Raw genomic sequence first — 57671 nt, 5'->3', positions numbered from 1 at the left:
GACGCGGCCGTCCATCATCTCGGGGAACCCGGTGTACTCCTCGATGGGCGTCACGGGAACGCCACCGTCGACCAGAGCCTTTGCCGTACCGCCGGTCGAGATGATCTCGACACCGAACTCCTCCTTGAGCGCACGGGCGAACTCGACCACGCCGGTCTTGTCCGTCACCGAGATCAACGCGCGGGAAACCTTCCCCTGGGAAGCCATGGACCCTCCTTCGCACAGGTGGGGCCGCCTCATCCGGCGACCCCCGTTACATACGCCTCTACTGTACCGCAGGCGGCGGGGCGCGCGCGGCTCGCCAGGGGCCCTTTTGGATTACTTGCCGAGAAAACATGGCCTTTGCGCGGAGAATCTGAGGGTGCGGCGCGACTCCACGCGGACGACACACACGACCCGCGGGCAGGTGGTACAAACAGTGGGGATATGACAGGAGGTTCCATGGTCTCGCGCGTCACGTACCGGCCCTTCGAGGAAGAAGACTTCGAAGAGCTCGCCGCCATCTTGCAACAGACTTGGCACAACGAGGGCCCCTCGGCGGAATATGGCTTTCTCGAGGCGTGCAACGACCTCTCCTATTCGCTTTCGATCTCCACGTTCTCCCAGGTCGCGCTCGTCGATGACAAACCATGCGGCATCGTCCTCGCCTGTCCCGACTCCTCTCGCCCGCGCTCGAACAAGCGCTGGTTCACCATTTCCAAGGAGTACTTCCGCCGCATGCGCGAGCTCGAGCCCGAGGCGGCGGCCGCGTACTGGCACGGCGTCCAGCTGACCGAATCGAAGAACGATTCCCTGCTCGCCAAAAGCGGCTACGCCGGATCGACCGAGATCACCCTGCTGGCCGTGAGCAGCTCCGCCCGCGGCATGGGCATCGGCAGCGTGCTGATGGACGCCGCGACGACCTACCTGACCGAGCTCGGGGCGGACCGCGCGTTCCTCTACACCGACACCGACTGCACCTGGCAGTTCTACGAGCACCACGGCTTCAAGCGCGCCGGGACCTATCGCAGCACGCGCGACGAGCGGCGCCTGCTGCCCAAGGAGATGTACGTCTACGGCCTCGACCTGAGCGCCTAGGCGGGGGCGCACCGAACACATTCGGAACGCCCCGCATCGACTGAGCCGAACGAGCGGCTAAAACGTGCCGCCGCCCCCTCCGCCGACGCCGCCTCCGCCGCCACCGGAGAATCCGCCGCCGAAGCCGCCGCCGGAACTGTCGGAACTCGAGGCGAGCTCCGCGACCGTGGCCTGGTACGCATCGTGCATTTCGCTCATCGGCGAGTGCAGGCTGCCGTGCGAGTAATACCACCAGTAGCTCGGGTAGTAGTACATTCCGTTCTCATCCACCCGACGGTCGACCGGCACGGCGTCCGCCAGCTGGCGCAGGACCTCATCGCTCACGCCAAAAGCGACAGCCAGGACGAGCATCTTGTTCCACAGGATGAGGTCATCGGGAACCGCCTCGTCCAGATTGGTGAAGTCCTCGAGCCAACGCTCGAGCGCCTGGCAGCGATTGAGCAGCTCGACGGCTTCGGGCGAATGGACTTTCGTGCGCTCGGCGATGACCGCCGCGGCGATGGCGAGAGCGCCGCCAAGGATGATGAGCGGCAAATTGACGCCATCGGTGAAGATCGCAAAGGCTATGCACCCGAACACGAAAAGGGCGGCAAGGGCTGCCGGGGCATACCTGAAGGTATCGGGTGCGAGGTTGGTGAGATTGCGGCGCTCGAGCTCCGCCAGAACCTGGTCCTTGAAGGACTGCATGTACTCGCCCGCGCTCTCCTGGTTTTGAAAAGCGCCGAACCGCACCTCGTCGCCGTTCTTGGCACCGGGCCCGAAGTACAGATCGATCGCAGCCAGGTCGATAGGATCGGTGATGCGCTCGCGCGCCACAAGCTTAATCGAGTACTCCTCGACCTTCTTCTCGCCCAAGCCGAGGAACCTGTCCTCGGTGCGCGTCTCGTGCTTGATCTTGATCACGCGGTCGTCCGTGAGCTTCATCAGAGTCGCCACGAACGCGCAATCCTGCACCGCGCCGCTGTACACCAGGGCCGAGAGGACCGCCGGGTGATCGTTCGACGGCAAATCGCGGAAGTACGTCTCGTCAAAAACGGGCTTGGGGCTCGCATACCTGGTTTTACGCAGGTAGACAACGACACCGAGCATAATTGCGGGCGCGACGGTCAATACGGCGGTACCCGTGAAGGCCACCTGCCGCGCGCCCTCGCGCTGGGCGTTGGCCTCCTCCGCCCATGCCGCCTCCTCGGACAGCACGCTCTCGAGACGAGACTCGCCGGAAGGGGCGAGGCCGGGCACCCAGTCGATGGGAAACGTCGCGCGGACCTCGGCGAACTGACCGGCGCGCACCACGGGGGCCTCGAGCGTCACATGCGGATCGTCCGGCTCGGCGGTATTGAGGGAAACCTCGCCGTCGAGCGGACCGTGGCCCCAGGCGCGCAGGTTGGCGCCGGAAGCGCCCGTAGCGGCGGGTGTACCCTGGGCCGCACCGGCAAACGTCACGTCGAGATGGACGTTCTCGGCGTCTTCCTCCCATTCGGACCCGATGAACTGCCAGTAGAGCTCGGCGGTATCGGGCCACGCCATGATGGCGCCCTCGATCATGTAGCTAACCCACACGGTCGTCTCGTCGCCGTCCTCGCGCGGCAGGAACACCTTGAGACGAAGCGAGTCGCCCTGACTCTCCACCGTGTACGCATCGCTATCGCCGGCGTTCGCCGACGGGACCTCGCGCATGGGCTGCGCCGCACGGCGGGCCTCGGCCTCGTTCTCGGGGGCGTCGTCGAGCTCGTGCACGAAGAAGACCGTGATCGACGACGGCGCTCCCTGCTCATTTTGGGCAAGGGGAATGTCCCAGTACACGCCGTTGACCGTGTCCTCGAAGGCGAAGGTGCGGGCCTCGGTCACGAACAGGTCGCCGTTCTCCATGACCTGCGCCTGAATGTGCACGCTCGGCAAGGCATACGTGTCGGCGTGGGCGGCATGGGGAAATGCAAACGTCGCAGCAAAGGCGACAAGGGTGGTCAGCGCGGGCAGCAGAAGCGCACGCAGCGCGGCGCGAACGAGCGGGCGAGGGCGTGAACGGAAGGTGGACATGCAAGCCGCCTTTCTCCGAGTCGAACATGCGCACATTGTACCCGCACGTATGCACCGCGTGTCCAAGCGTTTCGCAAACGAAGACTCGGCAAACGAGCCCGCGACATGGTGACCAAAATGAAGCTGTTTGGCAGCAATCCCAAGGGCCTGTACGACCTGGACCGCGAGTATCAGGCGCGTGTGTATACGCAGATGACCGCGCTGCCACTGTAGCGGAGCGCGTTTTCGGGACGTGCCGAGCGGATCTCTAGAAATGTTGCAGTGGATTGGAGGGTCTCCAAGTAGAGCCAGAATCGGCACTGCCATTACCTGCGGTTTTGTTTTCGGTCATGAGGCTGCTACTCGCAAAGCCCAAGTTTTACTGCAACAAAACTCGAACCCCTCTCCGAAAGGGGCCTTTTCATGCGCGGCGCAATTGCCAAAACGTCGGCATTCTTGCCAAAGATCGCTGTTTTCAGTGCACAGCAGTAAGTTGCAAGAACAAAAAACGCCCCCTAAGCTGCGATAACTCAGGGGGCGCATCATTTCGACTGGCGGAGAGCTGGGGATTCGCCGGGCGGCTAGCGCCGCCCTCCTCCCGCTGCGCGCCTGCGGCGCTTGCGGGCTTCGCTGGAAAACGGCTCCGCCGTTTCCCCAGCTCCACACCCCTAACGAGGTTCGAATCCATGGGGCGGAAACAAAAAAAGCGAGCCCCATGGGCTCGCTTCTCAATTCTGACTGGCGGAGAGCTGGGGATTCGAACCCCAGAAGGGCTTTGCGGCCCTTACTCGCTTAGCAGGCGAGCACCTTCGGCCTCTCGGTCAGCTCTCCGGAACAGCTAGACGATAATAACGCACTTCCGCGGGCTTGACCAGGGCACGGAAGCAACAATTCAAAACTAGCCCAAGAAACCGGGCGCCACCACGAAGTTATCGCGGTGCGCTCGCACTTGGTCCCAGCTGAATCCTTCGACCAGGTGCGCGGCGGAGCACGGTGCGGCGTCGGGCTTTAGGCCCAGCGCATGAGCAAGGCGCCCCAAAAGCTCCTCGGGCGTGCCGAAGCGGCGGCGCAGTTCCCCCATATCAAGATCGCGATCGCGCTTGGACAGGCGCCGTCTGTCCGGCGCCACCAACAGCGGAACGTGCGCATACTCGGGATGCCCATAGCCGAGCATATCCTGCAGATACAGCTGGCGCGCCGTCGACCCCAACAGGTCGCAGCCGCGCACGACCTCCGTGACGCCCATGGCGGCATCGTCCACGACGACGGCGAGTTGGTAGGCAAAGACGCCGTCGCTGCGCCGCACGAGAAAGTCTCCGCATTCACGTGCAAGGTCCTCGACATGCACGCCGTACGTGCGGTCGGTGAACCTCACCGTACGCGACGGCGAGGCTACAGGCATGCGAGGTGCCATGGCGAGCACGTCCGAGCCATCCGCCGCAGGCACCCTCAGGCGCATCGCGGGCGGCCGGACAGCCGAGCGCTCCGCCACCTGCTCAGGCGTTAGATTCCTACACGTCCCCGCATACACGGGCGTGCCGTCGCTGGCATGAGGGGCGCTCGCGGCATGAAGCTCGGCTCGCGTGCAAAAACAGGGGTATACCAGCCCAAGCGAATCGAGCCGCTGCAACGCGTCTTCATAGAGGTCAAGCCGCTCGGTCTGGTAATACGGACCTTCATCCCACTCGAGCCCCAACCAGCGCAGATCGTCCATGAGCAACTCGGCCCACGGACCGCTGCGGGCACGGTCATCCAGATCCTCGATGCGCAGCACGAGTTTGCCACCCTGGCTGCGAACCGAAAGCCATGCCAAAAGCGAAGCCGCGACGTTCCCCAAATGCATGCGACCCGTCGGCGATGGGGCGAAGCGCCCAACGACCGGCCGCGCATCGGCCGCCCGCGCGCTTTGCGAAAACGTCCCGCGAACACCCTCGAGGTTTTCTGCCGATCCCATCATGCGGCCGCTACGCCCACGGGTCGCGCTCGAACAGAGGCTCGGGATCGGGGCGGCGATCGGAATACGGATCGTAACCGTCGTCGTCCTCATTCTCCGCGCGGATGCACGGATCGTCGTACTCCGGAACGCGAGCCTCCTCGCCCGTCCTCTGCGGCCCGACCATGAGCCCTCCCCTCGCAAAGGCCGACCCTCCGTGCGAGCGCACGTGGGTCGGCACCCTTTCAATTCTCTGTATCAGCAGGATATACGATAGCGACTACAGCTGCTTCCATACCCGCAATCGCGGTCGGCGTGAAACTCTTGTTTCCAGCCATCCCAGCAGCCCTACGGCGGCATCACCCAACATCGACGACGACTATGCCCGCCGTTGCGACACTAGGCTCTCCAAGCGGCAAACTCGTATCGGAGGGCCACGTGAGCATCGCGGGATCGATTGCCGCCGTCACATGTTTGTCCTGATAGGCGCCCCAGGTCAGCTCACTTGTGTTCCGCTCAATAAGAATTAAGCGCACCTCGCCCTCGCGTGGGGCCGGACTGCCGCCGCTCAAGGCGGTCAGGGTCACGGGCTCGTCGAGCTCGAGCACTGCATTCATCACAAGGTCGTCGCTTGGAGGGTTGGGGTTCTCGATGCCCTGCAGCGCGGCGATACCGCGGTCATCAAGCTCGCGCACCGTGCCAGTCAGAGAGATGAGTCCGAATTGCTCCGCCGCTGCCGAGTGGTCTTTGCCCTCGCGCACTGCGGTCGACTGCCATGTGCCGTTCGCGAGCGCCTTCAGACTGGCGAGGTCGTCGAGATTCGCCCCCGAAAGCGGACATGCCTCCCAGGGTATGGGCACGAATTCCTCCGTGGCAGCCCTGGCCGCCATCGAATCAGACCCCACGCGCAATTCGCACACGGGCTCCGGACGCACGGCATCCGCCTCGAAACGGCGGCGCCAAACAACGCCCTCACCCGTCAATTGATTCATATCCTCGATAAGCAGGCCGTCGCCGTACGCAGACGCCATAACGCTCCTCTGCCGCCCTTCCGCCTGGGAGATGTCCTCCCATAGCGGCGCGACCCCAGCCGAAAGCCCGTCCCCGGCGTCGTTCACGGTCAGGGGCACGATCTCCGCCGCGTCGGCCCATCGCCCATCCGAACCCATAGCGCGCAAAAGCAGCGCGGGGAGCTCGCCGGGCTTGACGGCCACCAAAGCGTAGTCGAATGTCGGAACATCAGATCCACCCGCACCCTCGGGATGCTCGGGGAGACCGAAATACGATTGAGGATGAGAGACCGCTTCTTGGTACAAGGCCGCGGCGCGCTGGGCGGGTGTCGCACTTGCGTCCAAACCCTGTGATGAACCGGGCGCTGCGGAGCCAGCGGGGTCAGTCGAACCCCCGCATCCGACAAGGCCGATCATCAGCGCAATACAGGCGACGAGCAGGCGGGCAATTCGCTTGGCGTTCATCACGACCTCCGATCTGAAAGCGTCATTGCGAGTATGCCCGCAAGCCCGGGCTTCCATTCGGATCTTAAAAACGGGCGCCGGCTGCAGCACGCAACCGGCGCCCATCGTCAATGCGGCATTTCTTACACGACGACGAACGAGCCGTCCCCGTCGACGTCGATCTTCACCTCGTCGCCCTCGCGCACGCGACCGTCGATGATGGCACGCGCGATCGCGTCCACCACCTCGCGCTGAATGAGGCGCTTGAGCGGGCGGGCGCCGAACACCGGGTCCAAGCCGCCCTCGGCGAGCAACTGCTTGGCGCGCGGCTCGATCGTAAGCGTCATGCGCTCCTTGGCCAGACGGCGACGCACGTCGGCAAGCTGGATGTCGACGATCTTCTCGATCTCACCCATGCCGAGCGGGTGGAACACCACAATGTCGTCGATGCGGTTCAGGAACTCGGGCCTGAACGTATGGCTCATGGCCTCATCCACCAGACGGCGCATCTCGGCTTCGTCACGCCCCGCGTACTCGGCGATCGCATTCGAACCAACGTTGCTCGTCATGATGATGATCGTGTTCTTGAAGCTCACCTGGCGGCCCTGGCCGTCGGTGAGGCGACCGTCATCGAGCACCTGCAACAGCACGTTGAAGACGTCCGGATGCGCCTTCTCCATCTCATCCAGCAAGATGACGGAGTAGGGCCTGCGGCGGACCGCCTCGGTGAGCTGACCGCCCTCGTCGTAGCCCACGTATCCCGGGGGCGCGCCGATGAGGCGCTGCACGCTGAACTTCTCCATGTACTCGGACATGTCGATGCGCACAAGCGCACGCTCGTCGTCGAACAGGCACTCGGCGAGCGCCTTGGCGAGCTCGGTCTTGCCCACGCCGGTGGGGCCGAGGAAGAAGAAGCTGCCGATGGGGCGATCGGGATCGGAAAGACCCGCGCGGCTGCGGCGCACGGCGGCGGCCACGGCGCGAACGGCCTCGTCCTGGCCGATGACGCGCTTGTGGAGCTCATCCTCGAGACCTTGGAGCTTTTCCAGCTCGCCCTGCATCATCTTGGACACGGGCACGCCGGTCCAGGCACTCACGACCTCGGCGATCTCGTCGGAGGTCACCTGCTCGTTGAGCCCCTCGCCGTCCTGCTGCTTTTGCGCCTCGAGCGCAGCCTCGGAATCCTGGATCTGCTGCTGCAGACCCGGAATCACGGAGTAGCGCAGCTCGGACGCACGGCCCAGATCACCGTTGCGCGTCGCGCGCTCCTCCTCGCTCTTGGCCTCGTCGAGCTGGCCCTTGAGCTCCTGCACATGGTCGATGGCGTTCTTTTGGTTGAGCCAGCCGGCCTTTTGCACGTTGAGCTTTTCCTGGACCTCGGCGATCTCTTGGCGCAGGGCCTCCAGACGCTCCTTGGAGGCGTCGTCGGTCTCCTTCATGAGTGCCTGCTCCTCGATCTGCATCTGGGTAAGCTGGCGCGTGGTGGCGTCAATCTCGACCGGCATGCTGTCGAGCTCCATGCGCAGGCGGCTCGCCGCCTCGTCCACCAGGTCGATGGCCTTGTCGGGCAGGAAGCGGTCGGCGATGTAGCGGCTCGAGAGGTCCGCCGCGGCCACGAGTGCGCTATCGGTGATGTGCACGCCGTGGAAGATCTCGTACTTCTCCTTGAGGCCACGCAGAATCGAGATGGTGTCCTCGACGGTGGGCTCGCTCACCATCACGGTCTGGAAACGACGTGCGAGTGCCGCGTCCTTCTCGATGTACTTGCGGTACTCGTCGAGCGTGGTCGCGCCGATCGCATGCAGGTCGCCACGGGCGAGCGCCGGCTTCAGGATGTTGCCGGCATCCATGGAGCCCTCGGTAGCACCCGCGCCCACGATGGTATGGAGCTCATCGATGAACAGGATGACCCTGCCCTCAGACTTTTGCACTTCCTTGAGCACCGCCTTCAAGCGGTCCTCGAACTCGCCACGGTATTTGGCACCGGCGACCAGCGCGCTCATGTCGAGCTCGATGAGGTCGCGGTCGCGCAGGGTGCTCGGTACATCGCCGGCCACGATACGCTGAGCGATACCCTCGACGATGGCCGTCTTGCCGACGCCCGGCTCGCCGATGAGCACGGGGTTGTTCTTAGTGCGACGGGACAGGACCTGAATGGTACGACGGATCTCGTCGGTACGGCCGATGACAGGGTCGAGCTTGCCGGCGCGGGCAAGGTCGCAGATGTTGCGTCCGTACTGCTCCAGCGCCTCAAACTGGGTCTTGTCCTCGGCAGACGTCACGCGGTCATCGCCGCGCAGCTCCTCGTAGACCTGCTCGATACGCTCCTTGGTGACGCCGGCGTCGCGCAGAACGCGGCCGGCCTCGCCCTTGTCCTCGGCAAGCGCCATCAGCAGATGCTCGGTCACCACAAAGCTGTCGCCCATCTTGGTGGCCTTCTTCTCGGCCTTCTCGATGACGCGGACGAGCTCGTTGGACAGGCCCATCTGCTGGCCCTCGCCCGAAACCTTGGGCGCATGGTCGATGGCATCCTGTGTGGAGCGTGCGAGCTGTGCCGGATCGGCACCGATGCGCTCGATGATCACGGAGATATTGCGCTCGCCGGCACCGAGCAGGGCGGACAGCAGGTGAATCGGCTCTACCGCGCCGGCCTGCGCGTCGGCAGCCGTGCTCATGGCGGTCTGCAGCGCCTCGCGCGACGTCATTGCTAGCTTATCGATTCTCATGGAATCACCTCTCTTGGGGCGGCCGCCCTACGGGGCGGCTTCACGTTGTTCGAGAAGTATTGTTGCCAGCTTTGTACGATCTTATACACAAATCTAAGTCTCTATATATAAGATTTTCTGAGTGATTGAGAGATAGGGAGCAGGCATGCTCACCCGCTACGGCCTCGTCCCCTCACTATCTCAATCTGTAACATCTAGCGGCTGTTTCTGGCTCTAGATGTTACAGATTGAGACGAATCGAGCCGCCACAAAGGCGCCTGTTCCCTTCGTGGAAGGTGATTGCATGCGGGGTACCATGGGAATATTCCATGATTCAACTTCGATGGCGGGAGAGCAATGGCTGGACAACTGACAAAGCGCGCGTTGGAAGATTCTCTTAAGCGACTACTGCTTCAAAAGCCACTGACTAAGATCACCATCGCGGACCTCACTGAGGACTGCGGGGTCAGCCGCATGACGTTCTACTATCACTTTCAGGACATCTACGACCTGGTTGAATGGGCATGTGAGGAAGACGCCGGCCGCGCGCTCGCCAACAACAAGACGGCCGATACCTGGCAGGTGGGCCTGGAAAACATCATGCTCGCGGTGCGCGACAACAAGCCCTTTATCATGAACGTCTATCACTGTGTGAGCGCCGAGCGCATCCAGCGTTTTCTGCAGCCCGTGACATTCGACCTGATCGAAGGCGTGGTCGAAGAGCACGCCGCAGGCAAGAGCGTCTCACAAAGCGACAAGGACTTTCTGTCCCGCTTTTTCGCACATGCATTTATCGGTGTAATGCTCGACTGGATTGCCGCAGGCATGGCCGAGGACCCGAGCGCAGTAGCCGAGCGCGTTTCCAAAATATGCGAAGGTCAGATTGACGCAGCGCTGGCGAGATTTTGACTATTACACGTTGGAGCGCAAAGCGGCCAAGTGCGTCATGCCGGGCCGGGTTTCGGTTTGGGAAGTTAGCGAAGCCCACTTCCCAAATCGAAACCCGGCCCGGCATGACCTTGGGAGACCAAAGCCAAGCAGATTTGTACAATCCGCCCCCGTTGATTAAAAATCGTACAAGGTGACGATCTTGTATCGGCTAAGCCGCGTTGATCAGGGCAAAAGCTTGTTAACGAACTTCGTTGGCAAGGAGGAACCATGTACTATTCAAGTGGAAACTACGAAGCCTTTGCTCGTCCCAAGAAGCCTGCGGGCATCGACCACAAGAGCGCCTACATCATCGGCACCGGCCTGGGCGCACTTACCGCAGCCTGCTATCTGGTGCGCGATGCGCAAATGCCCGGAAGCCACATCCATATCCTCGAAAAGGACCCCGTTGCGGGCGGCGCCTGCGATGGTGCCGACATCCCCGGCGTGGGCTATGTCATGCGCGGCGGCCGCGAGATGGACAACCACTTTGAGGTCATGTGGGATCTTTTCCGCTCCATTCCCTCGATTGAAGATCCGGACATCTCCGTGCTCGACGAGTACTACTGGCTCAATAAGGAGGATCCCAACTACTCGCTGTGCCGCTCGACTAAGAACCGTGGCCAAGACGGCGGCACCGATGGCAAGTTCGGCCTGTCGGACAAGGCGGCGACCGAGATCATGGACCTGTTCTTTACGCCCGACGAGGAGCTGGCGAACCGTCCCATCACCGATTTCTTTGACGACGAGGTGCTCAACTCGAATTTCTGGATGTACTGGCGCACCATGTTCGCCTTTGAGAACTGGCACTCGGCGCTCGAGATGAAGCTCTATATCCGCCGCTACATCCACCACATCGCGGGTCTGCCCGACTTTAGCGCCCTGCGCTTCACCCGCTACAACCAGTACGAGTCGATGATTCTGCCCATGCAGCGCTATCTCGAGGCGCACGGCGTGCAGTTCCACTTTGACACCAAGGTCGAAAACGTGGTGTTTGAGGTGGGCGGCGGCGAGGGTCCGCGCCGCGCCGTCACTGGCACCGGCCAGGACACGATTCAGCGCATCCAGCAGGCCGCCTTTGCGCGCAACCCCTACAGTACGAGCACCAAGAAGGTCGCGCGTCGCATCACCGTGACGCATGCAGGCGAGATTTCGAACATCGACCTCACTGAGGATGACCTGGTCTTTATCACCAACGGCGGCTGTGTGGAAAACTCGACGATCGGCGCGCAGGATAAGCCCGCCGCATGGGATCCGACGATTCGCCCCGGTGGCGGTTGGGACATGTGGCGTCGTATCGCAGCGCAAGATCCGAGCTTTGGTCATCCCGATAAGTTCTGCGGTGACCCCGAGAAGAGCAACTGGATGAGCGCCACGGTCACCACGCTCGACGGCGAGATTGTGCCCTATATCCAAAAGATCTGCCATCGCGATCCCTTTACCGGGCACGTCGTGACCGGTGGCATTGTGACCTGCGAGGATTCGGGCTGGCTTATGAGCTGGACGATCAACCGCCAACAGCAGTTCCGCGATCAGCCCAAAGACCAGCTTTGCGTGTGGGTGTATGGCCTGTTTACCGACAAGCCCGGCGACTACGTCAAGAAGGCCATGCGCGACTGCACCGGCGAGGAGATTTGCCAGGAATGGCTGTATCACCTGGGCGTTCCCGAGGATAAGATTGTTGAGCTGGCGGCAAATCACGCCAACACCGTGCCCGTCATGATGCCCTACATCACCGCCTTCTTTATGCCGCGTGAAGCAGGCGACCGCCCCGACGTGGTGCCCGATGGCGCCGTGAACTTCGCGTTCCTGGGCCAGTTCGCCGAGACGCCGCGTGACACGATCTTTACGACTGAGTACTCCATGCGCACCGGCATGGAAGCCGTCTACACGCTCTGCGATGTCGACCGCGGCGTACCCGAGGTCTGGGGTTCGGTCTTTGACGTGCGTGACCTCCTTATGAGCAGCGTTAAACTACGCGACGGTGAGCCCATCACCAGCATGAAGCTGCCTATGGTTGAGCGGATTGCTCTCAAAGAAGTGCTCAAGAAGGTCGAGGGAACCGACATCGCCAAACTCCTCAAGGAGTACGGCGCAATCTAGCACACAAGAACCACCACAAAGGGGGCAGGCCCCTTTGTGGTGGTTTTCGACAAAAAGAAGCCGTCCCGATAACAGGGGCGGCTTCAAGCAAGTCTATTTATTAGCGTCCCTCAAGACCCAACGAGAATGTCGCGGCAGCCCCGGACACACCTTTCCCACGGCGCCCGCAGGATGAGCAGCATGATCCCGCAAGGCCGGAGCCGACATGAGCCGAAGCCCCCCATCGGGGGCTCTTCTCAATCAAACTCTTATCTCGAGGCGAGGCGGCCGATGATGTAGTCGTAATTCTCGCGACGGTGCGGCACGGTGCAGGCGCTGCAGTCCTTGATGCGCGCACCACCGGCACCGGTTACATAGGTGAAGTTCCCACCGCAGTCCTCGCCCAGGCGATACAGCGGGCAAAAGCAGAACAGGCAGTTCAAATCCTCGGCCGGCATGTCGTGACATGGGTAGAACTCACAGACGCTGTGATTGAAGAACCGATAATTCTCACCCGAGGGCGCATCGCTCATGTCGCCGTTCTCCCCAACCATCGCAGCTCTCTTTCTCGCCCGCACCCCTTTCGCCCCGCGCCGGGAACCTCAATTGAGGGACAGTCCCTGAATTGAGGTTTACAGGTCGCCGCCGGAGAGCAGGCCGCGCAGGACCTTCTCGGGGTCGGCGGAGCCGTCGCGCGGAGCGAGTGCGGTGATGCGCTTCTGCATCTTGAGCTCGTGGAGCTCATCCTCGAGCTGACGCACGCGAGAGCGCAGCTTTTCGGCCTCGAGCTCGCGAGCCTCGGCGCGTTCCTTCATGTCCAGGATGCGCACCACGCCGGCGAGGTTGATGCCCTCGTCGGTGAGCTGGTTGATCAGCTCGAGACGCTCGATGTCGGCCTGGGAGTACAGGCGCGTGTTGCCGCCCGAGCGCTTGGGATTCACCAGGCCCTTGGACTCGTACACGCGCAGCGTCTGGGGATGCATGCCCGTGAGCTCCGCGGCAACGGAGATCATATACAGCGGTTTGTTACGGCTCTCTTCGGTCATGCTTCCCCCATCCGATCGAATCATCGAATCCTATTGTACGCGTCGCGCGCCGGGGCACAGCGACCCGGCGCGCGGATGTGCAAAATGCACCCGTCCCCAATTACACAGCGGGGCGATAGATGCGCTCATCGGCGTCGCGGAGCTTCTCCAGGGCCGCGCGCTCCTTTTCCGTCAGACTCACGGGCACCTTCACGTTCACCGTGGCGAGCAGAGCGCCGGTATGGCCCGAGCGCTTCACATCGGGCATGCCCATGTCCTTGAAGCGGAAACTCTTGCCCGACTGGGTCCCCGCGGGGACCTTGAGGCGCAGCGTCTTGCCCGAGGGCGTGGGCACGTCGACCGTGCAACCCAGGGCGGCCTCGTACATGGACACCGGCACATCGATCGCAACGTCGGCGGACTTGCCGCGGCGCTTGAACACCGGATGCTCCGCCACGTGGAACTCGATGAGCATGCTGCCGCGCGGGCCACCGTTTACACCGTACTCGCCATGATTCTTGTACCGCAGCTTCATGCCGTCGTAGCAGCCGGCGGGAATCGTCACCTCGATGGTGTCGCTCTCCCCCGTCGAGGGAATGCGGTGCGTCACGCTGCGCTTGGCTCCGTGCAGGGCCTCGTCGAACGTCACGTCGATCACGGCGCGCAGGTCGTTGCCCTTGCGGGCGCGGGCGCGGCCGCCCCCGAACATGTCGCCGAAATCGAAGCTCGTGGGATCGGCGCCATATGCGCCGCTCACGCCCTCGCCGCGGAACATGCTGCCAAAGATGTCGGCCATCGACGGACCGCCGGCGCCGCCGGCATACGCATAGCCGCCCTGGCCGGGAATGCCGCCGAACTGCAGCATCATGTCGTACTCTTTGCGCTTGTCCGGATTGGACAGCGTCTCATACGCCTCGGAGATCTCCTTGAACTTCGCCTCGTCGCCACCGCGATCGGGGTGGTACTTCTGAGCCAGCTTGCGAAACGCCGACTTGATCTCCTTGTCGGAGGCGTTCTTGCTTACGCCCAGGACATCGTAAAAGCTCTTAGATGAAGGCATGTGAACCCTCCCTTCTCAAAGAGGGCCCCGGGCGTCTCATCCCAGGGCCCTGCCTGAATCATGCATATGTGCAACCGCGAGCCGCTACTCGGTCTCGGCCTCGGCGTCCTCGTCGTCCTCGACGATCACCGGGCGGGCCTCGCCGCCGTAGGTCACGGTGACCATGGCGGGACGCAGCACCTTGCCACCCATGCGGTAGCCCTTCTGGTACACGTCGTTGACGGTCTCGTCATACTGAGATGCGTCCTCCACGCGGCCGACGGCCTGGTGGATGTTGCAGTCGAAGGCCTCCCCCTTGGGGTCGATCGCCTCGACGCCCTCACCGTCAAACACGCTGAGCAGCTTGGAGCGAACCGCGTCCACGCCGTCGACGAACTGCTTGAAGTCGTCGGCGAGCTCCTGGGTGCGGGCGTGGTCGAGCGCGCGCTCCATATCGTCCACCACGGGCAACAGGGCCTCGATGAGCTTCTCGGTGGCGCGGGCGCGCTCGTCCAGGCGCTCCTGGGCGGTGCGGCGACGGTAGTTCTCCCAATCGGCCTGCAGGCGGGCGTGACGGTTCACGGCGTCGGCGGCCTTGGCCTCGGCGGTCTCGCGGGCATCCTCGGCGGCGGCGAGCTGCTCGCGGACCTCCGCCAGCTCCGCTGCGGTCTTCTCGTACTTCAACTTGAAATCGTTGTCCGCAGCCTCCTCACCGGCGCGGATGGCGGCCTCGACCATCTCCTCCTCGGTCATCTCCTCGGTTTCGTCGGCCATGACGGCTGCCTCCTTCTCAATGGTTGTATCGGCGGAATCAGGTGCCTGCGCGGATGCCTCGACGGCATCCTCCACGGGTATCTTCACGTCCGTCTCCTTATCATGCAAAGGGCGGCCGGCTCGCCAGCTGGCAGGCCGGCCGCCCCGAACTCTCATGCGGCGCTCACGCGCGGGGCGCGCGGCGGATGCGTCTCGAGGAGCTTACTCCTCGTCGTCGACGACCTCGTACTCGGCGTCGACCACGTCGTCGGCGGCAGCAGCGCCGTCGGCACCGGGCGCGGCGGCCTGGGCGTCGGCGTACACCATCTGGGCGAGCTCGTACGCCACGGACTGCAGGGCCTCGCCGGCAGACTTGATGGCCTCGATGTCAGAGCCCTCGAGCGCCTTCTTGGCGTCGGCGATGGCGGACTCGGCCTTGGACTTGAGGTCGCCGGAGACCTTGTCGCCGAGCTCGGCGAGGGTCTGCTCGGTGGAGTAGCACAGGGAGTCGGTCTGGTTACGGGCCTCGACCTCCTCCTTCTGCTTCTTGTCCTCCTCGGCGTGGGACTCGGCGTCCTTCACCATGCGATCGACTTCCTCGTCGGAAAGCGCGGTGGAGCCGGAAATGGTGATGGACTGCTCCTTGCCGGTGCCCTTGTCCTTGGCGGAGACCTTCACGATGCCGTTGGCGTCGATGTCGAAGGTGACCTCGATCTGCGGAACGCCGCGACGGGCGGCCGGGATACCGGAGAGCTGGAACTTGCCGAGGGACTTGTTGTCGCGAGCCAGCTCGCGCTCGCCCTGGAGGACGTTGATCTCGACGGAGGTCTGGTTATCGGCGGCCGTGGAGTAGATCTCGGTCTTGGAGGTCGGGATCGTGGTGTTGCGGTCGATCATCTTGGTCATGATGCCGCCCATGGTCTCGACGCCGAGCGACAGCGGGGTCACGTCGAGCAGCAGGATGCCCTCGACGTCACCGGTGAGCACGCCGCCCTGGACGGCAGCGCCGTTGCAGACGACCTCGTCAGGGTTCACGGACATGTTGGGCTGCTTGCCGGTCATGTTCTTGACGAGCTCCTGCACGGCGGGCATACGGGTGGAGCCGCCGACCAGGATGACCTCGTCAACCTCGGACAGGGAGACGCCGGCGTCGTTCAGGGCCTTGGTGACCGGGGCCTTGCAGCGCTCGAGCAGATCGCGGGTGATCTTCTCGAACTCGGCGCGGGACAGCGTGTAGTTGAGGTGCAGCGGGCCGGACTGGTTCATGGTGATGAAGGGCAGGTTGATGACGGCCTGCTGGGCGCTCGAGAGCTCCTTCTTGGCGTTCTCGGCGGCCTCCTTCAAGCGCTGCAGGGCCATGGGGTCCTGACGCAGGTCGACGCCGTTCTCGGACTGGAACTTGTCGGCCATCCAGTCGATGACGCGCTGATCCCAGTCGTCACCGCCGAGGTGGTTGTCGCCGTTGGTGGCGAGAACCTCGAAGACGCCGTCGGCCAGGTCGAGCAGGGACACGTCGAAGGTACCGCCGCCGAGGTCGAAGACGAGGACCTTCTGCTCCTTGTCCTGCTTGTCCAGGCCGTAGGCCAGGGCAGAGGCGGTGGGCTCGTTGACGATACGCTTCACGTCGAGGCCGGCGATGCGGCCGGCGTCCTTGGTGGCCTGACGCTGGGCGTCGTTGAAGTAGGCCGGGACGGTGATGACGGCCTCGGAGATGGTCTCGCCGAGGTACTTCTCGGCGTCGGCCTTCATCTTGGCGAGGGTCATGGCCGAGATCTGCTCGGGGGTGAACTCCTCGCCGTCGATCATGACGACGCAACGGCCGTTGCTGCCCTCCTTGACCTCGTAAGGCACGGTCTTGAGCTCGTCCTTCACCTCGGAGAACTTGCGGCCCATGAAACGCTTGATGGAGAACACGGTGTTCTTGGGGTTGGTGACGGCCTGGTTCTTGGCCGCCTTGCCCACGATGCGGTCGCCGTCGGCGCGGAAGCCCACGACGGACGGGGTGGTGCGGTCGCCCTCGGCGTTCACGATGGTGGTGGGGGTGCCGCCCTCGAGAACCGCCATGGCGGAGTTGGTGGTGCCCAGGTCGATACCGAGAATCTTGCTCATGATTACTTCCCTTCGTTGGGTTGCGTGACGCGCATGTGCGGATGCCCACGGCGCTTCGGCGTTTGTTCATGGCATAGTGTATCCCCTTATGACGCGCCTTATACAAAATCTAAGTCAATTCATATAAGATTTCCTATCCTCCACATTGATAAGGGCGCTCCGCGCCAGGCTGCGGTGCAGACGAAGGGTCCCCATTCTAAGTTTGCAAGGGCTAACTCGGTGAACGGCAGTGGAAAGCCGCTGCAAGGCCTTGCGCTCGCGGCGGTGCGTGGTATGTTTTTGACCGAAAAAGACCCGTTGCCTCTTCGCCTGTGGCACCGGGCGCTACAGAGGAGGTTTACCATGGCTCATCCGATCATCGATGCCGACGAGTGCATCGCCTGCGGCGTCTGCGTCGACGCTTGCCCGGCCGGCGTTCTCGAGCTGAACGACGTCGCCACCGTTGCCGACGAGGATTCCTGCGTTGCCTGCGGCGCTTGCCAGGACGCCTGCCCCGCCGGCGCCATCACCGAGATCGCCGAGGACTAGTCCCTCGCGCATCCGAATATGGATCCAATGAGAACCGGGTCCGACCCAACAAGGGGTCGGACCCGGTTTTCTCGTATATATAGATGGTATCGACCGGAACCTCACGCGCGGTCGCGCGCGGGATAAGTCTCAATTTGCACCTGTCCCCAATTGAGACTTGGCAAGCGCGGTGGGGCTACTGAAAATCATCCTCATAGGGCATGAGCTCGGCGAGGTAACCGCGCGCGGCGAGGGCGGCTTCGATGCGGTCGAGCGCCTCCTCGCTCTCGGCCGCGATGCGGTGGAAGTGATACCCGCTCGTCACGGTCATGAGCGGCGTGGACTTGCCCGTACGGATATCGTCGAGATACCGCGCGATCCCGCTGCGGCTGCGGATGTCGAGGTCCGCGGTGATCTTGCCGTACGCGCGATGATTGACCATCACGTTTTGAACCGTACCACCCAGATCGACGATGGTGTTGAGCTCGTCCTCGAGCTGCTCGACCGTATGGCGCACCTTGACCAGGCGCGTGGGGATATCCGCATCCGAAGAACCCTCGCGCAGCACATACCCGCGATTGGTCGCCACGATATCGTGCCCGTCGGCACGCAGCAGGGCGATATCCTGCACAATCACCTGGCGGCTCACGCCCGCGGCGTCGGCCAGGGCCGTCCCGCTCACGGGTCGCTCGGCCCCACGCAGGCTCTGCAGAATCGCGGTCCTGCGCTCATGTCCCATCAACGGCATTCGCCGCACCTCCCATCCGTATCCGACAAGCCCATCTCTCTCGTGTGCGAGGGGCGCCGGACCAAGCCGCACGCGGCCCCTCTCCACCAAAGATGTCGGCTACACCATGCGCAGATGCTTGAGGGACAGGTCGAGGATGGGCGCCGAATGCGTGAGGGCGCCGGACGAGATGAAGTCGACTCCCAGGTCGGCGAGGGCGCGGATGTTGCCCGCGTCCACATTGCCCGAGGCCTCCACCTTGGCCCGGCCGTCGATGAGCGCGACCGCCTCAGCCATCTGCTCGTGCGTCATGTTGTCGAGCATGATGATGTCGGCTCCGGCTTCGAGCGCCTCGCGCACCATGTCCAGGTCCTCGCACTCGACCTCGACCGTGCAGACGAACGGCGCGTGCGCGCGGGCACCCGCCACCGCAGCGGCAATACCGCCTGCGGCATCGATGTGATTGTCCTTGAGCATGACCGCCTGGGAGAGGTTGTAGCGGTGATTGGCACCGCCGCCCGCCTCGACCGCGGCCTTTTCGAAGATGCGCAGGCACGGCGTGGTCTTGCGCGTGTCGACGAGCCTGGTCTTCGTCCCCTCCAGAGCTGCGGCCATACGGCGTGTGTACGTCGCGATGCCGCTCATGCGCTGCAGGAAATTCAAGGCCACGCGCTCGCCCGAGAGCAGGACGCGTGCGTCGCCGCGCACGATGCCCAGCAACTGGCCGGGCTCGACCGCATCGCCGTCGGCGACGCGAGCATCAAAGCTCGTGCACGGGTCGAGCAGGGTGAAGGCGCGCTCGAACACATCGAGACCCGCGATCACGCCCTCGGCCTTGGCGATGAGCTGCACCTCGGCCTCGCGACGCTCGGGGCAGACGGACTCGGTCGACAGATCGCCCGCGTTCATATCCTCACGCAGGGCAAAGCGGATGATGTCGTCGGCCACCAGGTTCATGGTGATGGGATTCATGCGAGCCTCCTATATAAGAGTGTCGATGTTCAGCTCGAACGACGGAAGACCGGGGAACAAGTCGCACGGCGCGCGGTGCACGCCATCGAGAGCCGGGGCGCCGGCCTCCTCCACGGGCAGGCTTTCGCCCGTTGCCATCTTCCACGCCGCGCGGCGGGCGAATACCAAAGACTCAAGCAGCGAGTTGCTCGCCAAACGGTTCTTGCCGTGCACGCCGTTGCAGGCGGTCTCCCCCGCCGCGTACAGATGCGGCATGCTCGTGGCCGAATCGCGATCGACCCGTACGCCGCCCATGAAGTAATGCTGCGTTGGGACGACTGGAATGGGCTCGGCGAGGATGTCGCGCCCCTTTTCCAGGCAATGCGCGTGGATGTTGGCGAAGTGCGTGGTCACGACCTGCGGATCGACCGGGGCGAAACTCAGCCACTCGTACTCGGCGCCCTCTTTGCGCATCTCATCCTGGATGGCACGGGCCACCACGTCGCGCGGCTGGAGCTCGTCGGTAAAGCGCTCCTGGGCATGATTCAACAAGATCGCGCCCTCACCGCGGCAGCTCTCGGACACGAGGAAGGTGCGTCCGGGCTCGGCGGAATACAGACCGGTGGGGTGAATCTGCACGTACTCGAGATGCTCCTGTTTGATGCCGTAAGCGCTGGCAAGGAAGCACGCATCACCCGTGAGCTGGGGGTAATTCGTCGAATGCTGGTACACTCCGCCGATGCCGCCCGTAGCGAGCAGGGTATTCTCCGCATGGATGCAGAAGGGTTCACCGCATTCAAGGTCGGCGGGGGCAGCGACGAGGGACTCGCCCACACCGGCGACGGCGCGCAGCTCCTCGATCGTGGCCGTCGAGGATGCAGCGGTGACGGGAAGCGCAAGCACACCCGTGCAGGCGGGCGCGCCATCCGCATCCGCTCCGCCGCCCTCGTGCGTATCGAATAGCAGGTCGACCATGGCAACATGCTCGAGAATCCGCACGTTGGGCAGGCGCTTGACCGCCGCGAGGAGCGCCTCGGTGATCTCCTTGCCCGTCACGTCGGCATGGAACGCGATGCGCGCCCGGGCGTGCGCGCCCTCACGCGTGAAGGCCAGCGAGCCGTCCTCCTCGCGCTCGAACTCCGCGCCCAGCGCAATCAGGTCGTTGATGACCGCGCGCGAGGAGCGGATCATGATGTCCACGCTCTCGCGACGGTTCTCGCCGTGCCCGGCGTGGAGTGTGTCCTCAAAGAACGAGTCGTAATCCTCGGCCTCGGGCAGCACGCAGATGCCGCCCTGGGCGAGCATCGAATCGCACTCGTCGAGGGCACCCTTCGACAGCATCACGATCTTGGCGCTCGCCGGCGCGGTGAGCGCGGCATACAAGCCCGCCACGCCGCATCCGACAATCGCGATATCGCACGTCATGTCCATATGGTTCGCCGCCATCCGCGGCCCCTTTCGTTCCGGCGCCCCACGCAAGGGGCGCATCCGGACGGGCACCGCCCATGCGGAACCCTGCCGGCCCGTCCTAGCGGGCGGCGTATTCCAGCATGCGGTCGAGCGTGCGCTGCGCGGCGCGGGCCGCGTCCTCATCAACCGAGATATGTACGGCGCCCGAACCGCTCTCGAGGCACGCCACGAGCTTATCGAGCGTGATACCGTCCATATCGGCACAGGTGGGCGGGGTCTTGGTCACATAGAAGCGCTTGCCCTGACCGGCGCATCGCCGCTCCAGCTCGTAGAGCACACCGTCGACCGTCACGATGATGAACTCGCTCGCGGCGCTTTTCTCCGCGAAGCCGATGATATCGGCGGTCGAACCGATGAACTCGGCCTCCGCCAGAATCGCCTCGGTGCACTCGGGGTGCGCCAGCGCGAGTGCCTCGGGGTGCGCCGCCTTAAGCTCGCGCAGCTCGGCAAGGGAAATCGCCTCATGGCGCGGGCAGCATCCGTCGTTCAGGATCACGTGCTTCTCGGGCACCTGCTGCGCGACATGGCGACCAAGGTTGCGATCGGGAATGAACAGGACATGGTGCTGCGGCAGCTCGCGCACGATCTTGACCGCGTTGGAGGAGGTCACGCAGACGTCACTCCAGCTCTTGATCTCCATGGTCGAGTTGACGTAGCAAACCACCGCAAGATCGTCACCGTACCCGGCACGGGCGCCGTCGATCGTCGCCCGGCTCACCATATGGGCCATGGGGCAATCCGCCGCAGGCTCCGGCAAGAGCACGGTCTTATCGCGATTGAGGAGTTTGGCGCTTTCGCCCATGAATTCCACGCCGCACAAGACGATGGTCTGCTGCGGCAAGGTCTTAGCGAGTTTTGCGAGGTAGAACGAATCGCCCACGTAATCGGCGACGGCCTGCACCTCGGGCTCGACATAGTAATGCGCGAGTATCACCGCGTCGCGCTCGGATTTGAGTTCCTCGATACGCTCGCGCGTCTCGGCGGGCACCGCCGCCGCGCGCTCCAGGGCCCCGCCCCTCGTCTGTGCCATGCGGTCCTCCCGACATTCGCAGGTTCGTTGAGGGAAGTATGGCACTGGGGGCTTCCACTGACAAGACAGCTGACAAGACACCTATGGAATCAGCGAATTGCAGCAGCGCGGGAGCCCATTTAGTACGGCGCCCCCAGCGGTGGCATCTGCTTGAGATACGCCCACATACGCTGCTTTTCCGCCGGCTGGGACAACGCGGCCTCAAAACCATCGAGCGCGAGCACGCGGCGGCCGAGAACCGGCGCGATGAGCCCGGGCTTGAGCATGGCGGTATCGAAATCCTCGACGATCGCGAGGGCATCGGCATAGGTCTCGCGCAAAAGATCGGCGGCCGCGTCGTCCAACAGGATGACCGCCTCGGGATCGAGCGCCTCAAGCGCCTCGCGGAACAGGTCGACGGGCAGCGGCTCACCCGCCATCAGGCCGCCCGCCACGGCCTCGTCGCCCGAGCCGGCAACCGCAGCCAGCACGCAAAGATCTTGCGGTTCCCAACCGATGGCGCCGAGCGCCGCACGCAGAGCCGTGCCGTCCGCGCCCGAAAGCAACGGCTCGCCCGAACGCTCGGCATCGTTGAGCTCGCCTTTGACAAGCACGACCGGCGAAAACGCGTTGCCCGCCATGCGGACCCCGCGCGCTTCGAGCCCCTTGAGCTCCTGCTCGGCTGCATCCGCCAGCGCCTCCTTGCGCTCCTGTGTGGTGATGGCCATCCGTCGAACACCCGTCCCTACGATCGCACCCCGGCCCGCGAGCCAGGCGAAAAGAATCACGTCGAATCATTCTACTCCCGGTGTAACGGGCGCGCAGGCATGGGTATAACGTCCTCGATTCGAAAGACCCCCGTCGGCAGGCACCGGCGGGAACGCGTATATAGGAGGAATCCATGTCCAACGTCACCGAGGTGAATGCCGCCAACTTCGACTCCATGCTCGCAGGCGAACTGCCCGTCCTCGTCGATTTCTGGGCCCCGTGGTGCGGCCCGTGCCGCATGCTCTCCCCCGTTGTGGATGAGCTGGCCGGCGAGCTCGAGGGCAAGGTCACCGTCGTCAAGTGCAATGTCGACGAGAACCAGGACCTGGCCATGCGCTTCGGCGTCATGTCCATCCCCACCGTCGTCCTGCTGAAGGACGGCGCCGAGGCCATGCGCTCCGTGGGCGCCGTTCCCAAGCCCAAGCTCAAGGCCGACATCGAGGCCAACCTGTAAGGATCGCCGCCGCGCATGGCGCGCATCTGAACCGCGACCCCCTCAACGACCGCGCTCCCCTCATCGGCGCGGTCGTTTTTTGTAGAGAACCATTCACCGCAACAAAACGAATGACCCTGCTGTACTTTATGCGGAGCCGTCGGCACTCTTGGTAGACTGTATGATGTATGCCGCGCGAAGGCACTTGTTCTCCCGCGCGCATGAAGACGCGCCGTGCGGCCTGTAAGTCCGCAGCGTGCGCCAGGTTGTAAGGGGATCTCATGGAACCCATTTCGCAGGGAATGCAAGGGCCTGCCGTCGAGGACGTGCAGACGCGCCTTTCCTCGCTTGGATATATGATCGACGCCGCCGAGATGACGGCGAAGGAGTTCGGCGCAACCACGGCTGCGGCCGTTCGCGCGTTTCGCGCCCAGCAGGGACTGGATGCGGGCGAGGATGTGGACGGCACGTGCTGGAGCGCGCTGGTGGACGAGTCTTATAAGCTCGGCGATCGCACGCTGTACCTGCGCCTTCCCAATTTCCACGGCGCCGATGTCCGCGCCCTGCAGCGCGCCCTCAACACGCTCGGCTTTGCCTGCGGCGTGGACGACGGCTATTTCGGCCCGCATACCGAGGCCGCTTTGCAGCAGTTCCAGGAAAACGTGGGGCTGTTCGCCGATGGCATGGCGTTCCAGGACACCTTCAACTACGTGAACCGCCTGCACCATGTGTGGGAGGGCAAGCCCTCTGTGATCGATGTCGAGGCCGAGGCCCGCATGGGGTTCGCCCGCGCCGCGAGCGTGCTCGAAAGCTGGAGCATCGCCATCGGCGGCGAGGACGCAATCGCCCGCAACGTCGCCTCGCGCGTGTGGAATATCGCAACCGCCACGACCGACGGCAGCGGCATCGTGCTGTATGACGACGTCGCGCCCGAGGATGTGGACCTGACGGTCGAGATCGCCTCCGATGCGCTGCCCGACGACGCCGAGCCGCGCGCCACGATCACCCTGGCCGAGTGCAACAACCTCTCGCTGCGCATCAAGACGGCGGTCGCCGCGGCGGCCACCCGTCCGATCAAGCTCCGCATCGAGCTCACGGGCATCACCGGCTACGGCACGTTCACTTCAAGTGATGCTCAAACTCTGGCCGTTCGCCTTCTCGACGGCCTGTGTGATGCGCTGAGCGACTAGGTACGCTACACTAGAGCGGCGCGCTTGCGCGCCCACACCCATTTGGGGCATCGTCCAGCGGCAGGACCCTGGTTTTTGGTACCAGTTACGGGGGTTCGAATCCCTCTGCCCCAGCCATGATAGACAGGCCCGGTCACGTATGTGGCCGGGCTTTTTCGAAAGGGCCGTCCATGACCTACACCCACGTGATATTCGACCTTGACGGCACGCTGCTCAACACCCTTGAGGACCTCACCATCGCCGGCAACCATGTATGCGAATCCCGCGGATGGCCCACCTACACGGCGGACCAATTCCGCTACAAAGTCGGCAACGGGCAGATCAAGCTCATCGAGCGCCTTATTCCCGCCGAATTCATGGGGGACGGCCGCGTCTTCGAGCAGGCACTCGCCGACTTCCGCGCCTTCTACGCCGAGCACAAGGAGGACCACACGGCCCCCTACCCCGGCATCCTCGAGCTTTTGGACGAACTTCGCGAGCATGGCGTGACTTGCGCCATTCTCTCCAATAAAGACCACGCGGCAACGGTCCCACTTGTCGAGCGCTACTTTGGCGACCGCGTGGCCCTGGTGCAGGGACGCATCGACGCCTTTCCGCCCAAGCCCGACCCGGCAATCACCGCGCACGTCCTCGAACAGCTCGACGCAGATCCGAAGACCGCCCTGTACGTGGGAGACTCCAATGTCGATATCGCCTGCGGACACAACGCGGGCATGCGCTCATGTGGCGTGGCGTGGGGCTTTCGCGGCCGCGCGGAGCTCGAGGGCGCCGGCGCCGATTACGTGATCGACACTCCCGAGGAGCTGCTCGACATCGTTTTGTAGCGTCCCTCCCGCCGTGCGCCCTTCGGCCCCTCCCGTGCGCGGTTCCAAGGAGCACCGGAGGGGCCATATGCATCTTCCAACCGCATATGGCTCGTATTATTCAGTATGCGAATGCCGCACATTTCACTCGGTCGACTTTTGGTAATTGGAATCCGCATACATGGGGAACAGCGCGCAAGACGGTGCTTAAAATCCCAGTTCGTTTAAGCTCCGGATGGGCCGCTCATCGGCAAATCGGCAAACTAATTACCAAAAGTCGATGAATTGGTTTTCAAGTCGGGGCGGGCGCCGCAAAAAGCTCCTTCGTCAAAAGCGGAACGATGAAAAACAAGGAGCCACAGCAAACGGGCGCGCAGAGCCGAAGCCCCACGCGCCCCCATGCGCTCATTCCCGCAGATATGTCAGGCTACAAGCTACATCATGGCCTCGAGAATCTGCTGCTCCGCGCTATCGGTGGCGGACCAAGTGTTCTCATCGTCCTTCTCGTACGTGAACACGCACTCGCTCTCCTCGGGCTCGGCGTTCTTCACGGCCTCCATGAGCATGGTGCCCGCCTCTTTGTACAGGGCCGCCTCGCTCTCCACGGCCTGAGGATCGATCGTGGTCAGATACTCCTGGAACTTGCCGGTGAACTCGGACATGATCACGGTGAGGGATTTCATCTTGAGCACAACCGTGGCATCGGCGGTGCCGGCCTCCTCATCGACCGCGACCTCCTTGATCTCGTGGGTAAACCCGTCGAGATAGGCCTTCGCGAACTCCTGGGTATCGATGCCGAGCGTCTCGAACCCGCCATCCGAGCTGTCCGTCATGGCGGTGAGCAGCTCCTCGTTATCCGGAGAGACCTCGGAAAACGCCGTCTCGAGATCCTCGCGGATGAGCTCCTCGACCGAAGGACCGCCGCATCCTCCCAGGAACACGGTGCAGGCCATGACGAGCACCATCAACGGGATCGTCCAAAACCTCTTCTTCATGTCTTTTCCTCCCAGCAGCGGAATGCAACCCCGTACGGCACGCGCCACCGAGGCAAACGTTGGCCTGATGATACGCGAAGGATTCCAGGTAGACGGCAGCGTCTCGGTGAACGGCCGATGCAAAAAAGCGGGCGCCGGCAAACCGCCGACGCCCGCCTCACCAAATCGCTCGGATGCAAACGCTACTCACGCGCACCGTACTGCTCATAGTACGCATCGATGGCTGCCTTGAGCTCGTCATCGATCACCACACGGCCGGCCACCTCGCGGTTGTACAGGTGCTCGGTCACCTCGGCCATGGACACGATGCTCGCCACGGGGAACCCGTACTTGGCCTCGATTTCCTTCTGCGCGGTGGTGACACCGCCCTTGCCGACCTCCATGCGGTTGAGGGAGACGATCAGACCCTTGACCTCGACGTTGGCAGCATTCATGAGCTTGGGGTACGTCTCGTCGATGGACTTACCGGACGTGGTCACGTCCTCGACCATCACCACGCGGTCGCCGTCCTTGAGCTCGTAGCCCAGCATGCCGCCCTTATCGGCGCCGTGGTCCTTGACCTCCTTGCGGTCGGAGCAGTAACGGACCTCCTTGCCATACAGCTTGTGCATAGCGATGGCAGTGACCACGGACAGCGGGATGCCCTTGTACGCCGGGCCGAACACGACGTCGAAATCCAGGCCGAAGTTGTCGTGAATGGCGCGGGCATAATACTCGCCCAGGCGCATGAGCTGCTCGCCCGTCACATAGGCGCCGGCGTTCATGAAGAACGGGGACTTGCGGCCGCTCTTAAGGGTGAAATCGCCGAACTTGAGGACGTCGGACTCGACCATGAACTCGATGAACTCCTGCTTGTAAGCCTCCATGAGGCCTCCTTCCATGCGGGCGCGTCCACCGCGCTCACCCATTTGTTTGACCGACTCAAGGGTAGCAGAAAAGCGCCCCTTGCCGCGAACGAGCAAGGGGCGCAAGGCGACGAGCCGTTTCCGCCACGACGGCGATTTTGCGCGCTGCCATCGACATACACGGGCAAACTGGAGTCTCCCCGCGTTCTTCTAGCAGATCTTACAGACCCAGCCGTGCGCATCCTCGATCTGGCCGCCCTGAATACCGGTCAAGGTCTCGCGGAGACGCTTCATGACGGGGCCGGAGGACTCGTGACCGTCCGGGAAGACGACGACCGTATCGCCATCGTGGATCTCGCCCACCGGCGAGATGACGGCCGCGGTGCCGCACAGACCACACTCGACGAAGGCGCCGGAGGCAACCTCATCCCAGGTAACCGGACGCTCGTCAACGGCAATCCCCAGGTCCTGGGCCACCTGCACGAGCGAACGGCGCGTGATGGAGGGCAGAATCGAGTCCGTATGGGACTTGGGCACCACGAGCGTGCCGTCCTTGGCGACGAACAGCACGTTGGCACCGCCGGTCTCCTCGACATAGGTGCGGGACTCGGAGTCGAGATACAGGTTTTCGGCATAACCCGCGGCATGCGCCTCCATGCCGGGCTTGAGGCTCATGGCGTAGTTGAGGCCGGCCTTGATGTTGCCGGTACCATGCGGAGCAGCGCGGTCGTACTTGGAAACGCACAGCTTGACGGTGGTGTCGCCACCCTTGAAGTACGGTCCCACGGGCGTCACGAGGATGCGGAACTGGTACTCGGTCGCCGGCTTCACGCCGATGACGTCGCCCGTGGCGATCATGAGCGGGCGGACATAGAGCGTCGCACCGGAACCGAACGGGGGCACCCACGCGGCGTTTGCCTCCACGACCTGTTTGACCGCCTCGACGAAACGGTCCTGTGGAAAGGCGGGCATGACCAGGCGCTCGGCGGAATCGGCCATGCGCTGGGCATTCATATCGGGCCTGAAGCAGACGATGGACCCATCGGCGGTGGTATAGGCCTTGAGCCCCTCGAAGACCTCCTGGCAATAATGGAAGATGCCCGCGCACTCCGACAACGTGATGCTGTGATCGGTGGTCAGGGCGCCCTCATCCCATGCGCCGTCCCTGTAGTTGGACACATAGCTATAGTCGGTCTTGCGATAGCTGAAATCGAGGTTTCCCCAGTCCAGGTCCTTCTTCTCAACGGTCATGGTGAACTCCTCACTCGATGCGGGCGCCCTCGCCGAAGGCGCCCTCTCAACATAAAGGCCCGTCCGACGGAAGGCCCTTGCATACAAGAATGCCGGGCACATGGCCCGGCATTGGCATGTTCGCTTGATTGTACTCCGCCGCGATGGAGTGGCGGCAGAATTAATCGGCAGGAAACGCTCCGCGGACGGTGCGGGGCCTACTTGCCCTCGGCCTCGCGGCGCTTCTGCTCGGCATGCGCCGGCAGGATGCGGAACTTGACCCACCATGCCACAACCCCCACGGCGGCGACGACGATGACGACCTTCACCACGTCGGACACCCACTCGGCCTGAGCGGTAATCTGCTCCCAGGCGCCACCAGCCCAGAAGCCCAGCGTGCACAGGATGGCGTTCCACACGAGCGAACCCGCGAGGGTGTAGAGGGCGAAACGCACCATGTTCATCTTGGCGGTACCGGCGGGAATGGAGATGAGGCTGCGCACCACGGGGATGCAGCGGCAGATGAGCACCGTGATCTGGCCCTTGCGATCGAACCAGCCGATAGCCTTGGCCACATCGTCGGAATGGAAGCCCAGCATGCGCATGGGCTTGGTGTCGAAGAACCCCTCAAGACGCTCCTGGGAGAGCAGACGGCCGATGCCGTAGAGGAAATACGCGCCAACAACCGAGCCGACCGTCGCAGCGATGATGACGCCGGGAAGCGTCATCTCGGTCTGTGTGGCGAGAAAGCCCGACAGCGGCAGGATAAGCTCGCTGGGGATGGGCGGGAACACGTTCTCGAAAAGGATGAGCGCGGCGACCGCAAGATAGCCGAACTGGCTGATGAAGCCGAAAAATGCCTCCTGCATGGGATGCCTTTCTAATCATGCTGCAAACGCAAGTGCCATCATGATACCGAGCAGGCGTAAAGACGAGGTAATGTCCGCAGTCTTTCCAAAACCTCCCGACGCGGGCAAGCGCGGGGCACACGGGGCGTGTCGGGGCACACGGGGCGGGCGCGCCTGCCGATGTTAATCCTACCGATTCTCTCGACATTAGCGAAACGGGCGCGTACACTTGCAGCTCACGCACTATGGGAGTCGCACCGCAACCGCGCGCACGCACCAAAGGAGGGACATGGGAGCCATCGCCACCGTCCGTGAGGACATCGCCGCTGTCAAGGCAAACGACCCAGCGGCCCAAAGTTCACTCGTGATCTTCCTGTCCTATCCGGGACTGCACGCCAAATGGATGCACACGCCGGAGCACTGGCTATGGAGCCATGGCATGCACGGGATCGCACGCGTTCTCTCGCAAATCACCCGGTTTTTCACCGGCGTCGAAATCCACCCCGCCGCGCGCATCGGGCGGCGGCTGTTCATCGACCACGCCATGGGGGTCGTGATCGGCGAGACCACCGTGGTGGGCGATGACTGCGTGCTCTACCAGGGTGTCACACTCGGCGGCACGGGCAACGAATGCGGCAAGCGCCATCCCACCCTGGGCAACAACGTCACCGTTGGAACGGGCGCCAAGGTACTCGGCAACATCACCATCGGGGACAACGTGCGCATCGGCGGAAACTCGGTCGTGGTCAAAGATGTACCGAGTGACAGCACCGTGGTGGGCATCCCGGGGCGCGTGGTGCGCCGTAACGGGTGCCGCGTCCTCGCCGAGTCCTTTGACGCGACCCACCACCGTGAGACCATGCCCGACCCCGTCGAGGAGGCCTCGATCATGAACCGCGAGGGCATCGCCGACAACGCCCGCCGCATCGCCGAGCTCGAACAGCACGTCGCCGAGCTCAGCGCCCTAGTCGAAAGGCTCACGGGAGCCGAGTGACCGCACCGCCGCGCCCCTACCGCGCGGCCTCGGGTCTCTCCTCATCCGGCGTGGCAATTTCCTTGATGGTCGTCTCGTCTCCTTGGATCAGATATGTTCTCTCGCTCCCGCAGTGCGGGCAGATGCGACCGTGCTCGACCGTGCCATAGGTGCTGCCGCACGCTTCGCAGTATGTGACTGCGGGAACTTCCTCAACCACCAGCTCGGCCCCGCGCATGAGGTCGTTCTTCGCGCACGCCCAATCCCAGCAATCGGTCAGATAGCTCGGGATAACACCCGAGACCTCCCCGAGCTCGAGCGTCACCGAGGAAACGCGGCGCAGGTTGTTCTGCCGTGCCACGCCCTCGACGCTGCGGATGATGTGGAAAACGATGCCCAGTTCGTGCATGCGAAAACTCCCTGCCGTGACCTCAATTTAGGGACAGTCCCTAAATTGAGGTCAATCGCCAACCTGAAATAGGATCTCGACGGGCTACTTCGATCCCTTGCCTCCAAAGCGAATCTTGATCTCGCGCTTCAGCGCGTACTTCGCGAGACTCGGAACCTTCTTCTCGTACTTCACCATGGTCGAGCACTCGGGATGCTCGCGATGCAGGTGGATCGCATCGAACGCGCACTTGGTGGTGCACAGACCGCAGCCGATGCACTTGTTCTCATCCACGACGCTCGCGCCGCAGCCCAGGCAGCGGGCGGTCTCGGCACGCACCTGCTCCTCGGTGAACGTCTTCACGTACTCGCGGAACGGCTCTGCCTTCTCCCGCTCGTAATCGTGCACCGCATCCCCACGGCTCGCCGTATCGTAGCTGCCGAAGTCCACGTCATCCTTGTTCAGCTCGCGGTAAGAGCGCGGGTTGCGCCCGATGGTGAGCGTCGCATCCTGCACGAAGCGATGGATGGACACCGCGGCCTCGTGGCCTGCGGCGATGGCGTCGATGGCGAACTTCGGACCGGTGTAGACGTCGCCGCCCACGAAGATGTCGGGCTGGGCGGTCTGATAGGCCTTGGGAGCGGCGACGGCACCCTGGCCACGGCCGAGCTCGACCGCCTCACCTTCGAGCAGGTCGCCCCAGACGATCGATTGGCCGATGGAGAACACGACGCGATCGGCGGCGACGGTTCGCAGCTCGTTCTCGTCATACTGCGGGTCGAAGCGGCCCTCGTCGTTGAACACGCGCAGGCAACGCTTGAAAACGACCTCGCTCACGCGACCATTCTCGCCCGTGCGAACCTCGACCGGGCCCCAGCCACAGGAGATGTGCACGCCGTCCTCATTGGCCTCGACAACTTCCTCGGTGCTGGCCGGCATGCCCCCGGAGCTCTCCAAGCAGAACATCTCCACGTGCTCGGAGCCCAAGCGCGCTGCGGTACGGGCCACATCGATGGCCACGTTGCCGCCGCCCACCACGATAGTGCGACCGCACATCGACTCGGCCTTGCCGCCGTCGTCTTGCTGTTCGGCCACACGGCGCAGGAAGTCAACGGCAACGGACACGCCCTCGGCGTCCTCGCCCGGGATGCCGGGCAGGCGGCCGCCCTGGCAGCCAATCGCCACATAAAACGCCTTGAACCCCTGCTCGCGCAGCTCATCGAGGGTAACGTCGCGGCCCACCTCGACGCCCAGGCGAATGTCGACGCCCATCTCGCGGATGATGTCGACCTCGGCTTCGATCACGTCCTTCTCGAGCTTGTAGCTGGGGATGCCGTAGGTGAGCATGCCGCCGGGGCGCGCGTTCTTCTCGAAGATGACCGGCTTGTAACCCTTCTCTGCCAGGTAGAACGCGCATGAAAGACCCGCGGGACCGGCGCCGATCACCGCGATCTTGTCATCGAAGCCTCCGGTGCGCGTGGGCGTCACCACCTCGGGGACGTAGCGATGCTCGGCCACAAGGTCCTGCTCGGCGATGAACTTCTTCACCTCGTCGATCGCCACGGCCGCATCGATGCGCCCGCGCGTGCAGGCGTCCTCGCAGCGGCGGTTGCAGATGCGCCCGCAAATCGCCGGCAGCGGGTTCTCGCGCTTGATGAGGGCCAGCGCATCGCGATAACGCCCCTGCGCCGCGAGCTTCAGGTACCCCTGCACCGCAATGTGAGCCGGGCACGCGGTCTTGCACGGGGACGTTCCCGTGTCATAGGTCTCGATGCGGTTCTTGTTCCGATAATCGGGGCTCCACTTCTCCGGGCCCCACTTCACGGTGTCGGGCAGCTCCTGCTTGGGATACTCCGGCACCTCCCCCGTGCTCGCGGCGCACAGCTTCTGACCAAGCTTCACCGCGCCCGCCGGGCACACCTCGACGCATCGGCCGCAGGCCACGCACTTGTCGGCCTCGGTGCGCGCCACGTAGGCGGAGCGAGACAGGTTCGGCGTGTTGAACAGCTGCGAGGTACGCAGCGCATAGCACACGTTCACGTTGCAGTTGCAGATGGCAAAAATCTTGTCCTCGCCGTCGATGTTGGTGATCTGATGCACAAAGCCGTTGGCCTCGGCCTGGCGCAGCGTCTCGTAGACCTCCTCGCGCGTGATGTAATGGCCGCGATCGGTCTCCACCACGTAGTCGGCCATGTCGCCCACCGCGATGCACCAGTCGTTCGGATCGTCACCGCAACCCTCGCCCAACTTCGCGCGGCTCATGCGGCAGCTGCACGGGCTCGCTGCGTACTTGCCCTCGTACTTGTCGAGCCAATGCTCGATGTGCTCGATGGAGACGGAGCGGTCCTCCATCTGGATCGCCTGCTCAACCGGGATGACGTGCATGCCGATTCCCGCGCCTCCGGGCGGCACCATCGGCGTGGCCTTTGCAAGAGCGCCCTTGGAGGCCTGCTCGAAAAACTTCGCCACCGCCGGATGCTCGTCGATCTGGGACTGGCGCATGTTGAGGAACTCGGCCGAGCCGGGCACAAGCATGGGCAGCACCCATTGCTTCGTGCGGGTGGGGTTCTCCCAGTTGTACTCGAGCAGACCGATGTAGCTCATCTCATCGAGCAACTTCTCGAGCGGCTCGGCCTCCATACCGGTGACCTTGACCGCGTCGGCAAGCGTGTAGGGTCGGCGCATCTTCATCTTGAGCAGAACGTCGGCCATCTCGTCGGTCGTTACCTCGGCGAACGCCCAATACTCAAAAGGCTTGAGCTCTTTGCGGCCAAGCAGGCGGTTGGTGCAGTGCTCGCACAGCGCCACGATTTTGGGACGCGGGTTCTCGGGGATCGGCGGGACGAACTCGGAGCCGATATCCGGCTCGGCGAACGAGATGCCAGGGCCGTTGACGATCATGTGTGTTCCTTTCCTGGGGTTCGAAGGTGCCTCAATTTAGGGACAGTCCCCAAATTGAGGTTTGCTAGGCCTGCTTCCAGGCGGCAACGCGCTCGCGCAGCCAGTCCGCCCAGACATCGATGCCCTCGCCTGTCTTGGCGCTGATGGGGATGATGGTCGCGTTCGGGTTTCGCATAAGGATGTTCTCGCGCACGCGCTCCATGCTGAACGTGTCGAACACGGGCAGAGCGTCGATCTTATTCACAAGCACCACGTCGCAGATGCTGAACATGAGCGGATACTTGAGCGGCTTGTCATCGCCCTCGGGCACGGACAGGATCATCGCGTTGGCCGATGCACCGGTGTCGAACTCGGCGGGGCATACGAGGTTGCCCACGTTCTCGAGGATGGCCAGGTCCGTGCGGCCCGCTTCGCCCTCATCGCAGAACAGCTCGTCGAGACCCTGCTCGGTCATATAGGCATCTAGGTGGCACATGCCGCCGGTGTGCAACTGGATGGCGCGAGCGCCCGTACCCAAGATGGTGCGCGTATCGACGTCGGAATCGATGTCGGCCTCCATCACCGCGATGGACATCTCGTCCTTAAGCGCCGCGATCGTGCGCGAAAGCGTGGTCGTCTTACCAGAACCCGGACTCGACATCAGATTCAGCAGGAAGGTCCCCCGCTCGCGCAACTCCCCTCGCAACTCATCGGCTTTGCGGTCATTGTCGGCGAACACGCTCTCTTTGACCTCGATCACGCGGACATCGCTCATGGGCCCTCCCCCTGTTCCGGAAGCTTCGCTGGACAACCCCTCTGGTCGCCGGCGCACATGCGCTCCCTGCAATCGCCTCGCACCGCTCAGCGAAACTTGTTGACACTTCGTCAAATTACATATTGACGTTCTGTCAACAGAGGTCAAGACTATAATCGGTAAATGAGCGACTTTGACGGAGAGGGCTCCCATGGCTTCCGATGCGAACAGACATCACGAACGTTTGACGCACGACGACCGTCGTGACGAGATCCTCGCGGCCGTACGCCAAACCGTGGTCGAAGATGGACTGAGCCGCCTGTCGATCTCGGCCGTCGCATCGCGCGCGGAATGCACAAGATCGCTGTTCTACCACTACTTCCCCACCAAGGAAGACGCACTGCAGGCCGTTCTCGACCTGAGCATCGATTCGTTTGTCGAGCAACTCACCGCGTGGAACGAATCGCGTGTCAGCGGGGATATCGAGGGATCTCTGGACTCCATCGCGCATACGCTTAAGAACATGGTCGTGAACCAGAGCGACGTCATGTCGCAATCGGTCGTCCACAGCGGCAATGCGGCCCTGTACGCCTCGTTCGTCCATCGCGCGGCCGACCGGCTCGCCCGATACATGTGTTCGTCGACTGTGGTCGACTTCGCCGCGCATCATGAGGTGCAGATCGACCACCTCTATGAGACGTTCTACGTCCTCATCACCGGGCTTGTCATGTTCGTGCGCACCCATCCCGATGCGCCGGAGGACACCATCAAAGACATCATCGCGAGCACCCTGCATATCGAGGGCTACACCGCGAAATATCCGGAGCGCCGCCCCGAGCGGTAGCTCGTCCATCACCGCATGGGGCCGGACGCATCCAAGGCACCGCCCCGCGCATTCCTTCATGCCGTAAATGTTGACACTTTGTCAACAGGCCCATAGGGGGCTTTGTATAGAAAGGGGAACCTATGTTGTTCCAGGTGTATGGCGAAAACGCCATGTATCAGTGGCTTGGTTGGATCATGGTCTTCGTGAGCCTGATCGCCGCCAACGAAGTCGCACGCCGCTCGAAAACCGGCGGCATCGTGTGTTTCCTCGGCATTCCCGCCGTGCTCACGGTGTACTTCATCTCGATTTATGTGTGCGCCGGCATGGGCATGGAGTGGGCTCTCGACAATCCCACGTATCTGCACATGGGCAGCTGGTTCCACTATGCCAAACTCTACGCCGCGACCGCCGGCTGCATCGGCTTCATGATGCTCAAGTACGGCTGGGGCAAACTCGGCCGCAGCGAGGCTTTCAAGGTGTTCCCCTTTGCCATCGTCGCCATCAACATCCTCATCGCGGTTGTCTCTGATTTCGAGAGCGCCATGCGTGCCTTCGGCACCACCTGGGTGTCCTCCGAGGGCGTCGTCCTCATGGGCGGATGGCACAACGTCTTCAACGGCATCGCCGGCCTCATCAATATCTTTTGCATGACCGGTTGGTGGGGCATCTACCGCTCCAAGAAGGGCGACGACATGCTCTGGCCCGATATGACCTGGGTCTACATCCTCGCCTATGACCTGTGGAACTTCTGCTACACCTACAATTGCCTCCCCACGCATGCGTGGTACTGCGGCCTTGCCCTGCTGCTCGCGCCCACCGTTGCCAACTTCTTCTGGAACAAGGGCGGCTGGATTCAGAACCGCGCGAACACCCTTGCCCTGTGGTGCATGTTCGCCCAGGTGTTCCCCATGTTCCAGGATTACAGCGTCTTCTCCGTCAACTCCGTGAACAACCCGAGCATCAATCTCGTTGTCTCCCTTATCGCTCTCACCGTGAACGTCGCCGCATTCGCCTACATCATGTATCGTGCCAAGAAGCTCGGCGTGAACCCCTATAAGCATGAGGTCTTCAAGGGAACCCGCGATTTCGACCAGGCCATGGCTCGCGCTGCATAAGCTGGCGCCATCTCCATGCGCCCCTGACCGAGGAACGCGAAACGCCCATCCGGTTCGATCCGGATGGGCGTTTTACTTCCCGCATTCGAATTCACCCTGCAAAGAATTCGCGCTCTAAAAAGAGACGCTGCAAAAGAAAAGCCCCCGTTTCCGGGGGCTCTCACATTCGACTGGTGCGGCGTACAGGATTCGAACCTGTGACGTTCTGATTCGTAGTCAGACCCTCTATCCAGCTGAGGTAACGCCGCAACGCTCCAACTATATTGCCATTGCACCCCAGTAGCGTCAACCCACAATTAAAAATTTTTTCTAGCAGGAGAGCCGAACCCAAAAGCCGATGGATCGGCAAAAGAAAAGCCCCCGTTTCCGGGGGCTCTCAAATTCGACTGGTGCGGCGTACAGGATTCGAACCTGTGACGTTCTGATTCGTAGTCAGACCCTCTATCCAGCTGAGGTAACGCCGCAACGCGTGGTATATATTGCCATCAGTGATACATCGCGTCAAGGAAAAATTAGCATTATTTCCAATTATTGTAATCTCGCATCAAGACTGACAACTATCTCACGATCGCAGCCTCCCCGATCTCATACGGGATACCGAGGTGCTTCATCAGGTCGCATAGGCTTGAGAAACACTCATAACCCGTGTACTCCAAACGCAATACCGCGGGCAGCTGATGCGCGGCATCCAGATGGAAATAGCCCAAAAGCTCACCGACGCCCGCCGGATCTATCACCGCCTCGACCGTATGGGGGCTCTCCCTGAAGCTCCACTGCGTCAATGGGCCTGAACTTTCCTGCACGATACGAAGCGATCCCTCTGGCGTGACCGCGCACTCGATCCTCAGGCGCTCCCCCTCCTCCTCGCTCGCGAACAACACCGCACCACTGTCGAATACATCCATCGCCGTCCCCTTTCTCTCGCCTGTCTCCGTGCAATCAGTATACCCAAAAATAGAACGTATGTTCGTGTATATACTGTCGAGAAACTCAACCTTGCGGGCAATTTTGTCCGCACGGCATGATAGGCGCTCCAGGAACGCCATCGCATCTATTGCTCTGGGGGGTATCGGCTGCCCTAGGGGGCATCGGCACAGAAAAACGCCCCGTGTGCTCGATGGGAACGGGTGCCCGTCAGAGGCTCCTTATGGCTGCTTCCTTCCGGACCTGACCAGGTTCGGAACATATCGTCACCCGAACCCATCGAACGCGCGAGGCGTGCTTGACTATAGTAGCCGCTCGGGCGCGACTCGTCCAGCTCCAACACGGCGAGCCCACACCCCGAGTGCGGATACCTTACGTCATCGTCGCCAGGCGGCAGACGGTCTCACCCGCCATCCGAAGGTTCCTGCGAGCACAATCGGGGTCCAGGGCCTCATCGAGCGGCTGCGGAGCCGCCCCCACGGGAAGCACCGCATCGACACCCGCGGCATACACCGCCTCGAGCTCATCTTCGCGAGAGCCGCATACCGCAATCACAGGCACGTCGGGACGCAAGCGCTTCGCACGGCGGGCCACTCCCACGGGGACTTTGCCCTGGGCGGTCTGCGCGTCGACGGCGCCCTCGCCCGTAACCACCAGATCGGCAGCGCGAACAGCGTCGTCAAACCCGGCCATGCCGAGCACGGCCTCGATGCCGGGCACGAGCTCGGCGCCAAGCGCGAGCAGTGCGGCCCCCAGGCCGCCCGCAGCACCGGAGCCGGGGACGCCGAGTAGGGACTTGGGCCGAGCGCCGGGGCGCCCCACCTGCTCGGCACTCCCGTCAAGCGCATCGCGCGCCGCCGTAAGGCGTGCCCCGTACGCAGCCATCCAACCGTCGCATGCCGCGAGCACCTTATCGCGCTCAGCCTCGGAAAGGCCGACACCCAAGCCCTTCTGGGGGCCGAACATGCGCACGGCGCCACGCGGGCCCACGAGCGGGCTCTTCACATCCGACAGCGCGACAAGCCGCACACCGGCGAGCGCAGCCCGTGCGGGAGCCAAATCAATTGCATCGATGTCGCGAACGCCACAAAGCCCGTGGACGACCTGCCCACCCGACGCATCGAGCACGCGCGCCCCCAGCGCTTGTAGCATCCCAACACCGCCGTCCACGGTGGCGCTGCCGCCAAGGCCGACATACACCGTCTCGGCGCCCCGCGATACCGCATCGGCAATCAGCTCTCCCACGCCGCGGGTCGTTGCGGCACACGCCGCCTCATGACTCCGGGGGGACAGACCGATTCCGGCAGCCTGGGCCATCTCTACCACGGCGCTACGACCCTGGGCATCATCGAAAAGCAGATAGGACGCATCGGCATGCCCGGCAACCGGCGCGGGCACAGACACGCTGCGCACCTCGCCGCCGAGCGAGCGCCGCAGGGCCTCGACGGTGCCCTCTCCTCCATCTGCCACGGGAATCTCCGCAACGCGCACGTCATCGCCCGCGCGGCGCATGCCCTCGGCAAGCCACATTTCGACCTGCGAACTCGTGGCGCACCCCTTGAACGAATCGATGGCGAGCACCACATTGAGGGGGCCCCGCATCCCACCCTTGCGCGCAGGAGCCGCCGGCCGATGGGAGCGCATGGGCGGACGCCCGAAGGCCGAGGAAGCTTTCATCGGGGCCGGCGTGGGCGTTTTTCCGCAATCGCCGCCCAAAGCGTCCTCCAGGGCCTCCAGGCTCGAGACGTCATGCGGGCTCTCGACCCCCTCCTCGCGATCCGCACCCCGCAACCTGCGGAAGAACGAACGCAGCTCCGCCGCGCACTCGTCTTCCAGAATGCCCGAGGCAACCGGGAATGCATGATTCAGGCGAGGGTCGGCACTCACGTCGTAGAGTGTTCCGAGCGCGCCGCCCTTGGGGTCGGCCGCACCGTATACACACCGGTCGATGCGAGCGTTGACCATGAGGCCCGAACACATGAGACAGGGCTCGAGTGTGACGTAGACGGTGCAGCCACTCAGGCGCCACCTTCCAAGCGTGCGCGCCGCCTGCATCATGGCGAGGAACTCGGCGTGCGCCGAGGGGTCTTCGTCCAGCTCGCGCCTATTGTGGGCTCGGGCGATGATCGTGCCCTCGTGCACCACGACCGCGCCGATCGGCACCTCGCCGACCTCGGCGGCAGCACGCGCCTCGGCGAGTGCCTCGCGCATGAAGCATTCGTCATCCTCGCGCGACACCGCTCGTCTCGCCATCTCATCGGCTGGCTTCATCCCGGCAACTCCGTACCTCTCGCACCGCGCGGGCAAACCCCGCGCACGTCACATCGCGTTCGATGCTATCATTACCCAACGCGCCGGAGAGATGGCAGAGCGGTTGAATGCGGCGGTCTTGAAAACCGTTGAGCACGCAAGTGTTCCGAGGGTTCGAATCCCTCTCTCTCCGCCAGGTTAAGTGATGAAGCGGGCCCAGTTGCTCGCTTTTTCGTTGCCCTCGCATGGATTCGAACCCGCGAGGGTGCGGAGCTGAGGAAACGGCGTAAGCCGTTTTCCAGCGTAGCCCGCAAGCGCCGCAGGCGCGCAGCGGATCGAGGGCGGCGCCCGCCGCCCGGCGAATCCCTCTCTTGCGCCAGGTCGATTAAAAAAGCGAGCCCGGAAAGGCTCGCTTTTGTCATTACCGACTCAAGACGCGCAGAACCATGGTCTCCGCGGTGTTCACCAAATCGTCCTCGGTCTGTGGATCGTGGCCGCGCATCCACCACTTGCCGAACAGGCGCACGATGCCGCCGGCGGCAAACTCGGAGGCGGAGGCGAACGCGAGCGGGTCCTCCCCGCGCGCCTTGGAGTGGGCATGGTAGCGCTCGCGCAGAATCTCGGCCACGCGGTCCTCGATCATGAGCAGCATCATTCCGCTCATGGAGCTGTCCAGGATGTTGTCGACGAGCTGGGCGTGCTCGAGCAGGAAATCGACCAAAGCCCGCAGAATCGCGATGCCCTCCTCGACATTCACGACAAGGGGATCGTCCTCCGCCGATTCGCCCTTCGCCAGACGCAGCTCCTCTGCCCTGTCCTCGCCATACTTGACCAGCTCGATGCGAAGGCTGTCCACAAAGAAACTGAAGAACTCGGATTTATCGGCGAAGTGCTTGTAAAACGTCGTGCGGCGGATCATCGCCTCTTCGCACAGCATGGCAACGCTCACATCCTCGTAGCGGTGCTTTTCGAGCAGCTTGGTAAATGCCGTCAGCAGCGAGCGATACGTTTTCTGAATGCGCAGGTCCATGTCTACCGTCTCCGTTATTCATCCGTACGCTATCTACCCTCGTCTCGTCAGATAGATAGATAAGTGATATCTGTCACCTATCCTAGTACGCAATGTGAATATCGCAAGGGCCCTTCAACAATTTGCCCACCGCATATCAGGTTTGATGAACGAATGTTGCCCAACCGCTGGCAGAGCGCTCGAGGATGCACCTTGACGCGACGGGTATACTGGACCACGAACAACAAGCTCGGCGCCTGAGCGCCATCACGGAAATGGGGCACACATGGGACTCCCGTTCATCATCGGCGTCATCGTCGTCGTGGCCATCGTCATGGGCATCGCCGGCATCTACAACAACCTCGTCACCCTGCGCAACCGCGTCGACAACGCGTGGCAGAACATCGATACGCAGCTGCAGCGTAGGAACGACCTCATCCCCAACCTCGTGGAAACCGTCAAGGGTTACGCCGCCCATGAGCAAGAAACGCTCGACGCCGTGACCCAGGCCCGCACCGCCGCGACCACCGCCGCCACTCCCGAGGAGAAGATGGCCGCGGACAACGCCCTCACCGGGGCGCTGCGCCAGCTGCTCATGGTTGCCGAAGCCTATCCCGATCTCAAAGCCAACGCCAACTTCACGCAGCTCCAGGCTTCGCTTGAGGACACCGAGAACAAGATCTCCTACGCCCGTCAGAGCTACAACGACTGCGTGCTCAACTACAACAACGGCATCCAGACGTTCCCCGGCAACATCTTCGCCGGCATCTTCCAGTTCAAGCAGCGCTCGGGCTTCGAGGCCGCAGAGGCGTCCCGCGAGGTACCGCAGGTCAAGTTCTAACGACCTCCAGCAGACCGAACCAGCGCCCCGCGAGCCCTTTGGCCAGCGGGGCGCTTGCGTTTTGACCCGTCCGCCAAACGTGACCGCCACGCTTACAGAACAGTCACGGCGCATGCGATTCACGCACACGGATACGCGCTAGAATCGCGATAGACCAGCAAACGAACTCATGAGAAAGACTCCACCTTGGTCATGTCATCCAAACACACCCATTCCGTCGAGACGTCCGCGCACGAGGGCGCACAAGGGCCCCGCCACGCCGCCTCGGACAACGCCGAGGCGATTCACGACCCCGCCGGTCACGGCGCGGAAGCACCCACCAGGCCCGAGCCCCGTCCCGGGCGCATGGCATACATCCCGGCGCTCGACGGGATCCGCACGCTCGCCGTCGCCGCCGTCGTGCTCTACCATCTCAGCCCCAACCTGGCACCCGGCGGTATGCAGGGCGTCACGATCTTCTTCGTCCTCTCGGGCTACCTGATCACGCGCCTGCTGCTCTCCGAATACGAAGGCACGGGACGCATCGACCTCAAGGGATTCTGGCAGCGTCGCCTACGCCGACTCATCCCGGCAATCGTCACGGTCATCGTGGCGAGCGCGGCGCTGTGCACGCTGTTCAACCACGTCATGCTTACCAAGATGCGACCCGACATCATCCCCTCGTCGCTCTTCCTCAACAACTGGTGGCAGATCTTCAACCAGCAGTCCTACTTCAACGCCGTGGGCGACCCCTCGCCGCTCACCCACTTCTGGTCCCTGGCCATCGAGATGCAGTTCTACCTCGTTTGGCCCGCGGCCCTCATGTTCGCCCTGCGTGCGGGTCAGCCGCAGCGCCGCATCGGATGCGCCGCCCTCGCCCTCGCCGCGGTCTCCGCCATCGAGATGGCGATCCTCTACAACCCCGGAGCCGATCCGAGCCGCATCTACTACGGAACGGACACGCGCGCGTTTTCCCTGCTTCTCGGCGCCTGGCTTGCGTTTGTCCCCAACGCGCGGCTCACGCAGGTCGCACAGGGGGCATGGCGGGTCGCCGCGAACAAACTCAACCGTGAGGCGCCCAAGCATCTCGGCGCGGGCCCGCTCGACGCACTCGGAGTCCTCGGCCTTGTCGGCCTGCTGCTGCTCATCGTCTTCAGCAACGGCTACACCGCCTTCCCCTACCGCGGCGGCATCCTGCTCGCATCGCTATTCACGCTGATGGTCGTCGCCGCGTGCGCGCAGGCGCATAGCCGCCTGGCCAAGCTGTTCTCGGCCAAGCCCCTCGTCTGGCTCGGACAGCGCTCCTATAGCATCTACCTGTGGCACTACCCGCTGCTCCTGCTTATGAACCCGGCCAGCGACGTGAGCGCCAAACCCTGGTGGGTCTACCTCTGCCAGGTCGCCGTAGTGGTTGGGGTCTCTGAACTGTGCTACCGCTTTATCGAGACGCCGTTTCGCCATGGCGCCGCAGGCCGCATCCTTGCGCAACTGCGCGACAAGGAAACGATGCCCGACTGGATTCGCGCGAAGGCGATCCCGCTGGCGCTCGCCGGCATCACGTGCCTCGCGGCACTTGGCGGCATCGTGTTCGTCCCCACCACCTCCGCACTGAGCGAGGACGGCGCCGCGCTCCTGCAGGGCTCGAACGGCGCCGGCAAGCCGAGCACCGATGCATCTGCGCAGGACGACGCGAGCGAACCTGGCAACGCGATTCCCGAGGGCGCCTACGACATCACGATGGTCGGCGACTCCGTCTCGCTGCGCGCCGTTGAGACCTTCACGCAGATGTTCCCCCACGGCCACATCGACGCCGCCATGAACCGTCAGTTCACCGCCGGTATCGATGTGTATCGCGGTCTCGTCGACCAGGGACTCGCCGGGCGCATCGCCGTATTTGCCCTGGGTACGAACGGCCCCTTCTCCGCGCAGGATGTCGACACGCTCATGGAGCTGGCCGGCGACAAGCGCATCGTGGCATTCGTGAACAATCGCGCCGCCCGCCCCTGGTGCGAGCCGAACAACCGCGTGCTCTCCGATGCGGCCGAGCGCTATGACAACGTGATTCTCATCGATTGGTTTACCTACAGCGCCAACCGCAACGATCTATTCGACGGCGACGGCATTCACCTCTCAAACGCCGGTGCGGCCGAATACGTTCAGCTCATCGACGATCAGGTCGCGCGCTACCTGCCCGTCCACCTGGAAGACGGTGACGACGAGCGTCTCATGGTTGCCCAGCGCACCCTGGACAGCCTGAAGACGGCATGCACGCTCGATCTCAAGCCGATTGAGATCGAGGGCAATGCAAAATAGTCGAACGATGAGCATGGCAACTGGACGACTAGCATTCGGGTGATAAGCGACCTCACAGCACAAACGAGCGTGCAATGTCGAAAATACAACGCTTGAAGCGCGTCATTTTCGACATTGCACGAAGCGCAATCATGCAGCGAAATGCACTATCTTGCTGTTGATCCATGCTCGCCCGACGCACCGTCAGACCATCGGCAAGCCTCTCATCTGCTAGATTCGGAATTTTTCCGATCGAAAGCCAATATACGGTCCGCCAACTCGGGACGCAAAGCAAAGCCCGGCCAGACCTCCCAGATACGCTCTCATCTCCATGACATTGCGTAAAAGGGAGAAATGATGGCGGTCAAATACGATAATGAAATCGAAGCACTCTTGAACGCGGCCGAGCAACATCGCCAATGCCTTGCCCGACCTAAGGACAAACATCTCATGAGGGCGCTCGCCTATCGCGCGAATCATGCAAAGCCACGCATGCTCCTTTCTCCGCATTGCGGAGCTTACGTTCGACGAACATATTGGAAGGGGCTTTCTCGACGAGACCAGGTGCTGCACATAGCCAGAGCAATCGCGCAACTACATCCGAAATGGATTTTCGATAGCTATACCGCTGCCGCCATCAGGGGTTGGAACGTGTCCTATGAACTTCTCGACAAGCTGAGCATCCTCGCCCCGTATCAGATTCAAACAAAATCGATTATCTCAAGATCTGCCAAACACCCTGCATTTGAGACTGTCGACGGACTTCGCGTATCAACAGTCCCCCAAACGCTCCACCATTGCCTGCGCGCCGAAGACCTGCGCATCTCTCTCCCCATCGCCGATTCCGCGCTGCGCGAAACCGGAAAGTCGAAGGGTGAGCTCATTGAATTAGTCAAGGCAGATCCGACGATAGCCCGATCGCGTGACTTCCAACGAACGATCGATGTTTTAACCCTCGCAGATTCACGCAGCGAGAGCGGGGGCGAATCCATTGCACGCGCGACAATGATAATGCTCGGCTTTGCCGTGCCCGACCTTCAGGTTGAATGTCGAGATCCGATGAATCCAAGCAAGGTGATACGCGTCGACTTCTACTGGGTCCTCGACGACGGCACCATCATCATCGGCGAACTCGACGGAAGGCAAAAATACATCGACCCAACAATGACTAAAGGGAAAGACCTGATTGAAGTGCTCACGGATGAGCGCCTGCGGGAATCGCGCCTCAGCGTCCTCGGCGCACGCATCGTTCGCTTCTCATATAGCGACGTACTGGACACTGTTTATTTTGCGCGGCTTCTTGAACGCTACGGGGTGCCGAGAAACACGTCGGGTCCATTCGTGAGCCGCACAATGATCTTGCCGCCCATGCGCGCTAGCAGTGACGATGTTCCGCCCCTCGAGTGCTACGCGGATCTTATTGCCTCATACGAGCGCGACACCCCGCGTTGACTCGATATCTCATACGATCGCGGCACCTTTGCGGCATGCACATCCGTAGCTCCGCGTGTGCAATGTCGAATTTGACACGCTTCAAACACGTTTTTTTCGACATCACACGCGCTGTGCGCGCTGTTGCAAGGCAATGATGACATGGGACAGCAAGGCGTCGGCTGCCTTATGACAACTCCGACGCAGCGTCCGGCCATATCGCGGCGTCGATCGAATCGCGGTGGCAATCGACCGCGCCACAGGTTCCCTCCGTACTAGTATCCCAGCGCCTGAAGGACGAACATCACGACGGTGAGGACCGTGATGAGGACGATGGTCGCCCAGGTGAGCACGTTCCACAGACGGCTGTTCTTGAAGCGGCCCATGATGTGCTTGTCGCTAGCGATGAAGACGAGGAACACAAGCAGGATGGGCAGCAACACGCCGTTGATGACCTGGGCGCTCATCATGATCTGGAACAAATCCACGCCGGGCATGATCACAAGCGCGGCAGACGCCACGATAATCACCGTAATGATGCCGCGGTACACCGGCGCCTCGTTCCAGCTGCGGTCGGCGCCGCGCTCCCAACCGAACGCCTCGCACACCGCAGAAGACGTCACGCCGGGCAGCACGCAGGCCGCCAGGAAACTCGCCGCGACAAGACCCGCGGCGAACAGCACCGTGGCAAACTCACCGGCGATGGGCTCCAGCGCGAGAGCGGCGTCGGCGGCGTCGGCGACCTCAATGCCGGCGGGATGCAGCACCGCGCCGGTCGTGATGATGATGAACCATGCGATGGCACAGGCGATCACGGAGCCGGTGGTGGTGTCGATGCGCTGCAGGACGATATCGGACTCGTCCGCGTTCTTATCCACCACGTTGTTCTGCGCCAGGAAGATCATCCACGGCGCAATGGTGGTGCCAATCGTAGCGACGAGCAGCGAGACGTAGCTCGGCTCGGGGATGAGATGCGGCGTCACCGTGGAAAGCGCCACCTCGCCCCAGTTGGGGCCAGCCAAAAACGCAGCGACCACGTAGGTCACGAAGACGCAGCTCACGAGCAGCAGGATCTTCTCGATCCGGCGGAAACTGCCACTCATGGTGAGCAGCCAGATGAGCAGGCCCATAAGCGGCACCGACACCGTCTTGGGAATGCCGAACAGCGCAAGGCCGCTCGCAATGCCCGCGAACTCGGAGATGGTGACCGCGGTGTTGGCGATGAGGAGCGCCACCATGGCGAGCGCCGTCTTGCGCACGCCGAACTTCTCGCGGATAAGCGAGGCAAAGCCCTTGCCCGTGACGCAGCCGCAACGGGCCGCCGTCTCCTGCACCACGATGAGCAGCAGCGCCATCACGGGAAGCATCCACAGCGTGGCGTAACCGTAGCTCGCGCCCGCACTCGAATAGGTTGCGATACCGCCAGCGTCGTTGCCGGAAAGCGCGGCCAGCAGGCCGGGGCCCATGGCGCCCAGCACGGCCGCGACGGTCAGTTTCTTCTTAGTTGCTTGTTCCATGCCCTCGATCACACCCTACAGAAGCGGCAACGAGCCGATCACCGTATAGGCGATGGCGGAAAGCAGAACCGCTGCGAACGTGAGCGAGGTGCCGGAGATGTTCTGGTCCTTCTCGTCGCTGCGGAACAGAGCGAAGAAATAAATGACGGCGCTGGCGTACGTCGCGACGATGACCGCCGCGGCGCCCTTGAAGCAGTCGAGCAGTGCGCTCGCCGCCCAGGGGCCGGCCTCGGCGAACAGGGTCGTCGCCATGAGCTCGCCGCACAAGAACACAACGGCAGCCAGCACGATGCCGATGAACGTGGTCTTGAGGAAAAAGCCAAGATAGGGCTTGGGTTCATCGTCGCGCTCGTCGTACTCGAGGTAGCTGTTCTTCACAAAGGACACCATGCGCATGGACGCGAGCAGGACCACCGGCATGATGGCGATGGGCATGAGTGCCATCATGCCCTGGCCCGTGATGATCTCGCGGGCGCCCGCCTCGCCCATGTGCCCCAGGCTCTCGAACGGCGTCACCACGATGGCCGCGATGGCGCAGGCGGCGATGGCCCAAACCACGATCCAGTACTGGCGTTGGGCGAACCAGGAGAAGGCATGCGTGGACTCACCCGCGCTGTTCTCGCTCACCGAGACACCGGCGATCTGCAAGTCCTCGGCGTGCTCCTCGGCAATGACGTCGAGGGCGTCGTCGACCGTGACGATGCCCAGGATATGGCGGTTCTCGTCGCAAACGGGAATCGCAACGAGGTCGTACTTGGTCATCTCGTCGGCCACGAGCTCCTGATCGAGGTCCGGAGCAACCCACACCACGTCGCGATACGCCAGGTCCTTGAGGCGATCGGTGTGCTCGGCCACCACGAGCGAGCGCATGGAAAGTACGCCCGTCAGCGCGCCCTCGGCATCGGTGGTGTAGACGTAATAGATGCTCTCGAAGTCCTCGTCGAGACCGCGCAGGGCGTCGATGGCATCCTGGACCGTGGCCGTGGCGGGAAGCGCCACGAACTGGTTGGTCATGATACGGCCGGCCGTGTCCTCCTCGTATCCGAGCAGGTTACGAATGGCTTTCTCCTCCTTGACGCCCATAAGGCGCAGGAGCTTCTCGGCCTTCTCGTAATCGAGCTCCTCGATGAGCGCCGCAGCGTCATCGGGGTCCATCGTGGCGAGCATCGTAGACGCCTCGCGGTCGGACAGGCCCTCGAGCATCTCGGTCATGAGCTCATCGTCGTCGAGCTCGGTAATGGCTTCTGCCGCCTGCTCGGTGTCGAGCTGGGCGAACACCTGCGTGCGCAGCCGGGGATCGAGCTGTTCGATGATGTCGGCGATGTCGGCAGGATGGAGCTCGGAAAGGGTCTTGTGCGACACCGAGAGCTTGATCTGCTTGGTGGAACGCTCGAGCAGGTCCATATAGGACCAGGCGATGATGTCCTCGGCGAGCGGCTTGCCGAGCATCTTGGCGACCTTCACGCTCACGCGCTCGAACAACGGGTGGATGGCGCGCAAAAGGCCTCGGGCGCCCACCTCGGCGCCGAGCAGACGCAACTGGTTGTCGCCGGTGGCCGACAGCTTGATGTCGTTCACTCGCACGACCTTCATGCCCTGCGTGTCGACGATCTGCTTGTTCATGATGTCGCGCGCGAGGAGAACCTCGTCGGGCTGGAGGTAGGAGAAGCGGATGTCGGTGGCGGGATACTTGAGGTACACGCCGTCCTCGTCAAAACGCTCGACGTACTTGCGCCATGAGATCATGAACGGCGTCTTGCCCGGGCCCTGGAAGGCCAGAGCGGTAACACGGGGGAAGACCTCGCCCGTGGCGATGCCCAAGTCGTTCACAACACCGATTTTCTCGCCGGCCGCATCCACGACCGGGAGTTTGAGCATTTCGGAAAAGTAGTTCATAGTGCTCCTTCAATATGCAGATGCACCCCGGCGGGCGCTCATCTGCCGCGCTGTGCGCGAAGGAGTCACTCGCAGGGGTCAGCGACTGTGTGGTCGGGGTTTAGGTTTCACCTCAGGCCTTTCTCGTGACCCTCAAAACTGCAAAAAACATGCGGCTGGCCCGGTGGGCACAGCCGCACTTACTATACCATGCCGCCCGCTTGTGACGGCACGCCTATTATCAGCAGATGGTAAGCCCACCTCGTAGGGCGCACCTCGCCCCTGAGCAGCGAAACCTCGAGCAAACCGGGCTCGAGGGAACTCCCAAACGATCACTTGCCCTGCTCGGAGTCCTTCTGCACCACGGGCAGGCTCGCCTTCTTGGGCATCCCCACCTTCGAGAGGTCCACCAGGTCCTTGAGGTCGTCGTCGGTGGCGATCATCTCGGATAGGGTGACGAACTCGTATCCTTCGGCCTGCAGGCGGTCGACGATCTGCGGCAGCGCCTCCACGGTTTGGGCGCAGGTTGCATCATTGTCGGTGAGCAGGACGATACTGCCGTTGCGAACGGAGCCGACCACGGTATCGGCAACGGCCGCGGCGCCGGGCAGCAGCCAGTCGCCCGAGTCGACGTTCCAGGAGACGATCGCACTCACCATATCCATGGCATCGGCCCAGTTCTGCTCGGAAAACTCGCCGAACGGCGGGCGCACAAGCGAGACCTTTCCGCCGCCCACCTTCTTCACGGCGGAGAAACTGTCGGAAAGCTGCGTTCGCAAATCGGAGGCGGAAAGCTCGCCCAGGTTGATATCGGAGTACGCATTGGTACCGAGCTCGTTGCCCGACTCGGCGATCGCCTTGACCGCCGCGGGCGCCGCGGCCACCTTGTCGCCGGAGACGAAGAACGTCGCCTTGGCATCCTTCTCCTTGAGGATGTCCAGGATCTCGGACGTGCGCGAGCTGGGACCCTCGTCGAACGTCAGCGCGATGTACTTCTTCCCCTTGGTGTCCGGCGTGATCGTGGTGCAAGTCACCTCGGCGTTCACCACATCCTCGACAACGCCCTTATCGGCCACGATACCGGTCTTTTTGCCGGTCCAAACCTCGGAACGGCCGGGCACGCCCCATGTCTGCACGAAACGCAGGGGACCCGTCCCGTCGATGGTGAGCGTGGGCTCGATGACGGTTGCCTCGACGTCATGCTTCTCGTAGATGTCCTTGCCGTCACCGACCTCGAGCTTCTCGCCGCCCGTAAGCTCGACCTCGCCCAGGCGATCGTTATCGATGGCCTTGCCATTCAGCTCGACGGTGCAGGCGGTGCCGCCGCCTTTCTCGAGAACGGAGTCGTCGACGGCGAGCAAATTGCCCGGGCGCGGCTCGAGCTCCTTCTCGCGGATGACGCGCTCGATGGAGGAATTGATGCGGACCTTTGCGGCCTCGCCGTTCAGCGTTATCTCGACGCTGCGATTTGCGTACCACACGATGCTCGCCACGAAGAGCAGAAAAGCACAGCCCACCACGATGATCGCGTAAGGGCGGCGGTCATTTCCACCGTAGCCGTGGCCGGAGCGACGACGCCCGCCAAAGCCCTGCGTCCGACGCAAATACTGTGCGTCACGGCGACGCGGCGGTTTACGGGCGCCGGAGAGGCGCCCGTTCGTGTTCTTGCGATAGCGAGGCTTGTTCTTGGTGGAATAGGAGGTGGTGTAGTTAGGCAATGGTTCTCCCGTCCATCGAATGTCATATATGTGCAACGGCGGCGGCTAGGACTTCTTCCCCGATCCCTTGGCGGGGGTCCCCGCGGCCTTTTTGTACTCGCTCACGAAGGCGCCAAACATACCCTTCGTCTTTCCGAGCTGTTTGCCCAAGGCGCGACTGCCCTTATCGAGGGCCTTTGAGCCCTTCTCGTCGATGACGGCGGCGCCCTTCTTTGCCTGGACCTTGGCCTTGGCGGTCACCTCGGACGCCTTTGCGGCGACCTTTACGCTCGCCTCGGCTGCCTTGGCTGCGGCACCGCCGGAGAACTCGAGATTCGCCGCGGCATCCTGGACGATCATCGCGTCGTCGCGGTAGCCCTTGAGCATGCTCGCGGGCATCTCCCTATGGCCGACGAGCGCGTTGGAGGCCCCGCCCTCGGTGAGGATGAAAGCGTTGACCTTGCCGGTGCGGAGGTTGAAGTCGACGTCGGCGCAGTAGCCCACGCGCTCCCCCGAAACGGTGCGCACGTCCATTCCCGTCCAGATGAGACACGCGTCCAGGTCGATACCCAAGCGTTTGGCGGCCGCAGTGTCAAACGCGGCGCGATCCTCCTTGACGACGATCTCCTCGGCACCGGCGGCGATTGCGTCGTAGGCAACGAAGCGGTCGGGCTGCTTGATCATGCCCGCGATGTCGGGCATCTTGATCATGAAGCCCACGACTTGCGTCCCATCCGGCGTGAACACCGGGCAGTGGAACTTGCCGATTTTTTTAGGATCGCGCGGCGTTCCGTCTTTTTTGAGTTTCTTGTCCTGCGCGGGAAGCTTGTACAGCTTCATTCCCGCGAAATCACCTGCCAGCATATGCGTGGCGAAGGGGCGCTTAGGCCTGGACGGGGTCGAGCGGGGCGTCGGGAGCAACCGTCTCCACCACCACGTCGGCGGCAGGGGTCACGGTGCCGGAGGCGACGGCGACATTGAGCTGCTCACGCAGCTGGTCCATACGCTCACGGGCGAGGTCGACCTTGGCGCGCAGCTCGTCGGTCGCGGCGTCCATGGTGGGGCCAAAGTCGCCCATAGCGGAACGGGCCTGGTCGACGCCCTGCTCATACATATCGCGCGCGGAATCCCAGGCGTCGTTGGCCATATCGGCGGCCATGGCGCGGGTCTCGGAACCGGAGCGCGGGGCGAACATGACGCCCAGGACGGCACCCGCGGCGGCGCCCACGGCAACGCCAGCGACAAAACTCATACCCTTGCCCATGATTACTCCTTAGTAGGACCGTCGGTCCAAGTCGGGTCAATTCGATGTTGAACCATTATACCCAGCGGGCGCGGCGAGCGTATCGCGGCGGACGCCCGCTTCACACCGTGGCGATGTCTCCGATAGGACAAACGGGTCGACCGCAGCTGCGACCGACCCGTCATGATGCGAACTTCCGCGTGCGGGAACCCCCGTCAAACGGTTTTACGCCTCGACGGCCACGCCATCAGGAACCTCTCCCTTGCCGGAGAACTTGCCGGCGCGGTAGTCGCGCGCACCCATCTCGGACCACTCGGGCTCCTCGTCGGGCATGGAGCCGAACTCCTTGCCACGCAGCTCCTTCAGGCAGTTGCCGGTGACGATCAGGCCGAGCGCAACCAAGAGCACGGCGAACACGAGCTGCAGGCCGGAGGTTGCCATGACGGCCATGCCGCCCGTCTGCAGCGCCGTCACGCAACCGGCGATGCTCATGCCGAGCGAGGTGAAGGTGCACACGAGCAGGAACGCGACGGGCACGTAGAGCATCAGGCCCTTACGGCCGGTGCACTTGCAGAACACGGCCAAGGTGATCATGGTCATGCCTCCGAGCAGCTGGTTGGAGGCGCCGAAGAGCGGCCAGATGTTGAGATAGCCGCCAAAGGTGAGGGCCAGGCCGGGCAGCAGGGTCACCACGGTGGCGAACCAGGGGTTGCCGAGCACCCTCATGGCGCCGGTCTTCTCGCTCTCAACGGCCAGGGCGTCGTTGCTCGTGGCGAAGAACTCGGAGAAGGAGGTACGGCCGATGCGGGCGACCGCGTCGAGGGAGGTCAGGGCGAGGGCAGAGACGTTCATAGTCATGAACACGGTCGCCACGGTGCCGTCGATGCCGAATGCCTGCATGCTGCGGGCGATGCCGGTGGCGAAGATCGCGAACGGGGTGGAGGCGACGCCACCGTTGAGGGCACCCGTACCAGCAGTGTTCATATCGGAGAACATGATGCCGGCAACGATGATGGCGAGGATACCCACGAAGGACTCCACGACCATGGCGCCGTAACCGACCTTCACCGCATCGGCCTCGTTCTCGACCATCTTGGAGGACGTGCCCGAGGACACCAGGCTATGGAAGCCGGAGAGCGCGCCGCAAGCGACGGAGACGAACAGCACCGGGAACATCATGCCGGAGGCGGAGGTGAAGCCCGTGAACACCGGGGCGGTGATGGTGGCCTGGCCCTTGGCACCGAGCACCACGATGCCGAGGACGGCGCACACGATCATGACGATCATCATGATGGAAGTCAGGTAGTCGCGCGGCTGCTTGAGGGTCTGGATGGGCATGGCACCGGCGAACACCAGGTACACCATGACGACGGCGATCCAGCCGTTAAGGTCGAGGTAGACGGGGAACTGCATGCCGACCGCGAACATGGCTACCATGAGGACGACGCCCGTGGCAAACTGCTTGGCGCCCGTGAGGTTGAACTTGCGGCAGGCCCAACCGAAGGCCATGGCGACGAAGGTGAACAGGATCGAGATCGTGCCCGCGCAGCCGGCGGCATAGGACTTGGCAAAATCGACCGCGCCGGCGGCGTCGGGCGTGAACTTGAAGGTGCCGGCGACCATGGAGGTGAACGCCGCGATCACGATCAGGCAGAACAGCCAGCAGAACAACAGGAACAGACGACGCCCCGTGCGGCCGATGTACTTCTCGATGAGCTGGGCGAGGGACTTGCCGTTGTTCTTCATCGAGGCGTACAGCGCGCCGAAATCGTGCACCGCGCCAAAGAAGATGCCGCCTACGAGCACCCACAACACAACCGGAAGCCAGCCGAACGCCATGGCGACGATGGTGCCCGTGACGGGACCCGCACCGCAGATCGAGCTGAACTGGTGCGAGAAGACGGTGAAGGCGGACGCCGGCGAAAAGTTCTTGCCATCCTCCATGCGGCACGCCGGCGTGAGGGCCTCGCGGTCGACACCCCATTTACTCGCGAGCCACCTTCCGTAACCCAGGTAACCTGCGGCCAAAACTGCCGCGGCGACCACCATCAATACGACTCCGTTCATGGTTCCTCCCCCTCTTGAGTGTCAAAGCCAGAAAAAATGGGGGCCGTCGATGCAATACGACGGCCCCCATCAGCTATCAGCCGCCCGTGAATGCACGGGCGGCACATCTTGCCAACTCGTGCTAGCTAATAATGCTGAGAATGTTTAGGCAAAGATGACGCATGGCTTCAAAACCCTTTGTGATTGCGACGTTCGCGCGGACGCGCTCTCGTCTACTAAAGTGGACGGTTGCAGTATTGCGCTTTAGCAAACTGGAGTCAACAAGATTTCATCCGTGTTTCGTCTTGAGAAAACCCGGCCCTGCGGAGGTGGGAGGCGGGCGAATACCCTACAGGCGGGCCCCGCTAACCCTCGATCGCGTCGATGGCGCGGATAAAAGCCGAGCGCATGCCCGCCGCCTCGAGTTCCGCCACACCGCGAATCGTGGTGCCGCCGGGAGAGCAGACGGCGTCTTTCATCGCACCGGGGTGCATGCCGGTCGCAAGCTGCAGCTTGGCGGTGCCAACCATCATCTGGCTCACCATGGGGTAGGCCGTGGCACGCGGAATCCCGTGCTTGACCGCGGCATCCGCAAGGGCCTCGATGACCATGGCTATGAACGCCGGAGAACAGCCTCCCACCGTTCCGGCGACGGATAGCAGGCGCGTCTCGACCTCGACCGGAGTACCGAGCAGATCGAGCAGGGCGAAGACGAGGTCGTGGTCGCCCTCGGTGAGCGTAGAGGCCTTCTCGCAGGCAATCACGCCCTCGTTGATGGCAACCGGGGTGTTGGGCACCGTCGAGAGATGACGCGTCCCCGGAATGACGCGCTCATACGCCTCGCAGTCCCAACCAGCCGCGACCGAGAGCACCGCCTTGTCTGCGAGGAGCTGCGCCACCGGGCCCAGCACGCGCTCGATCATGTAGGGCTTAACCGCAACGACCACCACGTCGGCAGCCTCGATCACTGCGGCCGCATCCTCGAACGCGCGCATACCGCGCTCCTCGCAGCGACTCTTGAGCGCATCGAAACGGCCGGCGCAGGCGCACATGTTCTCCGCCAAAACCGCACCGCTGGCAATCCAGCCATCCGCCATGGCGCTCGCCATATTGCCAAATCCGATGAAGCCGATCTTGGTCTCTTCCAGATTCACGAAAGCCCCTCTCGCCAAGGGCGGGCCGCATTCGGCAGGCCGCCCGTTTACGTCATATATGCAGATATCTTACGGCAACGATGCAGGTGCTCCCGTCTTGTTAGCATGAGAGCTTCGTGCGCAACAAAAGGGGGCCGGGCGTGGAAAAACGCGGGGGCGGAAGAATCGCCCTGTTCGACAACATCAAGGGCATTCTCATCATCCTGGTGGTCCTCGGCCACGTAGCGCACCCCGTCCACAACGATAATCCCGTCCTCAGTGCAGCCTTCGACATCATCTACCTATTCCACATGCCGTTATTTGTGTTCATGTCCGGCCTGTTCGCCAAGGGCGCGTACCGTGGAGGCAAGCTCAACGTCGACCGCATTTTGAGTTTTCTCGTTCTCGGTTTTGGCTTCCAGCTAGCGCTCGCGCTCGTCAACGGCGCCGCGCTCACACCCGCGCGCATCCTCTCGTTCACGTCGGCGCCGTGGTATCTGGTCTCCATGGCATGTTGGTACGCACTGACCCCGGCGCTCTCATATCTGGGCCCTCGACGGGGCCTGGCACTCGCGCTCGCTGCATCGCTGCTGTGGGGCATGGTCGATCTCTCGAGCGGCTTGCTCGCCATCAGCCGAACCATCGCGTTTTTGCCGTGCTTCGCGCTCGGGTACTACCTGGAACCGCAGGACATCCTGCGCATTCGCAACTGGCGAGGAGCAGCGCGCGCAGTTGCGATCGCTCTCGCGATTGCCGCCATACGCGTGATCGACCCCGATGCGCACGAGTGGTTCTTTCCCATGGTCTATGGTGACAACCCTTATGAGCATGGCCTTCTTATGGGAGTGCTGCAAAAGCTCACCGCGCTCGGAATAGGCGCGCTGTTCTCCGTCGCCCTGATCCGCCTGGCGCCCGAGCATCGAGGCGCGCTCACCACCCTCGGTCGCCGCACGCTTCAAGTCTACGTGCTGCATCGCCTAATCCGCGCATGGCTCACCTTCCACACGCCGCTCTACGACTTCCCATGGATGATCGAGGCGGTGCCCGGCTCGCTTGTCGTCACCGCGCTCACAGCCGCTATCGTCCTCGCGTGCGCCGCGCCCGTCTTCGAGCGCCCCTTCGCGCGGCTGCTCAAGATTCACTGGACAAGGGTGCTCGTGCGCCCGATGCGAGCAGACCGGTAACGCGCGGACCTGGTGCGCGCGGGCAGGCCGCGCGCGAGTAGGCAGCGCGCGGACGCACTGGACGCGCGAGTCGAACGCATGGGAAATAGCCAAAGATAGGATATGAACGGTTGACCCCCTACTATTCATTTTTGCGATATTGTTTCCGCAGGTAGATATGCGTACAAAAATGGAGCTTATGAACCAATCGTTCATAAGCTCCATTTTCTGCCATCAAAATCGTTCATAAGTTCACGCACCCTGCGGGGGGGGCAGGCAGACGCCTCACCCTACGAGGCCCGGCAGGCGCCTCACCCTGCGGGGGCCGGCAGGGGCCGTGCCCAAATCAGGAACACCGGGGCCGTGCCCAGGCCGAAGACAGCCAGGGGCCGCGCCCGGACGAACGGGGTAACCCCAAGTGCGACTAGTGCCAGGTGGCGTGCTCCTTCTTGACCTTGCGCGCGAGCATCAGGACGGCGAGCGCCTCAATCGCGCCCACAACCAGCAGGATCGCATTCGGCACGTCGATCTTCACAAAGCCCTGCCACGACCAGAACAGCACCGCCACGGCAGTGACTGCGAGGCAGCCGAGCGAAGTCGCGACCGCGGTGCCGCTGCGCGACGGCACGTTCGACGCGCGCATGCCCATGAGGCCCATCACCACAAAGCACAGGCCCGACACGCCGGAAACGCCCATGTACAGGGACGCCGCGTCCGTACCCGAAATCGCGGTGCCGCCAAACAGACCCGCACCGGCAACAGCCAGGCCAAACGTCAGCATGGCAAGGCCCGTGATAGCGGACACCATGGCGATAATCTTCAACATCTTTCTCGAGCTGCTCATCGCTTCCCCTCTCCTCAGGAGAGGGGGCCGTTTCCCGCGGCCCCCTCGTTGCATTTCGGTTGCTATATACCCAGTTTACACGTCCAGGCGCGAGTTCACCGGCGGGACCGGGGGCGCCTGAGGCACGGGCGCGGCGTCGACCGCCTGGCTCGCGGCGAGCATCTGCTCGAACATGCCCGCGCTCTGCGTAAAATCGGTGGGCAGCACCACGGTGCTCGCACGACCACTCTTGGCGAACTCGTTCATCATCTCCGTCCACTGGGTGAACATGAACAGCTGGTTGGCCTCGGCATTGCCCACGCCCGTCTCCTGGATGGTCTCGAGCGAATCCTTGATGCCGATGGCGATGGCCTTGCGCTGGTTGGCAATGCCCTCACCGGCCTTCTCCATGGCCTCGGCCTCAGCGCGCGCCTCGGTGACGCGGCGGATGCGATCGGCCTCGGCGAGGTCCTGCGCAGCGGCCTTGGTGCGCTGCGCGGCGTTGATCTGGTTCATGGAGTCCTCGACCTCGGCGGGCAGTGCGATCTTGGTGATCAACGTGCTCACCAAGGTGAACCCGTAGGCGTCCATCTGCTCGGACACGGTTGCGTTCACGTCCTTGGCGATGTCGTCTTTCTTGGCAAAGACCTCGTCGAGGGTATAGACGGGAATCGAAGAGCGCAGGGCGTCGGTGATGAAGTCGCGCATCTGCGCCACGGGCTGCTGGAGCATGTAGTAGCTCTTGTACACGCCGGACTCAGCAGGGCCGGTGCCCATCTCGTAGCTCACGTGATACTGGGCCGAGACCTCCAGGCCGATGGTCACGTTGTCCTGCGTCTTCACGTCGATATCGAAACCGTTCTTCATGGTGCGCAGGCTCACCGTTGCGGCCTTGCGGTCGATGAAGGGGATCTTGACGTGAAAGCCGGCGCCCACGATGCGATGGAACTTTCCCAGACGCTCGATGATCACCGCATGCTGCTGCTTGACCACGAAGAACAGGTTGCCCGTGACCAGGCCAACGATCACGAAGATGATCGCCAAGCCAAAGAGGCCGCCCACAAGATCGAAGAGGAAGAACATGTTCGGTCCTTAGAACGTGGTTTTCGTTGGATGCATCATACCCACTTGCCGTTCAACCCGCCGCGAGATACCGCCTGTTTCCCGCAAACGGTCGGTGGCAGTGAAGCGGCGAGAACGCAAGATATACTGTGCCGATACACCCGCGCGCACGGCGCCCGCGAACTCCATCGCCCAAGACTCGCCCGAGACGCGCGGAGCCCCGGCACCGTGAAGAATATGGGAGGCACCCATGGCACGACGCAAAGAGCATGACGCCCAGGTCGATCCGTTCACCGCCGGTGAACCGACCCTCCCATGGGACGAACCGGGTGTTTTCGACGGGCTGTTCGACGACATCGAACCGGAGGCCTGCGCCCTTGACGGGAGCCCCTACGACGGCCCCACCAAGACGCGCGACGATTACGAGGCCCCCTCCGCAGACAACACCGCCGATCACTTCCAGCGCGCACAATCCCCCAGCCCCTCCGAAGCGCGCGAGCAAAAGCGGCAGATGCGGGCGGAGCGCACCGCCGCGCGACGGGCCGCCAAAGCCG

General features: G+C 63.1%; 50 protein-coding genes, 5 tRNA genes and 1 other RNA gene (2 of these 56 cut by a window edge). 17 read left to right on the top strand and 39 right to left on the bottom strand.

Annotated elements, in window-relative coordinates:
• A protein-coding gene (gene purH, locus FY258_RS06245; RefSeq protein ID WP_006723773.1) for a bifunctional phosphoribosylaminoimidazolecarboxamide formyltransferase/IMP cyclohydrolase crosses the window boundary here: on the bottom strand, positions 1-207 show its beginning. Its footprint begins 1434 nt before the window's first position; 207 of the gene's 1641 nt are visible here — the first part of the coding sequence; its start codon is at positions 205-207; its stop codon lies off the left edge, out of view.
• 234 nt (positions 208-441) lie between these two features.
• Here purH and FY258_RS06240 point away from each other — a divergent pair, with 234 nt between their 5' ends.
• Positions 442-1077, top strand: a complete 636-nt coding sequence (locus FY258_RS06240) for a GNAT family N-acetyltransferase (RefSeq protein WP_118104225.1) — start codon at positions 442-444, stop codon at positions 1075-1077.
• Between the two features lie 57 nt (positions 1078-1134).
• On the opposite strand, the gene FY258_RS06235 is transcribed toward FY258_RS06240, so the two are convergent.
• From FY258_RS06235 to clpB, 6 genes are all read right to left on the bottom strand, one after another.
• Entirely contained in the window at positions 1135-3114 is a 1980-nt protein-coding gene (locus FY258_RS06235; RefSeq protein WP_118104223.1) for a DUF2207 domain-containing protein, read from the bottom strand.
• 718 nt (positions 3115-3832) lie between these two features.
• Positions 3833-3924, bottom strand: a tRNA-Ser gene (locus FY258_RS06230).
• A gap of 67 nt (positions 3925-3991) precedes the next feature.
• On the bottom strand, positions 3992-5050 hold the full coding sequence (gene gluQRS, locus FY258_RS06225; RefSeq protein ID WP_118104221.1) for a tRNA glutamyl-Q(34) synthetase GluQRS: 1059 nt from the start codon (positions 5048-5050) through the stop codon (positions 3992-3994).
• A 7-nt stretch (positions 5051-5057) separates the two neighbouring features.
• Positions 5058-5213, bottom strand: coding sequence for a hypothetical protein (locus FY258_RS06220; protein ID WP_182279480.1), 156 nt, complete (start codon positions 5211-5213; stop codon positions 5058-5060).
• A 172-nt stretch (positions 5214-5385) separates the two neighbouring features.
• Entirely contained in the window at positions 5386-6501 is a 1116-nt protein-coding gene (locus tag FY258_RS06215; RefSeq protein ID WP_147350723.1) for a hypothetical protein, read from the bottom strand.
• A gap of 122 nt (positions 6502-6623) precedes the next feature.
• Positions 6624-9206 carry an ATP-dependent chaperone ClpB gene (gene clpB, locus FY258_RS06210; RefSeq protein ID WP_118104217.1) on the bottom strand — a complete coding sequence of 861 codons (2583 nt, stop codon included), beginning with the start codon at positions 9204-9206 and terminating at the stop codon, positions 6624-6626.
• Between the two features lie 336 nt (positions 9207-9542).
• On the opposite strand from clpB, the gene FY258_RS06205 reads away from it, so the two are divergent.
• Together FY258_RS06205 and FY258_RS06200 are read left to right on the top strand one after the other, a co-directional pair.
• Complete coding sequence (locus FY258_RS06205) at positions 9543-10094, top strand: TetR/AcrR family transcriptional regulator (protein ID WP_118104215.1); 552 nt, start codon at positions 9543-9545, stop codon at positions 10092-10094.
• 249 nt (positions 10095-10343) lie between these two features.
• Entirely contained in the window at positions 10344-12215 is a 1872-nt protein-coding gene (locus FY258_RS06200) for an oleate hydratase (RefSeq protein ID WP_118104213.1), read from the top strand.
• Between the two features lie 248 nt (positions 12216-12463).
• Here the strand turns inward: FY258_RS06200 and FY258_RS06195 are convergent, their stop codons facing one another.
• From FY258_RS06195 to dnaK, 5 genes are all read right to left on the bottom strand, one after another.
• Positions 12464-12748: a cysteine-rich small domain-containing protein gene (locus FY258_RS06195; protein ID WP_118104211.1), complete on the bottom strand. Its 285-nt coding sequence runs from the start codon at positions 12746-12748 to the stop codon at positions 12464-12466.
• Positions 12749-12826: 78 nt separating this feature from the next.
• A complete protein-coding gene (locus FY258_RS06190) occupies positions 12827-13240 on the bottom strand; it encodes a heat shock protein transcriptional repressor HspR (RefSeq protein WP_118104209.1) in 414 nt (137 codons plus the stop codon).
• A 100-nt stretch (positions 13241-13340) separates the two neighbouring features.
• Positions 13341-14279: a DnaJ C-terminal domain-containing protein gene (locus FY258_RS06185; RefSeq protein WP_118104207.1), complete on the bottom strand. Its 939-nt coding sequence runs from the start codon at positions 14277-14279 to the stop codon at positions 13341-13343.
• Between the two features lie 84 nt (positions 14280-14363).
• The gene (locus FY258_RS06180; protein WP_259324478.1) at positions 14364-15119 is read right to left on the bottom strand and encodes a nucleotide exchange factor GrpE; all 756 of its coding nucleotides are present in this window, start codon (positions 15117-15119) and stop codon (positions 14364-14366) included.
• Positions 15120-15233: 114 nt separating this feature from the next.
• Positions 15234-17120: a molecular chaperone DnaK gene (gene dnaK, locus FY258_RS06175; protein ID WP_118104203.1), complete on the bottom strand. Its 1887-nt coding sequence runs from the start codon at positions 17118-17120 to the stop codon at positions 15234-15236.
• Between the two features lie 342 nt (positions 17121-17462).
• Here dnaK and FY258_RS06170 point away from each other — a divergent pair, with 342 nt between their 5' ends.
• Complete coding sequence (locus FY258_RS06170) at positions 17463-17648, top strand: DUF362 domain-containing protein (protein WP_039910702.1); 186 nt, start codon at positions 17463-17465, stop codon at positions 17646-17648.
• A 175-nt stretch (positions 17649-17823) separates the two neighbouring features.
• On the opposite strand, the gene FY258_RS06165 is transcribed toward FY258_RS06170, so the two are convergent.
• The 5 genes from FY258_RS06165 to FY258_RS06145 form a co-directional block, all read right to left on the bottom strand.
• The gene (locus tag FY258_RS06165) at positions 17824-18375 is read right to left on the bottom strand and encodes a transcription repressor NadR (protein ID WP_118104201.1); all 552 of its coding nucleotides are present in this window, start codon (positions 18373-18375) and stop codon (positions 17824-17826) included.
• 99 nt (positions 18376-18474) lie between these two features.
• A complete protein-coding gene (nadC, locus tag FY258_RS06160) occupies positions 18475-19326 on the bottom strand; it encodes a carboxylating nicotinate-nucleotide diphosphorylase (RefSeq protein ID WP_118104199.1) in 852 nt (283 codons plus the stop codon).
• A gap of 9 nt (positions 19327-19335) precedes the next feature.
• Positions 19336-20751, bottom strand: a complete 1416-nt coding sequence (locus tag FY258_RS06155; protein WP_118104197.1) for an L-aspartate oxidase — start codon at positions 20749-20751, stop codon at positions 19336-19338.
• An 82-nt stretch (positions 20752-20833) separates the two neighbouring features.
• The gene (gene nadA / locus FY258_RS06150; protein ID WP_118104195.1) at positions 20834-21805 is read right to left on the bottom strand and encodes a quinolinate synthase NadA; all 972 of its coding nucleotides are present in this window, start codon (positions 21803-21805) and stop codon (positions 20834-20836) included.
• A 119-nt stretch (positions 21806-21924) separates the two neighbouring features.
• Complete coding sequence (locus tag FY258_RS06145; protein ID WP_118104193.1) at positions 21925-22512, bottom strand: hypothetical protein; 588 nt, start codon at positions 22510-22512, stop codon at positions 21925-21927.
• A 173-nt stretch (positions 22513-22685) separates the two neighbouring features.
• On the opposite strand from FY258_RS06145, the gene trxA reads away from it, so the two are divergent.
• From trxA to FY258_RS06125, 4 genes are all read left to right on the top strand, one after another.
• Positions 22686-23006 (top strand): thioredoxin, encoded by a 321-nt coding sequence (gene trxA, locus FY258_RS06140; RefSeq protein ID WP_118104191.1) that lies wholly within the window; start codon positions 22686-22688, stop codon positions 23004-23006.
• 260 nt (positions 23007-23266) lie between these two features.
• A complete protein-coding gene (locus FY258_RS06135; RefSeq protein ID WP_006723795.1) occupies positions 23267-24175 on the top strand; it encodes a peptidoglycan-binding domain-containing protein in 909 nt (302 codons plus the stop codon).
• 43 nt (positions 24176-24218) lie between these two features.
• Positions 24219-24292: transfer RNA gene (locus FY258_RS06130), tRNA-Gln, on the top strand.
• Between the two features lie 53 nt (positions 24293-24345).
• A complete protein-coding gene (locus FY258_RS06125; protein ID WP_118104189.1) occupies positions 24346-24999 on the top strand; it encodes an HAD family hydrolase in 654 nt (217 codons plus the stop codon).
• A 413-nt stretch (positions 25000-25412) separates the two neighbouring features.
• On the opposite strand, the gene FY258_RS06120 is transcribed toward FY258_RS06125, so the two are convergent.
• From FY258_RS06120 to FY258_RS06105, 4 genes are all read right to left on the bottom strand, one after another.
• Positions 25413-25973 (bottom strand): hypothetical protein, encoded by a 561-nt coding sequence (locus FY258_RS06120; protein WP_118104187.1) that lies wholly within the window; start codon positions 25971-25973, stop codon positions 25413-25415.
• A gap of 182 nt (positions 25974-26155) precedes the next feature.
• Positions 26156-26839, bottom strand: coding sequence for an orotate phosphoribosyltransferase (pyrE, locus tag FY258_RS06115; protein WP_118104185.1), 684 nt, complete (start codon positions 26837-26839; stop codon positions 26156-26158).
• Positions 26840-27028: 189 nt separating this feature from the next.
• Positions 27029-28069 carry a branched-chain amino acid aminotransferase gene (locus FY258_RS06110; RefSeq protein ID WP_118104183.1) on the bottom strand — a complete coding sequence of 347 codons (1041 nt, stop codon included), beginning with the start codon at positions 28067-28069 and terminating at the stop codon, positions 27029-27031.
• 197 nt (positions 28070-28266) lie between these two features.
• The gene (locus tag FY258_RS06105; RefSeq protein ID WP_118104181.1) at positions 28267-28917 is read right to left on the bottom strand and encodes a DedA family protein; all 651 of its coding nucleotides are present in this window, start codon (positions 28915-28917) and stop codon (positions 28267-28269) included.
• A gap of 268 nt (positions 28918-29185) precedes the next feature.
• On the opposite strand from FY258_RS06105, the gene cysE reads away from it, so the two are divergent.
• Positions 29186-29890 (top strand): serine O-acetyltransferase, encoded by a 705-nt coding sequence (gene cysE, locus FY258_RS06100; protein ID WP_118104179.1) that lies wholly within the window; start codon positions 29186-29188, stop codon positions 29888-29890.
• A 16-nt stretch (positions 29891-29906) separates the two neighbouring features.
• Here cysE and FY258_RS06095 read toward each other — a convergent pair whose 3' ends face one another.
• The 3 genes from FY258_RS06095 to hypB all read right to left on the bottom strand — a co-directional run bounded on the left by FY258_RS06095 (position 29907) and on the right by hypB (position 33912).
• A complete protein-coding gene (locus tag FY258_RS06095; RefSeq protein ID WP_118104177.1) occupies positions 29907-30278 on the bottom strand; it encodes a hydrogenase maturation nickel metallochaperone HypA in 372 nt (123 codons plus the stop codon).
• Between the two features lie 84 nt (positions 30279-30362).
• Positions 30363-33158, bottom strand: coding sequence for an FAD-dependent oxidoreductase (locus FY258_RS06090; protein WP_182279457.1), 2796 nt, complete (start codon positions 33156-33158; stop codon positions 30363-30365).
• A gap of 64 nt (positions 33159-33222) precedes the next feature.
• A complete protein-coding gene (gene hypB, locus FY258_RS06085) occupies positions 33223-33912 on the bottom strand; it encodes a hydrogenase nickel incorporation protein HypB (RefSeq protein ID WP_118104175.1) in 690 nt (229 codons plus the stop codon).
• A gap of 190 nt (positions 33913-34102) precedes the next feature.
• On the opposite strand from hypB, the gene FY258_RS06080 reads away from it, so the two are divergent.
• Positions 34103-34735, top strand: coding sequence for a TetR/AcrR family transcriptional regulator (locus FY258_RS06080; protein WP_182279456.1), 633 nt, complete (start codon positions 34103-34105; stop codon positions 34733-34735).
• Between the two features lie 122 nt (positions 34736-34857).
• Positions 34858-35832 (top strand): DUF5692 family protein, encoded by a 975-nt coding sequence (locus FY258_RS06075; protein WP_118104171.1) that lies wholly within the window; start codon positions 34858-34860, stop codon positions 35830-35832.
• 171 nt (positions 35833-36003) lie between these two features.
• On the opposite strand, the gene FY258_RS06070 is transcribed toward FY258_RS06075, so the two are convergent.
• The 5 genes from FY258_RS06070 to tadA form a co-directional block, all read right to left on the bottom strand.
• Positions 36004-36080 (bottom strand) — tRNA-Arg (locus FY258_RS06070).
• Positions 36081-36219: 139 nt separating this feature from the next.
• Positions 36220-36296, bottom strand: a tRNA-Arg gene (locus tag FY258_RS06065).
• Positions 36297-36389: 93 nt separating this feature from the next.
• Positions 36390-36737 carry a hypothetical protein gene (locus FY258_RS06060; protein ID WP_259324477.1) on the bottom strand — a complete coding sequence of 116 codons (348 nt, stop codon included), beginning with the start codon at positions 36735-36737 and terminating at the stop codon, positions 36390-36392.
• Between the two features lie 206 nt (positions 36738-36943).
• Positions 36944-37039: signal recognition particle sRNA small type (ffs, locus tag FY258_RS06055), an RNA gene on the bottom strand.
• Positions 37040-37128: 89 nt separating this feature from the next.
• Positions 37129-39027: a tRNA adenosine(34) deaminase TadA gene (tadA, locus tag FY258_RS06050; protein ID WP_118104167.1), complete on the bottom strand. Its 1899-nt coding sequence runs from the start codon at positions 39025-39027 to the stop codon at positions 37129-37131.
• Between the two features lie 85 nt (positions 39028-39112).
• Between tadA and FY258_RS06045 the strand changes: the two genes are divergently transcribed.
• A tRNA-Ser gene (locus FY258_RS06045) sits at positions 39113-39202 on the top strand.
• A gap of 225 nt (positions 39203-39427) precedes the next feature.
• Here the strand turns inward: FY258_RS06045 and FY258_RS06040 are convergent.
• On the bottom strand, positions 39428-40036 hold the full coding sequence (locus FY258_RS06040) for a TetR/AcrR family transcriptional regulator (RefSeq protein ID WP_118104165.1): 609 nt from the start codon (positions 40034-40036) through the stop codon (positions 39428-39430).
• Between the two features lie 265 nt (positions 40037-40301).
• Here FY258_RS06040 and FY258_RS06035 point away from each other — a divergent pair, with 265 nt between their 5' ends.
• The 3 genes from FY258_RS06035 to FY258_RS06025 all read left to right on the top strand — a co-directional run bounded on the left by FY258_RS06035 (position 40302) and on the right by FY258_RS06025 (position 44579).
• Positions 40302-40856 carry a LemA family protein gene (locus FY258_RS06035; protein ID WP_006723811.1) on the top strand — a complete coding sequence of 185 codons (555 nt, stop codon included), beginning with the start codon at positions 40302-40304 and terminating at the stop codon, positions 40854-40856.
• Positions 40857-41048: 192 nt separating this feature from the next.
• Positions 41049-43148: an acyltransferase family protein gene (locus FY258_RS06030; protein ID WP_118104163.1), complete on the top strand. Its 2100-nt coding sequence runs from the start codon at positions 41049-41051 to the stop codon at positions 43146-43148.
• A 336-nt stretch (positions 43149-43484) separates the two neighbouring features.
• On the top strand, positions 43485-44579 hold the full coding sequence (locus tag FY258_RS06025) for a hypothetical protein (RefSeq protein ID WP_147350722.1): 1095 nt from the start codon (positions 43485-43487) through the stop codon (positions 44577-44579).
• A gap of 254 nt (positions 44580-44833) precedes the next feature.
• On the opposite strand, the gene FY258_RS06020 is transcribed toward FY258_RS06025, so the two are convergent.
• The 7 genes from FY258_RS06020 to proC all read right to left on the bottom strand — a co-directional run bounded on the left by FY258_RS06020 (position 44834) and on the right by proC (position 54090).
• Positions 44834-46075 carry an Nramp family divalent metal transporter gene (locus FY258_RS06020; RefSeq protein WP_118104157.1) on the bottom strand — a complete coding sequence of 414 codons (1242 nt, stop codon included), beginning with the start codon at positions 46073-46075 and terminating at the stop codon, positions 44834-44836.
• Positions 46076-46090: 15 nt separating this feature from the next.
• Positions 46091-47971, bottom strand: coding sequence for a magnesium transporter (locus FY258_RS06015; protein ID WP_118104155.1), 1881 nt, complete (start codon positions 47969-47971; stop codon positions 46091-46093).
• Between the two features lie 311 nt (positions 47972-48282).
• Positions 48283-49668 (bottom strand): polysaccharide deacetylase family protein, encoded by a 1386-nt coding sequence (locus tag FY258_RS06010; RefSeq protein WP_259324476.1) that lies wholly within the window; start codon positions 49666-49668, stop codon positions 48283-48285.
• 45 nt (positions 49669-49713) lie between these two features.
• The gene (locus FY258_RS06005; protein ID WP_259324475.1) at positions 49714-50487 is read right to left on the bottom strand and encodes a PRC-barrel domain-containing protein; all 774 of its coding nucleotides are present in this window, start codon (positions 50485-50487) and stop codon (positions 49714-49716) included.
• A 43-nt stretch (positions 50488-50530) separates the two neighbouring features.
• The gene (locus tag FY258_RS06000; protein WP_118104151.1) at positions 50531-50911 is read right to left on the bottom strand and encodes a YtxH domain-containing protein; all 381 of its coding nucleotides are present in this window, start codon (positions 50909-50911) and stop codon (positions 50531-50533) included.
• A gap of 204 nt (positions 50912-51115) precedes the next feature.
• On the bottom strand, positions 51116-52957 hold the full coding sequence (locus tag FY258_RS05995) for a carbon starvation CstA family protein (RefSeq protein ID WP_118104149.1): 1842 nt from the start codon (positions 52955-52957) through the stop codon (positions 51116-51118).
• A gap of 344 nt (positions 52958-53301) precedes the next feature.
• Entirely contained in the window at positions 53302-54090 is a 789-nt protein-coding gene (proC, locus tag FY258_RS05990; protein ID WP_118104147.1) for a pyrroline-5-carboxylate reductase, read from the bottom strand.
• A gap of 140 nt (positions 54091-54230) precedes the next feature.
• Here proC and FY258_RS05985 point away from each other — a divergent pair, with 140 nt between their 5' ends.
• A complete protein-coding gene (locus tag FY258_RS05985) occupies positions 54231-55253 on the top strand; it encodes an acyltransferase family protein (RefSeq protein WP_259324474.1) in 1023 nt (340 codons plus the stop codon).
• A 403-nt stretch (positions 55254-55656) separates the two neighbouring features.
• Here the strand turns inward: FY258_RS05985 and FY258_RS05980 are convergent, their stop codons facing one another.
• Positions 55657-56076 carry a hypothetical protein gene (locus FY258_RS05980; protein ID WP_118104143.1) on the bottom strand — a complete coding sequence of 140 codons (420 nt, stop codon included), beginning with the start codon at positions 56074-56076 and terminating at the stop codon, positions 55657-55659.
• A 75-nt stretch (positions 56077-56151) separates the two neighbouring features.
• Complete coding sequence (locus FY258_RS05975) at positions 56152-57138, bottom strand: SPFH domain-containing protein (protein ID WP_118104141.1); 987 nt, start codon at positions 57136-57138, stop codon at positions 56152-56154.
• A 229-nt stretch (positions 57139-57367) separates the two neighbouring features.
• On the opposite strand from FY258_RS05975, the gene FY258_RS05970 reads away from it, so the two are divergent.
• Positions 57368-57671, top strand: partial view of a hypothetical protein gene (locus FY258_RS05970; RefSeq protein WP_118104139.1) — the 5' end (the start) only. Its footprint extends 743 nt past the window's final position; 304 of the gene's 1047 nt are visible here — the first part of the coding sequence; its start codon is at positions 57368-57370; its stop codon lies beyond the right edge, outside the window.

The organism is Collinsella intestinalis (genome assembly GCF_902364775.2).
Classification (GTDB): domain Bacteria; phylum Actinomycetota; class Coriobacteriia; order Coriobacteriales; family Coriobacteriaceae; genus Collinsella.
This window is presented reverse-complemented; position numbering and strand designations above follow the sequence as displayed.

Bases quoted from the DNA above. Each gene is read 5' to 3' on its own strand.
- FY258_RS06240 (WP_118104225.1), top strand. From the start codon at position 442: ATGGTCTCGCGCGTCACGTACCGGCCCTTCGAGGAAGAAGACTTCGAA.
- FY258_RS06235 (WP_118104223.1), bottom strand. From the start codon at position 3,114: ATGTCCACCTTCCGTTCACGCCCTCGCCCGCTCGTTCGCGCCGCGCTG.
- gluQRS (WP_118104221.1), bottom strand. From the start codon at position 5,050: ATGATGGGATCGGCAGAAAACCTCGAGGGTGTTCGCGGGACGTTTTCG.
- FY258_RS06220 (WP_182279480.1), bottom strand. From the start codon at position 5,213: ATGGTCGGGCCGCAGAGGACGGGCGAGGAGGCTCGCGTTCCGGAGTAC.
- FY258_RS06215 (WP_147350723.1), bottom strand. From the start codon at position 6,501: ATGAACGCCAAGCGAATTGCCCGCCTGCTCGTCGCCTGTATTGCGCTG.
- clpB (WP_118104217.1), bottom strand. From the start codon at position 9,206: ATGAGAATCGATAAGCTAGCAATGACGTCGCGCGAGGCGCTGCAGACC.
- FY258_RS06205 (WP_118104215.1), top strand. From the start codon at position 9,543: ATGGCTGGACAACTGACAAAGCGCGCGTTGGAAGATTCTCTTAAGCGA.
- FY258_RS06200 (WP_118104213.1), top strand. From the start codon at position 10,344: ATGTACTATTCAAGTGGAAACTACGAAGCCTTTGCTCGTCCCAAGAAG.
- FY258_RS06195 (WP_118104211.1), bottom strand. From the start codon at position 12,748: ATGGTTGGGGAGAACGGCGACATGAGCGATGCGCCCTCGGGTGAGAAT.
- FY258_RS06190 (WP_118104209.1), bottom strand. From the start codon at position 13,240: ATGACCGAAGAGAGCCGTAACAAACCGCTGTATATGATCTCCGTTGCC.
- FY258_RS06185 (WP_118104207.1), bottom strand. From the start codon at position 14,279: ATGCCTTCATCTAAGAGCTTTTACGATGTCCTGGGCGTAAGCAAGAAC.
- dnaK (WP_118104203.1), bottom strand. From the start codon at position 17,120: ATGAGCAAGATTCTCGGTATCGACCTGGGCACCACCAACTCCGCCATG.
- FY258_RS06170 (WP_039910702.1), top strand. From the start codon at position 17,463: ATGGCTCATCCGATCATCGATGCCGACGAGTGCATCGCCTGCGGCGTC.
- FY258_RS06165 (WP_118104201.1), bottom strand. From the start codon at position 18,375: ATGCCGTTGATGGGACATGAGCGCAGGACCGCGATTCTGCAGAGCCTG.
- nadC (WP_118104199.1), bottom strand. From the start codon at position 19,326: ATGAATCCCATCACCATGAACCTGGTGGCCGACGACATCATCCGCTTT.
- FY258_RS06155 (WP_118104197.1), bottom strand. From the start codon at position 20,751: ATGGCGGCGAACCATATGGACATGACGTGCGATATCGCGATTGTCGGA.
- nadA (WP_118104195.1), bottom strand. From the start codon at position 21,805: ATGGCACAGACGAGGGGCGGGGCCCTGGAGCGCGCGGCGGCGGTGCCC.
- FY258_RS06145 (WP_118104193.1), bottom strand. From the start codon at position 22,512: ATGGCCATCACCACACAGGAGCGCAAGGAGGCGCTGGCGGATGCAGCC.
- trxA (WP_118104191.1), top strand. From the start codon at position 22,686: ATGTCCAACGTCACCGAGGTGAATGCCGCCAACTTCGACTCCATGCTC.
- FY258_RS06135 (WP_006723795.1), top strand. From the start codon at position 23,267: ATGGAACCCATTTCGCAGGGAATGCAAGGGCCTGCCGTCGAGGACGTG.
- FY258_RS06125 (WP_118104189.1), top strand. From the start codon at position 24,346: ATGACCTACACCCACGTGATATTCGACCTTGACGGCACGCTGCTCAAC.
- FY258_RS06120 (WP_118104187.1), bottom strand. From the start codon at position 25,973: ATGAAGAAGAGGTTTTGGACGATCCCGTTGATGGTGCTCGTCATGGCC.
- pyrE (WP_118104185.1), bottom strand. From the start codon at position 26,839: ATGGAGGCTTACAAGCAGGAGTTCATCGAGTTCATGGTCGAGTCCGAC.
- FY258_RS06110 (WP_118104183.1), bottom strand. From the start codon at position 28,069: ATGACCGTTGAGAAGAAGGACCTGGACTGGGGAAACCTCGATTTCAGC.
- FY258_RS06105 (WP_118104181.1), bottom strand. From the start codon at position 28,917: ATGCAGGAGGCATTTTTCGGCTTCATCAGCCAGTTCGGCTATCTTGCG.
- cysE (WP_118104179.1), top strand. From the start codon at position 29,186: ATGGGAGCCATCGCCACCGTCCGTGAGGACATCGCCGCTGTCAAGGCA.
- FY258_RS06095 (WP_118104177.1), bottom strand. From the start codon at position 30,278: ATGCACGAACTGGGCATCGTTTTCCACATCATCCGCAGCGTCGAGGGC.
- FY258_RS06090 (WP_182279457.1), bottom strand. From the start codon at position 33,158: ATGATCGTCAACGGCCCTGGCATCTCGTTCGCCGAGCCGGATATCGGC.
- hypB (WP_118104175.1), bottom strand. From the start codon at position 33,912: ATGAGCGATGTCCGCGTGATCGAGGTCAAAGAGAGCGTGTTCGCCGAC.
- FY258_RS06080 (WP_182279456.1), top strand. From the start codon at position 34,103: ATGGCTTCCGATGCGAACAGACATCACGAACGTTTGACGCACGACGAC.
- FY258_RS06075 (WP_118104171.1), top strand. From the start codon at position 34,858: ATGTTGTTCCAGGTGTATGGCGAAAACGCCATGTATCAGTGGCTTGGT.
- FY258_RS06060 (WP_259324477.1), bottom strand. From the start codon at position 36,737: ATGGATGTATTCGACAGTGGTGCGGTGTTGTTCGCGAGCGAGGAGGAG.
- tadA (WP_118104167.1), bottom strand. From the start codon at position 39,027: ATGAAGCCAGCCGATGAGATGGCGAGACGAGCGGTGTCGCGCGAGGAT.
- FY258_RS06040 (WP_118104165.1), bottom strand. From the start codon at position 40,036: ATGGACCTGCGCATTCAGAAAACGTATCGCTCGCTGCTGACGGCATTT.
- FY258_RS06035 (WP_006723811.1), top strand. From the start codon at position 40,302: ATGGGACTCCCGTTCATCATCGGCGTCATCGTCGTCGTGGCCATCGTC.
- FY258_RS06030 (WP_118104163.1), top strand. From the start codon at position 41,049: ATGTCATCCAAACACACCCATTCCGTCGAGACGTCCGCGCACGAGGGC.
- FY258_RS06025 (WP_147350722.1), top strand. From the start codon at position 43,485: ATGGCGGTCAAATACGATAATGAAATCGAAGCACTCTTGAACGCGGCC.
- FY258_RS06020 (WP_118104157.1), bottom strand. From the start codon at position 46,075: ATGGAACAAGCAACTAAGAAGAAACTGACCGTCGCGGCCGTGCTGGGC.
- FY258_RS06015 (WP_118104155.1), bottom strand. From the start codon at position 47,971: ATGAACTACTTTTCCGAAATGCTCAAACTCCCGGTCGTGGATGCGGCC.
- FY258_RS06005 (WP_259324475.1), bottom strand. From the start codon at position 50,487: ATGAAGCTGTACAAGCTTCCCGCGCAGGACAAGAAACTCAAAAAAGAC.
- FY258_RS06000 (WP_118104151.1), bottom strand. From the start codon at position 50,911: ATGGGCAAGGGTATGAGTTTTGTCGCTGGCGTTGCCGTGGGCGCCGCC.
- FY258_RS05995 (WP_118104149.1), bottom strand. From the start codon at position 52,957: ATGAACGGAGTCGTATTGATGGTGGTCGCCGCGGCAGTTTTGGCCGCA.
- FY258_RS05980 (WP_118104143.1), bottom strand. From the start codon at position 56,076: ATGAGCAGCTCGAGAAAGATGTTGAAGATTATCGCCATGGTGTCCGCT.
- FY258_RS05975 (WP_118104141.1), bottom strand. From the start codon at position 57,138: ATGTTCTTCCTCTTCGATCTTGTGGGCGGCCTCTTTGGCTTGGCGATC.